60 protein-coding genes (2 of these 60 cut by a window edge) are annotated in these 54,986 nt (G+C 72.9%); 21 read left to right on the forward strand and 39 right to left on the reverse strand.

The features are described from left to right. The 4 genes from K304_RS29035 to K304_RS0114265 all read right to left on the reverse strand — a co-directional run. Window positions 1-543, reverse strand: the 5' portion of a protein-coding gene (locus tag K304_RS29035; protein WP_051308454.1) for an AI-2E family transporter. The gene continues 1,056 nt to the left of window position 1, outside the view; only the first 543 of its 1,599 coding nucleotides appear in the window; the start codon lies at window positions 541-543; its stop codon lies beyond the left edge, outside the window. 264 nt (window positions 544-807) lie between these two features. Beyond that, entirely contained in the window at window positions 808-1,497 is a 690-nt protein-coding gene (locus K304_RS0114255; RefSeq protein WP_027764290.1) for an aggregation-promoting factor C-terminal-like domain-containing protein, read from the reverse strand. A gap of 389 nt (window positions 1,498-1,886) precedes the next feature. After that, window positions 1,887-3,224 (reverse strand): RNA 5'-3' helicase PhoH2, encoded by a 1,338-nt coding sequence (gene phoH2, locus K304_RS0114260; protein WP_027764291.1) that lies wholly within the window; start codon window positions 3,222-3,224, stop codon window positions 1,887-1,889. Between the two features lie 304 nt (window positions 3,225-3,528). Beyond that, window positions 3,529-4,290, reverse strand: coding sequence for an isoprenyl transferase (locus K304_RS0114265; RefSeq protein WP_027764292.1), 762 nt, complete (start codon window positions 4,288-4,290; stop codon window positions 3,529-3,531). 222 nt (window positions 4,291-4,512) lie between these two features. Between K304_RS0114265 and mgrA the strand changes: the two genes are divergently transcribed. After that, complete coding sequence (gene mgrA / locus K304_RS0114270; RefSeq protein WP_027764293.1) at window positions 4,513-5,556, forward strand: L-glyceraldehyde 3-phosphate reductase; 1,044 nt, start codon at window positions 4,513-4,515, stop codon at window positions 5,554-5,556. 262 nt (window positions 5,557-5,818) lie between these two features. Here mgrA and K304_RS0114275 read toward each other — a convergent pair whose 3' ends face one another. Both K304_RS0114275 and K304_RS0114280 read right to left on the reverse strand, forming a co-directional pair. After that, complete coding sequence (locus tag K304_RS0114275; RefSeq protein ID WP_027764294.1) at window positions 5,819-6,550, reverse strand: prepilin peptidase; 732 nt, start codon at window positions 6,548-6,550, stop codon at window positions 5,819-5,821. A 66-nt stretch (window positions 6,551-6,616) separates the two neighbouring features. Then, a complete protein-coding gene (locus K304_RS0114280; RefSeq protein ID WP_078529097.1) occupies window positions 6,617-7,261 on the reverse strand; it encodes a TIGR03086 family metal-binding protein in 645 nt (214 codons plus the stop codon). Between the two features lie 146 nt (window positions 7,262-7,407). On the opposite strand from K304_RS0114280, the gene K304_RS29040 reads away from it, so the two are divergent. Both K304_RS29040 and K304_RS0114290 read left to right on the forward strand, forming a co-directional pair. Next, entirely contained in the window at window positions 7,408-8,442 is a 1,035-nt protein-coding gene (locus K304_RS29040; RefSeq protein ID WP_051308456.1) for a WYL domain-containing protein, read from the forward strand. A gap of 77 nt (window positions 8,443-8,519) precedes the next feature. Next, window positions 8,520-9,419 (forward strand): aminoglycoside phosphotransferase family protein, encoded by a 900-nt coding sequence (locus K304_RS0114290; RefSeq protein ID WP_027764296.1) that lies wholly within the window; start codon window positions 8,520-8,522, stop codon window positions 9,417-9,419. A gap of 55 nt (window positions 9,420-9,474) precedes the next feature. On the opposite strand, the gene K304_RS0114295 is transcribed toward K304_RS0114290, so the two are convergent. From K304_RS0114295 to K304_RS29050, 11 genes are all read right to left on the reverse strand, one after another. Further along, window positions 9,475-10,209, reverse strand: a complete 735-nt coding sequence (locus K304_RS0114295; RefSeq protein ID WP_027764297.1) for an OmpA family protein — start codon at window positions 10,207-10,209, stop codon at window positions 9,475-9,477. Window positions 10,210-10,217: 8 nt separating this feature from the next. Next, the gene (locus K304_RS0114300; RefSeq protein WP_027764298.1) at window positions 10,218-10,799 is read right to left on the reverse strand and encodes a hypothetical protein; all 582 of its coding nucleotides are present in this window, start codon (window positions 10,797-10,799) and stop codon (window positions 10,218-10,220) included. Window positions 10,800-10,833: 34 nt separating this feature from the next. Then, window positions 10,834-11,061, reverse strand: a complete 228-nt coding sequence (locus K304_RS34035; RefSeq protein WP_158687347.1) for a hypothetical protein — start codon at window positions 11,059-11,061, stop codon at window positions 10,834-10,836. A 356-nt stretch (window positions 11,062-11,417) separates the two neighbouring features. After that, complete coding sequence (locus tag K304_RS0114310) at window positions 11,418-11,612, reverse strand: hypothetical protein (RefSeq protein ID WP_037790439.1); 195 nt, start codon at window positions 11,610-11,612, stop codon at window positions 11,418-11,420. A gap of 249 nt (window positions 11,613-11,861) precedes the next feature. After that, entirely contained in the window at window positions 11,862-12,752 is an 891-nt protein-coding gene (locus tag K304_RS0114315) for a type II secretion system F family protein (RefSeq protein WP_027764301.1), read from the reverse strand. A gap of 19 nt (window positions 12,753-12,771) precedes the next feature. After that, the gene (locus tag K304_RS0114320; RefSeq protein WP_027764302.1) at window positions 12,772-13,716 is read right to left on the reverse strand and encodes a type II secretion system F family protein; all 945 of its coding nucleotides are present in this window, start codon (window positions 13,714-13,716) and stop codon (window positions 12,772-12,774) included. Window positions 13,717-13,729: 13 nt separating this feature from the next. Continuing rightward, entirely contained in the window at window positions 13,730-15,154 is a 1,425-nt protein-coding gene (locus K304_RS0114325; RefSeq protein WP_027764303.1) for a TadA family conjugal transfer-associated ATPase, read from the reverse strand. Next, window positions 15,151-15,474 (reverse strand): TadE/TadG family type IV pilus assembly protein, encoded by a 324-nt coding sequence (locus K304_RS34040; protein WP_486591663.1) that lies wholly within the window; start codon window positions 15,472-15,474, stop codon window positions 15,151-15,153. Before K304_RS34040 ends, K304_RS0114325 begins: the two co-directional genes overlap by 4 nt. A gap of 227 nt (window positions 15,475-15,701) precedes the next feature. Continuing rightward, window positions 15,702-17,402, reverse strand: a complete 1,701-nt coding sequence (locus tag K304_RS0114335; protein WP_027764304.1) for an AAA family ATPase — start codon at window positions 17,400-17,402, stop codon at window positions 15,702-15,704. Between the two features lie 7 nt (window positions 17,403-17,409). Then, window positions 17,410-18,123, reverse strand: a complete 714-nt coding sequence (gene cpaB, locus K304_RS0114340) for a Flp pilus assembly protein CpaB (RefSeq protein ID WP_027764305.1) — start codon at window positions 18,121-18,123, stop codon at window positions 17,410-17,412. Continuing rightward, window positions 18,120-19,184, reverse strand: coding sequence for a hypothetical protein (locus K304_RS29050; RefSeq protein WP_486591664.1), 1,065 nt, complete (start codon window positions 19,182-19,184; stop codon window positions 18,120-18,122). The genes cpaB and K304_RS29050 overlap by 4 nt, the downstream gene beginning before the upstream one ends. 342 nt (window positions 19,185-19,526) lie before the next feature. On the opposite strand from K304_RS29050, the gene K304_RS0114350 reads away from it, so the two are divergent. The 3 genes from K304_RS0114350 (at window position 19,527) to K304_RS0114360 (ending at window position 22,562) form a co-directional block, all read left to right on the forward strand. Next, window positions 19,527-21,293, forward strand: coding sequence for a carbohydrate binding domain-containing protein (locus K304_RS0114350; protein WP_027764306.1), 1,767 nt, complete (start codon window positions 19,527-19,529; stop codon window positions 21,291-21,293). Window positions 21,294-21,418: 125 nt separating this feature from the next. Then, complete coding sequence (locus tag K304_RS0114355; RefSeq protein ID WP_027764307.1) at window positions 21,419-21,856, forward strand: hypothetical protein; 438 nt, start codon at window positions 21,419-21,421, stop codon at window positions 21,854-21,856. A 154-nt stretch (window positions 21,857-22,010) separates the two neighbouring features. Then, window positions 22,011-22,562, forward strand: a complete 552-nt coding sequence (locus tag K304_RS0114360) for a hypothetical protein (protein WP_027764308.1) — start codon at window positions 22,011-22,013, stop codon at window positions 22,560-22,562. 25 nt (window positions 22,563-22,587) lie between these two features. On the opposite strand, the gene K304_RS29055 is transcribed toward K304_RS0114360, so the two are convergent. The 5 genes from K304_RS29055 to K304_RS0114385 all read right to left on the reverse strand — a co-directional run bounded on the left by K304_RS29055 (window position 22,588) and on the right by K304_RS0114385 (window position 27,332). Then, complete coding sequence (locus K304_RS29055) at window positions 22,588-23,901, reverse strand: Nramp family divalent metal transporter (protein ID WP_051308458.1); 1,314 nt, start codon at window positions 23,899-23,901, stop codon at window positions 22,588-22,590. A gap of 127 nt (window positions 23,902-24,028) precedes the next feature. Then, window positions 24,029-24,928: a S1 family peptidase gene (locus K304_RS0114370; protein WP_027764309.1), complete on the reverse strand. Its 900-nt coding sequence runs from the start codon at window positions 24,926-24,928 to the stop codon at window positions 24,029-24,031. A gap of 171 nt (window positions 24,929-25,099) precedes the next feature. After that, window positions 25,100-25,522: a RidA family protein gene (locus tag K304_RS0114375; RefSeq protein ID WP_027764310.1), complete on the reverse strand. Its 423-nt coding sequence runs from the start codon at window positions 25,520-25,522 to the stop codon at window positions 25,100-25,102. Next, window positions 25,519-26,310, reverse strand: a complete 792-nt coding sequence (locus K304_RS29060) for an IclR family transcriptional regulator (RefSeq protein ID WP_037790442.1) — start codon at window positions 26,308-26,310, stop codon at window positions 25,519-25,521. Before K304_RS29060 ends, K304_RS0114375 begins: the two co-directional genes overlap by 4 nt. Continuing rightward, window positions 26,307-27,332 (reverse strand): sugar kinase, encoded by a 1,026-nt coding sequence (locus K304_RS0114385; protein WP_486591665.1) that lies wholly within the window; start codon window positions 27,330-27,332, stop codon window positions 26,307-26,309. The genes K304_RS29060 and K304_RS0114385 overlap by 4 nt, the downstream gene beginning before the upstream one ends. 208 nt (window positions 27,333-27,540) lie before the next feature. Between K304_RS0114385 and K304_RS0114390 the strand changes: the two genes are divergently transcribed. Next, window positions 27,541-28,845, forward strand: coding sequence for an alanine racemase (locus tag K304_RS0114390; RefSeq protein ID WP_027764312.1), 1,305 nt, complete (start codon window positions 27,541-27,543; stop codon window positions 28,843-28,845). Between the two features lie 61 nt (window positions 28,846-28,906). Beyond that, window positions 28,907-30,547, forward strand: a complete 1,641-nt coding sequence (locus tag K304_RS0114395) for a D-aminoacylase (RefSeq protein WP_027764313.1) — start codon at window positions 28,907-28,909, stop codon at window positions 30,545-30,547. 59 nt (window positions 30,548-30,606) lie between these two features. On the opposite strand, the gene K304_RS34045 is transcribed toward K304_RS0114395, so the two are convergent. Both K304_RS34045 and K304_RS0114405 read right to left on the reverse strand, forming a co-directional pair. Beyond that, window positions 30,607-30,735, reverse strand: a complete 129-nt coding sequence (locus tag K304_RS34045) for a DUF397 domain-containing protein (protein ID WP_037790445.1) — start codon at window positions 30,733-30,735, stop codon at window positions 30,607-30,609. Then, the gene (locus K304_RS0114405) at window positions 30,692-31,606 is read right to left on the reverse strand and encodes a Scr1 family TA system antitoxin-like transcriptional regulator (RefSeq protein ID WP_027764315.1); all 915 of its coding nucleotides are present in this window, start codon (window positions 31,604-31,606) and stop codon (window positions 30,692-30,694) included. The genes K304_RS34045 and K304_RS0114405 overlap by 44 nt, the downstream gene beginning before the upstream one ends. A gap of 101 nt (window positions 31,607-31,707) precedes the next feature. Here K304_RS0114405 and K304_RS0114410 point away from each other — a divergent pair, with 101 nt between their 5' ends. After that, complete coding sequence (locus K304_RS0114410) at window positions 31,708-32,232, forward strand: ATP-binding protein (RefSeq protein WP_199779614.1); 525 nt, start codon at window positions 31,708-31,710, stop codon at window positions 32,230-32,232. 81 nt (window positions 32,233-32,313) lie between these two features. On the opposite strand, the gene K304_RS0114415 is transcribed toward K304_RS0114410, so the two are convergent. Further along, window positions 32,314-32,721 carry a DUF5997 family protein gene (locus K304_RS0114415; RefSeq protein WP_027764317.1) on the reverse strand — a complete coding sequence of 136 codons (408 nt, stop codon included), beginning with the start codon at window positions 32,719-32,721 and terminating at the stop codon, window positions 32,314-32,316. Between the two features lie 59 nt (window positions 32,722-32,780). Here K304_RS0114415 and K304_RS0114420 point away from each other — a divergent pair, with 59 nt between their 5' ends. Further along, on the forward strand, window positions 32,781-33,530 hold the full coding sequence (locus K304_RS0114420) for a LysR family transcriptional regulator substrate-binding protein (RefSeq protein WP_027764318.1): 750 nt from the start codon (window positions 32,781-32,783) through the stop codon (window positions 33,528-33,530). A 41-nt stretch (window positions 33,531-33,571) separates the two neighbouring features. On the opposite strand, the gene K304_RS31720 is transcribed toward K304_RS0114420, so the two are convergent. Both K304_RS31720 and trhA read right to left on the reverse strand, forming a co-directional pair. Then, entirely contained in the window at window positions 33,572-34,132 is a 561-nt protein-coding gene (locus K304_RS31720; protein ID WP_027764319.1) for a Uma2 family endonuclease, read from the reverse strand. Window positions 34,133-34,191: 59 nt separating this feature from the next. Next, window positions 34,192-34,812, reverse strand: a complete 621-nt coding sequence (gene trhA / locus K304_RS0114430) for a PAQR family membrane homeostasis protein TrhA (RefSeq protein WP_051308460.1) — start codon at window positions 34,810-34,812, stop codon at window positions 34,192-34,194. 413 nt (window positions 34,813-35,225) lie between these two features. Here trhA and K304_RS0114435 point away from each other — a divergent pair, with 413 nt between their 5' ends. After that, on the forward strand, window positions 35,226-37,061 hold the full coding sequence (locus tag K304_RS0114435; protein WP_027764321.1) for a phosphoenolpyruvate carboxykinase (GTP): 1,836 nt from the start codon (window positions 35,226-35,228) through the stop codon (window positions 37,059-37,061). A 111-nt stretch (window positions 37,062-37,172) separates the two neighbouring features. Here K304_RS0114435 and K304_RS0114440 read toward each other — a convergent pair whose 3' ends face one another. The 4 genes from K304_RS0114440 to K304_RS0114455 form a co-directional block, all read right to left on the reverse strand. Then, window positions 37,173-37,580 carry a PIN domain-containing protein gene (locus tag K304_RS0114440; RefSeq protein WP_027764322.1) on the reverse strand — a complete coding sequence of 136 codons (408 nt, stop codon included), beginning with the start codon at window positions 37,578-37,580 and terminating at the stop codon, window positions 37,173-37,175. Further along, entirely contained in the window at window positions 37,573-37,851 is a 279-nt protein-coding gene (locus K304_RS0114445) for a type II toxin-antitoxin system Phd/YefM family antitoxin (protein WP_027764323.1), read from the reverse strand. The genes K304_RS0114440 and K304_RS0114445 overlap by 8 nt, the downstream gene beginning before the upstream one ends. A gap of 60 nt (window positions 37,852-37,911) precedes the next feature. After that, window positions 37,912-38,322 carry an SCO4983 family protein gene (locus tag K304_RS0114450; protein ID WP_027764324.1) on the reverse strand — a complete coding sequence of 137 codons (411 nt, stop codon included), beginning with the start codon at window positions 38,320-38,322 and terminating at the stop codon, window positions 37,912-37,914. A gap of 109 nt (window positions 38,323-38,431) precedes the next feature. After that, entirely contained in the window at window positions 38,432-39,643 is a 1,212-nt protein-coding gene (locus tag K304_RS0114455; RefSeq protein WP_027764325.1) for a pyridoxal phosphate-dependent aminotransferase, read from the reverse strand. Between the two features lie 70 nt (window positions 39,644-39,713). Here K304_RS0114455 and K304_RS0114460 point away from each other — a divergent pair, with 70 nt between their 5' ends. Both K304_RS0114460 and K304_RS0114465 read left to right on the forward strand, forming a co-directional pair. Beyond that, window positions 39,714-40,352 (forward strand): acyl-CoA-like ligand-binding transcription factor, encoded by a 639-nt coding sequence (locus K304_RS0114460; protein ID WP_027764326.1) that lies wholly within the window; start codon window positions 39,714-39,716, stop codon window positions 40,350-40,352. Between the two features lie 202 nt (window positions 40,353-40,554). Then, the gene (locus K304_RS0114465) at window positions 40,555-41,310 is read left to right on the forward strand and encodes a VOC family protein (protein WP_027764327.1); all 756 of its coding nucleotides are present in this window, start codon (window positions 40,555-40,557) and stop codon (window positions 41,308-41,310) included. A gap of 51 nt (window positions 41,311-41,361) precedes the next feature. Here K304_RS0114465 and K304_RS0114470 read toward each other — a convergent pair whose 3' ends face one another. Genes K304_RS0114470 through K304_RS0114480 form a run of 3 tightly spaced genes read right to left on the reverse strand, consistent with a single transcriptional unit; the run spans window position 41,362 to window position 45,027 of the window. Then, window positions 41,362-43,392: a thioredoxin domain-containing protein gene (locus K304_RS0114470; protein WP_027764328.1), complete on the reverse strand. Its 2,031-nt coding sequence runs from the start codon at window positions 43,390-43,392 to the stop codon at window positions 41,362-41,364. Between the two features lie 56 nt (window positions 43,393-43,448). Then, window positions 43,449-43,793 carry a DUF6193 family natural product biosynthesis protein gene (locus K304_RS34050; RefSeq protein ID WP_051308461.1) on the reverse strand — a complete coding sequence of 115 codons (345 nt, stop codon included), beginning with the start codon at window positions 43,791-43,793 and terminating at the stop codon, window positions 43,449-43,451. Window positions 43,794-43,842: 49 nt separating this feature from the next. Continuing rightward, window positions 43,843-45,027, reverse strand: a complete 1,185-nt coding sequence (locus K304_RS0114480; protein ID WP_027764329.1) for a hypothetical protein — start codon at window positions 45,025-45,027, stop codon at window positions 43,843-43,845. Window positions 45,028-45,115: 88 nt separating this feature from the next. On the opposite strand from K304_RS0114480, the gene K304_RS0114485 reads away from it, so the two are divergent. Continuing rightward, complete coding sequence (locus K304_RS0114485) at window positions 45,116-46,267, forward strand: cystathionine gamma-synthase (protein ID WP_027764330.1); 1,152 nt, start codon at window positions 45,116-45,118, stop codon at window positions 46,265-46,267. 98 nt (window positions 46,268-46,365) lie between these two features. On the opposite strand, the gene K304_RS33645 is transcribed toward K304_RS0114485, so the two are convergent. The 3 genes from K304_RS33645 to K304_RS0114500 form a co-directional block, all read right to left on the reverse strand. Further along, a complete protein-coding gene (locus K304_RS33645) occupies window positions 46,366-46,614 on the reverse strand; it encodes a hypothetical protein (protein ID WP_027764331.1) in 249 nt (82 codons plus the stop codon). Further along, window positions 46,611-47,126, reverse strand: coding sequence for a sigma factor-like helix-turn-helix DNA-binding protein (locus K304_RS32180; RefSeq protein ID WP_027764332.1), 516 nt, complete (start codon window positions 47,124-47,126; stop codon window positions 46,611-46,613). The genes K304_RS33645 and K304_RS32180 overlap by 4 nt, the downstream gene beginning before the upstream one ends. Before the next feature lie 196 nt (window positions 47,127-47,322). Then, window positions 47,323-47,772, reverse strand: a complete 450-nt coding sequence (locus K304_RS0114500) for a MarR family winged helix-turn-helix transcriptional regulator (RefSeq protein WP_027764333.1) — start codon at window positions 47,770-47,772, stop codon at window positions 47,323-47,325. Between the two features lie 395 nt (window positions 47,773-48,167). Here K304_RS0114500 and ilvA point away from each other — a divergent pair, with 395 nt between their 5' ends. The 3 genes from ilvA (at window position 48,168) to K304_RS0114515 (ending at window position 51,733) form a co-directional block, all read left to right on the forward strand. Then, window positions 48,168-49,508 carry a threonine ammonia-lyase gene (ilvA, locus tag K304_RS29080; RefSeq protein ID WP_078529103.1) on the forward strand — a complete coding sequence of 447 codons (1,341 nt, stop codon included), beginning with the start codon at window positions 48,168-48,170 and terminating at the stop codon, window positions 49,506-49,508. Between the two features lie 330 nt (window positions 49,509-49,838). Beyond that, window positions 49,839-50,873 carry an ATP-binding cassette domain-containing protein gene (locus tag K304_RS29085; RefSeq protein ID WP_051308462.1) on the forward strand — a complete coding sequence of 345 codons (1,035 nt, stop codon included), beginning with the start codon at window positions 49,839-49,841 and terminating at the stop codon, window positions 50,871-50,873. Further along, window positions 50,870-51,733: an ABC transporter permease gene (locus tag K304_RS0114515; protein WP_037790450.1), complete on the forward strand. Its 864-nt coding sequence runs from the start codon at window positions 50,870-50,872 to the stop codon at window positions 51,731-51,733. The genes K304_RS29085 and K304_RS0114515 overlap by 4 nt, the downstream gene beginning before the upstream one ends. 78 nt (window positions 51,734-51,811) lie before the next feature. Here the strand turns inward: K304_RS0114515 and greA are convergent, their stop codons facing one another. Then, window positions 51,812-52,309 carry a transcription elongation factor GreA gene (gene greA / locus K304_RS0114520; protein WP_027764335.1) on the reverse strand — a complete coding sequence of 166 codons (498 nt, stop codon included), beginning with the start codon at window positions 52,307-52,309 and terminating at the stop codon, window positions 51,812-51,814. Between the two features lie 197 nt (window positions 52,310-52,506). Continuing rightward, window positions 52,507-52,929 (reverse strand): DUF4307 domain-containing protein, encoded by a 423-nt coding sequence (locus tag K304_RS0114525; RefSeq protein ID WP_027764336.1) that lies wholly within the window; start codon window positions 52,927-52,929, stop codon window positions 52,507-52,509. A 95-nt stretch (window positions 52,930-53,024) separates the two neighbouring features. On the opposite strand from K304_RS0114525, the gene mca reads away from it, so the two are divergent. The 4 genes from mca to K304_RS0114545 form a co-directional block, all read left to right on the forward strand. After that, window positions 53,025-53,897, forward strand: a complete 873-nt coding sequence (mca, locus tag K304_RS0114530; protein WP_027764337.1) for a mycothiol conjugate amidase Mca — start codon at window positions 53,025-53,027, stop codon at window positions 53,895-53,897. Between the two features lie 4 nt (window positions 53,898-53,901). After that, window positions 53,902-54,141 carry a hypothetical protein gene (locus K304_RS0114535; protein ID WP_027764338.1) on the forward strand — a complete coding sequence of 80 codons (240 nt, stop codon included), beginning with the start codon at window positions 53,902-53,904 and terminating at the stop codon, window positions 54,139-54,141. Between the two features lie 43 nt (window positions 54,142-54,184). Beyond that, entirely contained in the window at window positions 54,185-54,850 is a 666-nt protein-coding gene (msrA, locus tag K304_RS0114540) for a peptide-methionine (S)-S-oxide reductase MsrA (RefSeq protein ID WP_027764339.1), read from the forward strand. Between the two features lie 95 nt (window positions 54,851-54,945). Next, window positions 54,946-54,986, forward strand: the start of a protein-coding gene (locus tag K304_RS0114545) for a DinB family protein (RefSeq protein ID WP_486591666.1). Its footprint extends 538 nt past the window's final position; 41 of the gene's 579 nt are visible here — the first part of the coding sequence; it begins with the start codon at window positions 54,946-54,948; the stop codon falls past the right edge of the window.

The raw sequence follows: 54,986 nt of genomic DNA on the forward strand, positions 1-54,986 counted from the left end.
CCAGGCGACGAACCAGCCGATGAGGCCGATGAAGACGGTGCCCATGATGAACGTGAGCAGGGTCGCCAGACCCCGGGCGACGCCCAGCCGGCGCAGCCGGGCCACCGTGGGCTGGAGCAGCGCGGTGATCAGCAGGCCCGCGGAGAACGCGATGATCAGCAGGCTGACGGCGCTGACGACCTTGGTGAGCACCCAGATGACGCCGGCCAGGACGAGCAGCCGCCAGCCGGCCTCGGCCGCCACCCGCATGCCCCACGGGATCGCGGCGGCCGGCTCCGGCTTGGCCACGACGGCCGGTGCGTAGGAGGGCGGTGCCGGGTAGCGGCGCGGGTCCTGCTCGCCGTCGTCCCCGGAACCGGAGTAGCCCGAACCCGGCCCCGGACCCGGCCCCGAGCCCGAACCGCCGCCCGGCCCGGAACCGGACCCACGGGGCCCGGAGAGCGCCGGGTCGTCCATGGTGGCCCGCGCCCGGCGCTCGGCGGCGCGGGCGGCCCACTTCTGCACGCCGTCCAGGAACCTGTCGACCCTGCGTTCCCGTTCCATCCCGTCCTCCGCCCCCCGTGGGTCCCGTGTCCCGTGTGCCCGTGCGGTCGCCCGCGCTGCGCGCCTGCTCGTCGTGTGGGGGACGACGTTACCGGCGCGGAAGGTTGCCTTCCGTCCCCCACGCCACCGTGGTCACTCCCCGCACATGCAGCTGCCCCTGACCAGTATCCCGGTCAGGGGCAGTCATGCGTGCTGCGGCGGTGCGTACTGCGGCGACCCGGAACGCTCCTCCGCCGGAGCGGGTGACTCAGGGCCGCGGCCGGCTCAGTACCAGTTGTTGGCCTGCCAGAAGTCCCATGCGCCGCACGGGCTGCCGTAGCGGTCGTTCATGTAGTTCACGCCCCACTTGATCTGGGTCGCCGGGTTGGTCCGCCAGTCGGCGCCGGCGGAGGCCATCTTCGTCCCGGGCAGGGCCTGCATCAGGCCGTACGCGCCGGAGGACGGGTTGGTGGCCGTGTAGTCCCAGCCCGACTCGTGGTCGACGATGTTGGAGAAGCACTGGAACTGGCCTGCTCCGACGATCTGCCGTGCCATCGCCTGGACCTCGGCGGTGGTGTACGAGGACTGGACGGCGAAGTCCGTACGCTCGGCGTTGCGGCTGGCGGCCTCGGCCTCCTCGCGCTCCTTCGCCTCGCGTGCCGCTTCCTCGGCCGCCTCCTTCTTGGCGGCGGCGTCCTCGGCGGCCTGCTTGCGCGCGGCCTCCTGGGCGGACTTCTTGGCCTCGGAGTGCGCAGCGGTCGTCTGGGCGTCCGCCTGCTGCGTCAGGGAGACGGTCTGAACCTGGGCGTTGCCACCCGCAGGTATGTCGGCGAGGAGCGTCGCGTCGGCGGCAGTGGCCTCGATGTCGTTCGAGGGTGCCTGCTCGCTCCCCGAAGCCACACCGACGACGGCGCCGACAGTGGTGACCGCGGTGGCTGACGCCACGGCGAATCCCCGGACCGAAATCCGGCTCACACGGTTTCCTTCCCACATCGCCCACGGGAGGGACCCGCGGGCGCAATCGTGCCCCTGGCGCTGGACCCCCACACCGTTGCGGGAGTCGCGGGCCCGGGCGGTCTCCCGATGGCGGGAGCCCGCGTGGTTCCTCGGGCGGCATACGGCTGACGGCTGTTGACTTGTGTGGTGCTGCACCGCGGGGGTGCTGGAGTGCCGTATGCGGGGCCTGACAGAACCCACACCCTGCCGGACGCGGCGGGGTTGAGGCAATTCTGCACCGAGTGGGAAAGTTCACAGGGGGTTTGGCGGGTGTGTTCGCCGGAAACATGGGTGCGGCCGAGCCCCGGATGAGTAAGCTGCTTCGCCCACTCGTACGAGACTCGGCCGCCAACTGGCGGATCAGGGTATTAAATCCGACCTTCCTCCAGCATTTCGGTCACCAGCGCGGCGATCGGCGAACGCTCCGAACGCGTGAGCGTGATGTGCGAGAAGAGCGGGTGACCCTTGAGCCGTTCCACGACCGCCACCACTCCGTCGTACCGGCCGACGCGCAGATTGTCCCGCTGTGCCACGTCATGGGTGAGAACGACACGCGAGTCCTGCCCGATGCGCGAGAGCACCGTCAACAGCACGTTCCGTTCCAGGGACTGGGCCTCGTCCACGATGACGAACGCGTCGTGCAGCGAACGGCCCCGGATGTGCGTCAGCGGCAGCACCTCGAGCATGCCGCGGGCGACGACCTCCTCGATGACGTCCCGGCTGGTCACCGCCGACAACGTGTCGAAGACGGCCTGCGCCCACGGGTTCATCTTCTCGTCGTGGGTGCCCGGCAGGTAGCCGAGGTCCTGCCCGCCCACCGCGTACAGCGGGCGGAAGACCATCACCTTCCGGTGCTGGCGCCTTTCCAGCACGGCCTCCAGGCCGGCGCACAGCGCCAGCGCGCTCTTGCCCGTGCCCGCCCGGCCGCCCATGGAGAGGATGCCGATCTCCGGGTCGAGCAGCAGATCCAGCGCGATGCGCTGTTCGGCGCTGCGGCCCTTGATGCCGAACACCTCGCGGTCGCCGCGCACCAGCTTGATCCGGCCCTCCGCAGTCACCCTCCCGAGCGCCTTGCCCTTCTCCGACTGGAGCACCAGGCCGGTGTGCACGGGCAGGTCGGCGGCCTCCGGCAGGAGCACGGACTCCTGCGCGAAGAGCTCGTCGATGTCCTCCCCGGGCAGCGTCAGTTCCGCCATGCCGGTCCAGCCGGAGTCGGTGATGGCGAGTTCCGCGCGGTACTCCTCGGCGAGCAGGCCGACCGACGACGCCTTGATGCGCAGCGGCAGGTCCTTCGAGACGACCGTGACGTCGTAGCCCTCGGCCTGGAGGTTGCGGGCCACCGCAAGGATGCGGGTGTCGTTGTCCTCCATCCTCCCGTGCCCCTTGGAAAGGGCAGCGGGGAGCACGGCGACGTCCGTGTTGTTGAGCTCGACGCGCAGCGTCCCGCCGAGTTCGCCGACCGGCAACGGCACGTCCAGCCTGCCGTGCCGGATCCGGTACTCGTCGAGGAGGCGCAGGGCCTGCCGCGCGAAGTAGCCCAGCTCCGGGTGGTGGCGCTTGGCCTCCAGCTCCGTGACCACGACCACCGGAAGCACGACCTCGTGCTCGTCGAAGCGGGTCATGGCCGCCGGATCGGCGAGCAGGACGCTGGTGTCGATCACATAGGTGCGCCGGTCGGGTGTGAGGCGCTTCTTGCTGTTCGCCACGGGTGGACGTACCCCCTCGGATGAGGTCGGAAGCGACGGCGTCGCGGGGGAAGAGACCGGGTCGGGCCCCGTGGAACGGGCCGGACTCCGGCCCTCTCCCGACGGTCGCCGCGCTTGGGGCGCGGTCTTCCGTGGTCGCTCAACGGGCCTCCCGGCGGCCGCTCCGTGGACGGCGCGGCCACCTGAGATATTCCCGCCGGAGCGAAGGAGCATGCAACGGGGGGCGACACCACGCGAACGGGTACGTTTCGGTTCGGTGACGGGCGCCCCGGCACGACGCGGGTGAGGGAGGCGAGTGCGGGGGTCAGCCCCCGTAGCGGCGGTGGCGGGCGGCGTAGTCGCGCATGGCCCGCAGGAAGTCGACCTTGCGGAAGGCCGGCCAGAACACGTCGCAGAAGTAGTACTCGGAGTGGGCGCTCTGCCAGAGCATGAAGCCGGACAGCCGCTGCTCCCCGCTGGTGCGGATCACCAGGTCCGGGTCGGGCTGACCGCTGGTGTAGAGGTGTTCGGCGATGTCCTCGACGGTGAGGTTCTCGGCCAGCTCGTGGAGGCCGGTGCCGCGGCCGGCGTGGTCGGCGAGCAGCGAGCGCACGGCGTCGGCGATCTCCTGCCGGCCGCCGTACCCGACGGCGACGTTCACGACTATCCCGTCCACGCTGCCGGCCTTCGCCTCGGCCTCCTTCAGCACCCGCTGGGTGCGGCCGGGCAGCAGATCGAGCTGGCCCACGTGGTGCACCCGCCAGCGGCCGTCGGCGGCCAGGTCGCGCACCGTGTCCTCGATGATGCCCAGGAGCGGCAGCAGTTCGTTGTCCGGGCGGCTCAGGTTGTCCGTGGAGAGCAGCCACAGCGTGACCACCTGGACGTCCGTCTCGGAGCACCAGCCCAGCAGTTCCTGGATCTTCCCGGCGCCGGCCCGGTGGCCCTGCTCGGTGGTCCCCCCGGAAGCGCGAGCCCAGCGGCGGTTGCCGTCCAGGATCACCCCGATGTGCTCCGGCACCCGCGCGAGATCGAGGCGGTCCTCCACCCGCCGCGCGTAGAGCCTGTACACCAGGTCGCGAAGCTTCATGGGAATGGCCAGCCCTCCGTGCCGTGTCCGGGAATCACAGAACCCTACTGCCGGTCCCCCGTCCGGGCGAATCCGGGCAACCGGACTCCACCACCCGGGTAAGCACCCGTCACGCCCACGGATCACCACGATCACCGGGACCACGACCGTCACCCCGGTCACTGAGGTCACCCGCCCGGCGTGGCAGGAGGCGGGTTCGTCACCGCTTGATATGACGGTCTCATGAACGACGCACCCCACTACCGCGCCGCGGACAGCCGTTACGACACCATGACGTACCGGCGCTCCGGCCGCAGCGGGCTGAAACTCCCAGCGATCTCCCTCGGCCTGTGGCACAACTTCGGCGACGACCGCGCCCTCGGCGCCCAGCGCGCCATCCTGCGCCGCGCCTTCGACCTCGGTGTCACGCACTTCGACCTGGCCAACAACTACGGCCCGCCGCCCGGCTCCGCCGAGCTGAACTTCGGCACGCTCCTCGCCCAGGACTTCCGCCCGTACCGCGACGAGCTGGTGATCTCCACCAAGGCCGGCTACGACATGCACCCCGGCCCGTACGGCGAATGGGGCTCCCGCAAGTACCTGCTCTCCTCGCTGGACGCCTCGCTGCGGCGGATGGGGCTCGACTACGTCGACATCTTCTACTCGCACCGCTTCGACCCGGACACCCCGCTCGAGGAGACCATGGGGGCCCTGGCCTCCGCCGTGCACCAGGGGAAGGCGCTGTACGTGGGCGTCTCCTCGTACAACGCGGCGCGCACGCGCGAGGCGGCGCGGCTGCTGCGCGACATGGGCGTACGGCCGCTGATCCACCAGCCGTCCTACTCGATGATCAACCGGTGGACGGAGGACGACGGCCTGCTCGACACGCTGGAGGAGGAGGGCATGGGCTGCATCTCCTTCGCCCCGCTCCAGCAGGGCATGCTCACCGACAAGTACCTGGGCGGCATCCCGGAGGGGTCCCGGGCCACACAGGGCAAGTCGTTCGACCCCGGCTGGCTGACGGACGAGGTGCGCCGCCGACTGGGCGGCCTGAACGACATCGCGCAGCAGCGCGGCCAGTCCCTCGCGCAGCTCGCCCTGTCCTGGGTGCTGCGCGACCCGCGGATGACCTCGGCGCTCATCGGCGCAAGCAGCGTGGCGCAGCTGGAGGCGAACGTGGCGGCGCTGGACGGACCCGCGCTGACCGACGCGGAGCTGGCGGACATCGACGCACTGGCCACCTCGGAGCCCGGCGTGAACATCTGGTCCCGCAGCAGCGAGAGCTGAGCTGAGCGCCGGGGCCGGACGGGGCCGGGGCGAGCCGGTCCCGCCACCTTGCTACCGGGGCGGGCACCCCGCACACGAAAAGCGGGCCGGTCCGAGGGGGGAGTCGGACCGGCCCGAGGGGGGGTTTCCACCATAGCCCCTCCAGGGCCGTGCTCGGAGCACACTCGCCGGGTTTCCCTTCCGGAACCCTTTCGGAACCCGTACGGAACCCGTCCGGCGCACCCGGCACCCACCCCCTGGGACCGGCCTCGCCGGGGGTGCGTCAGGCCGCGAGCAGGAGACCCCCCAGCGTGCCCAGCACCATGAAGGGGCCGAAGGCGAGCGCGCTGCTCCGGGTGGCGCGTCCTCGCAGGACAAGGGCGGTTCCGTAGACCGCACCGGAGAGGAAACCGAGGAACGCGCCGGTCAGCAGAGCGCCCCAGCCGTACCAGCCCAGGGCGAGCCCCAGCGGCAGGGCGAGCTTCACGTCGCCGAAGCCCATCGCATGCGGTTGAATGAGAAACAACACACCATAGGCGGCGCTCAGCACCACCCCTCCGAGCAGGGCACGAGGCCAGCTCCCGGCCGCTCCGGGTAGCAGCGCGGCGACGCCCAGTAGCGCGGCCGTTCCGAACGCCAGTGGCAGGGTGAGGATGTCGGGCAGCCGGTTGACGGCCCGGTCCACCGCGGCGAGCAGCAGCGCCACCGGGACGGCGAGGAGCCACACCGCCAGCTCCGGTCGCGGCCCGACCACGAAGGCGAGCGCCGCACACACCAGGGCCGAGCCCGCGGCGAACGCCCGCGCCGACCGGCCGTACGCCCCGCAGTCCCCGCACCGGGCACGGCCCAGCCACCCGCCGACCCGACCGCGCAGCGGATGCCCGTCCGGGCACCTGCCCCGCCACGCCTCCCCCGGCTCCACCGACAAGCGGTACGCCGGCCGGGGCAGCAGCGCCCCGGCCCCCGCCCCGTAACCGGCCGCCACCAGCACCCTCAACCCCTCGGCCACGTCCACGCGGTGAGCGTACGCGCCACGGCACCGCACGGGTACGGTGCCGCGGGGCCGGTGCGCGGCCCGCCGTCAGCCCACGTCGCGGCCGAGCCAGGCGGCGAGCCGGGTGTAGGGGTCGGCGTCCGGAGCGGTCGGGCGTACGGGGCCGAACGGCACGGCACCGCCCCGGGGTTCGGCGGGGAGGATCTGCTCGGCGAAGGGCAGGGTCGCCTCCGCGAGCCGCGCGTCGAGACGGCCGACCGCGCCCAGGGCGCGGGCCAGGTCCCAGGCGTGCACCACGGTCTCCTGCACCTCGGCACCCACCACGCCGTGACCGGGCACCTCGCCCCACGGCACGGTGTAGGTGCCCGCCAGCCCGGCGTCGTCGGCCCACGCGGCGCGGAACCGGGCGCGCGCCTCGGCATAGGCCGCGGCCCAGCCGTCGTCCGGGACCCCGCGCGGCGTCTCCTTCTCCATGACCGCCCCCGGACCCGCCTCACCCAGCGCCGCCGTACGCTGCGTGCCGTCGACGACGTGCTCCAGCAGCGTGCGCACCTCCCACTCCCCGCAGGGAGTCGGAGCGCCGAGCCGGTCGGGGGTCACGGAGCCGATCAGCGCCTCCATCTGGTCGGCCGCCGCCTCGTACCCGATGCGCGGGTCGGCGGCCGCGCGGGTCGGCGCCGTGCCGGGGGGCGGGGTCGTGCTGGTGCCGGGGGGCGGGGTCGTGCTGGTCATGGTGGTTCCCTCTCGTCGGTGCCCGTCAACGCGTCCGCACCCCGGCAGCGCCGGCCGGGTCTCCCGGCCCCCGTCCACCAGGGCGAGAGCGAGCCTGCCCCGGATACCTGACAGCTTCCGTCAGGTTTTCGCGCGATGCTGGAGACATGAAGTCGGACCGGCTGCTCTCCATCCTGCTGCTGCTCCAGACGCGTGGCCGCGTGCCCGCCGCCGCACTCGCGGAGCGCCTGGAGGTGTCGGTGCGCACCATCTACCGCGACGTCGCCTCGCTCTCCACCGCCGGCGTCCCCGTGTACGCCGAGCGCGGGCGGCACGGCGGGATCGCGCTGCTGCCCGGCTTCCGCACCGACGTCACCGGGCTCACCTCGGACGAGGCCCGCGCCCTGTTCGTACTGGCCGCGCAGGGAGCGCACTCGGCGCTGGGACTGGAGGGGGCGCTGGGATCGGCGCTGCGGAAGATCATGGCCGCCCTGCCGCCGCCCCACCGTCCCGCCGCCGAACTCACCAGCCGCCGCATCCTGGTCGACCCCGAACGCTGGCAACTCGGCCACGCCGGGCGGGAGCGGCGCGACCGTCCCGCCGTGGACCTCGACGTCCTGCACACCGCCGTGTTCGCCGACCGGCGGCTACGGATGCGCTACCGGCACGGCGGGGACAGCGAGCCGCACACCTACACCGTCGACCCGTACGGCCTGGTGGCGAAGGCCGGCGTCTGGTACCTCGTCGCCGACCTGCGCGGCGGGCCCCGGCTGTTCCGCGCGGACCGGGTGACCTCGGCGAAAGTGCTGGACACCCCGGTGCAACGGCGTGCCGGCGTCGAACTGGCCGAGGCGTGGGAGGCGCTGCGCGACGCGGTCGAAGTGCGCCCGACCGTCGTCCGCGTCCACGCCCGCGTACGCCGCGAGCGGCTGGCCCTCTTCCTGCGCATCTGCGGCACCATGCTCGACCCCGGCTTCCCGCCCCCGGACGGCACCGGAAGGAGGGAGTGGGCGGAGGTCCGCATGGCCTACCCCGCCTTCGGCGCGGTCTGCCAGCTCCTTCAGTTCGGCGGCGACGTGGAAGTCCTCGACCCGCCCGCCGCCCGGGCCGAACTCCGGCGCGCCGCCCGCGAGATCACCGCCCTCTACCCGCCGCCCCCAGACCCGGCCCGGGAGCCGGAAACGGACCCGGACACGGCCTGAGCCCTGCCGGTCCGCAGGGCACCGGTCGTGGAAAACGCGGTTGACCTCCGGTGAGCCGGGCGGTCGGATGACAAGCCATGAACACAGCGCGGTTGTATCCCGGCCAACACCCGGTCGACGAAGACCTCGTACGGCGGCTCGTCGCCGACCGCTTCCCCCGGTGGGCCGAACTGCCCGTGCGGCGGCACCCGTCCGGCGGGACGGTCAACGCGATGTACCGGCTCGGCGCGGATATGGTCGTACGGCTGCCCCTGACGAAGAGCGGCGTGGAGGACGTGGCGCTGGAGCGGCAGTGGCTGCCCCGCCTCGCTCCCCTGCTGCCCGTCCCCGTCCCGGAAGTGCTCGCCGAGGGCGAGCCGACCGAGGGACATCCGTGGCCGTGGTCGGTCTACCGGTGGTTGCCGGGGGACATCCCGGCGGCGGAGGCGCTGCGCGAACCCGCACTGCTGGCCGAGGACCTGGCCGATTTCGTGGCGGCGATGCGCAGCCTCACGCTGCCGGGCGCACCGACCGCCCACCGCGGCGGACCGCTCTCCTCCCTGGACGCGGAGACCCGGGAGGCGATCGAGAAGCTGCGCAGGCTCCCCGAAGAAGGCGTGGACTGCGACGCCGTGTCCGCCGTGTGGGAGGACGCACTCCGCGCCCCCGCGTGGGACGGGCCCCCCGTGTGGCTGCACGCCGACCTGATGCCCGGGAACCTGCTGGTCGACGACGGCAGGCTCGCCGCCGTCATCGACTTCGGCTGCACGGGAACGGGCGATCCGGCGTGCGACCTGTTCCCCGCATGGAACCTGCTTCCGCCCGGGGCGGGCGAGGTGTTCCGCGAGGTTCTCGGCGTGGACGACGCGACATGGCGTCGGGGACGCGGACGCACCCTCTCGCAGGCCCTGATCGCCCTGCCGTACTACCGGGAGACGAACCCGGCGATGGCGCACACCGCCCGGCACGTGGTCCGGGCGGTGCTGGCGGAGAGCTGAGGCGCGTCCAGCCGGGGCGGGCCGCCCGCTTCAACGGCCACCCCGCAGCGCGGCGTCAGCCCTCGCGGGCGAAGGAGACCTCGACGCGGCGGTTCTTCTTCCGGCCCTCCTCCGAGGAGTTGTCCGCGATGGGGTAGTCCTCGCTGTAGCCGCGCACCTGGAAGGTGATGCCCGGGTCCAACGCCCCTGCCAGTTCCTTCTGGACGGCGTTGGCCCGCTGCTTGGAGAGAACTTCACCGTGGGCGTACGAACCGAGGTCGTCGGTGAAGCCGAAGACGTTCACCTCGGTCGCGCCCTGGCTCTCGATCTCCGTCGCGATGTCCTCGATGCGGGCGCGCGCCTCGTTGTTGAGCTTCGCGCTGTTCTTGGGGAACAGCACCTCCGCCTGGAGGGTGAAGGTGGTCTTGGTGTTGCTGTCGGCGCGGCGCTGCTCGCCCGTCATGGTCTCGGTGACGAACTTGATGTCCAGCACCTTCGGCGGGGCGAGGCGCGCCCCGTCGGCGAGCTTGAGGCCGACGGCCTGCGGATCCACCTCCACCGGCGGTCCGGCGTCGCCGATGTTGTCCGGCGGCTCGCTGTACGAGGGGGCGGGTCCGCCGTCCTCCCCCGGCAGTGCGGGGTCGTCGGTCGGGATCGTGGTCGGGTTGGCCGCGCCCGGCAGCGAGGGCGGGGCCGGCGGATCGGTGGGGTCCGCGTGTGCGCCGGTGGCACCGACGCCTGCCAGGACCAGCACCGACACGGAGGTACAGGCGGCAGACCGCAGGACACGTGCGCGGGAGCGGGGGGTCATGGCCGGGCTCACCCTTCCGAGAGGGAGACGGTGGCGGGCGGCATGTCGGCGATCTGGAAGTCCACCTCGTCGTTCCCCTCCGGCGGCGCGGGGAACTGCGCGTACCAGTCGGCGGTCTTTCCGGCCTCCACACCGAGGGTGAACTTCGTGCAGAGGCAGCGTCCTTCGGTGTCGCGGAGGATGTAGTACCGCTTGCGGCCTTCCTTGTCCACGAGCTTGGCACCGGCCATGGACGCCTGGTTGTCGGCGAGTTCGGCCTCGTCGCCCTGCCAGCCGGGGGCGACCCATACGTCGCTCCCCGAATTCGTGACGGTGCCTCGGAGTGTCACGAAGCCGCCTTCTTCCCTGGCGGCGGAGGTGACGCGCAGAGTGATGTCGCCACCTTTGACCTCCGCAACGACCTGGTTCTGGTCCTGTCCCCCAGAGGCCTCGCCGTCGTTCCCCCCGCCCTGCGGCCCGGCCTGGCTGCTGGACTGCTCGGGCTGAGGGCCCTCGCTGTCCCCACTGCATCCGGCGATCGCCAGTGCGGTGCCCAGGGTGAGGGCCACGACGGTCGAAGCCCTGCGGGCTCGGGCTGGCCGCATGCTCATGGCTCGATCTCGTCCTTCACTCGTTGCTCGGTGGTCAGTCGACGAGGACCACGTCGAACAGGTCGGCTGGGTCCAGGTCGATGTCGTCGTCATCGGGGTCGATCTCGATCTCTTCGCCGTCGCAGGTCAGTTCCACGTCGTCGCTGTCGGCGTCGAAGGCGCACTGCGGCCGGACGACCGCCGTCGCGTCGGCGGTGGCGGTCTTGTTGCCGGTTCCGGGCACGATGGTCTTGCCGGTGTCGAAGTTCGTCTCGACGGTCACGGCGTAACCGGGGTCGCCTCGGCGGAGGACCGGGTCGCAGGACGTCACGGAGGAGTCGTTACGCCCGGCGAAGTCCGACGCCGCACCGCAGCCTTCGGGGTCGAGTGACTCGGTGAGATCCAGCCAGTCCTGCCACTCGTCGTCGTCGCCGAGGGCATCGAGGAAACCGTCGAAGAAGCGGTCCCGGTCGTCCTGTGCAGCGGCGAGGGCCGCCGCGTCAGCCGCGGACTGGCCGCCGTTGCGTACGGCGCCCGCCTTGGCGACGGCGAAGAACGCCAGGGCGAGGAAGAGCAGCCCGGCGATGACCCCGGCGTACAGGATCAGGGTCTGACCGCCGTCACCGCGGAGAGCACGGCTCAGAGGATGCCGCTCACCGCACCACGGATTCCGGCTGCGATCTGGGTGCCCAGGTTCAGCTGGGTGATCAGCAGGATGATACCGGCGACCAGGATGACGATGCCCGCGTACTCGATGGACGTGACGCCCCGGTCCGCGGCGCGGCCCCTCAGGTGTGGGGTGGTCTTGCGGACCCACTCGCGGATGGCCCTCATGGCGGTCTCCTCCGGTGTCGGCCGGCCTCGTGCGGCCGGTCCCGCTCAGCGAGGTGAGGATGCCCCGTAAGGTCAACGTCCTCACCTCCGGCTGTGGTTCGTCGTTTCGGTGGTCTGTCGTATTGTCGCGCACCGTCGATGTGCCATCGCTGAGGGTGTCACGATCGGTGGTATCTGCACCAGAGTCGGCGGGTATCGGGATGGACTCGGCGTGACCGCCGTCGCCCGCACCGCCGCCCGCACGCCTCGTCATTCGCCCAGGAACGAACCGAAGTCCGTCCCGCTGCCCAGGACGAAGGTGGCGACGATGAGGATGAGCGTGCCGGGCAGCAGGAACGCGATGGTGGCGATGGTCGCTTTGGGAACCGTCTTGGCGGCCTTGCGGCGGGCGTTCTGCGCATCCGTACGGCGCATGTCGGTGGCGATCTGCATCAGCGTGTCGGCGATGGGGGCGCCCAGTTCCTCGCCCTGCTGCAGGGCGGTGACGAACTGGTCGACCTGTTCGGAGGAGTTGCGGCGGCGCAGCTGGCCGAAGGCCTCGCGGCGGCTCACCCCCATGTCCATCTGCCGCAGGGTGATGTGGAGTTCGTCCGCCCACGGCCCCTTGTAGCGCTCGGCGACCCGCTCCAGGGCCTGACGGAAGCTGAGCCCGGCCGAGACGACGACGGCGAGCACGTCGAGGAAGTCGGGCAGCGTCCGCTCGATCTCGCGCCTGCGGTGGCGGATGGCCTCGCGCAGGGCGAGGTCCGCGGCGAACCAGCCGAAGGCCAGGGCGATCAGGGCGAAGACGGGGCTGCCGGCGACGAGGCCTATGCACGCCATGGCGGCGCCGAAGAGCCCGTAGACGGCGCGGCGGGCGGCGTAGCGGTCGAGGGTGAGGCCGCCGGGGTTGCCGGCCTGGTCGATGCGTCGGCGTTTGGCGTCCCGCAGTTTGGGGCCCATCAGCCGCAGCACGAGCGGGGCGAGGCGGACGCCGAGGCTGTCGACGGCCTGCTGGCGGGGTTTGGCGCGGGTGGCGCCGACCTCCAGCGCGAGGGCGAGGTCGGACGGCAGCCTGGTCTCGCCGCGGTAGAGGCGTATGCCGGTGAGGACGCCGAGGACGGCCAGTCCTGCGGCGAGGGCGAGGAGCAGCGGGAGCAGGGAGGTCACGGTGCGCTCCTCAGACTTCGATCCGGCCGAGGCGGCGGATGACGGTGAATCCGACGGCGAACAGCCCGACGGCGACGATCATCGCCAGCTGTCCGGCGGGCGTGCCGGTGACCTGGTCGAGGGCGCCCGGGGACATGGAGTTCATCATCAGCATGGCGCCGACGCCCAGCACGGGGATGGTGTACGCGGTGGCGTTGACCTCGGCGAGCATGGTGCGGACCTCGCGCCGGGTCTCCTTGCGTTCCTCCAGCGTCTCGGTGAGGTTGCGCAGCGAGCTGACGATGGTGCCGCCGGCGCGGTGGGAGAGCACCAGGGTGGTGACGAGGACGACGAGTTCGCGTGACGGGAGGCGTTCGGCGAGTTCGCCGAGGGAGTCCTCGACGGAGCGTCCGACGGCGAGTTCGCCCGCGACGAGGGTGAGTTCGTCGCCTGCGGGGGCGTCCATCTCCTCGGCGGCCATGCCGAGGGCGGTGCGCAGCGCGAGGCCGGCGGAGGTGGCGTTGGCGAGGATCCGGGAGAGTTCGGGGAGTTGGCCGATGAAGGCTTCGATGCGCTTCTGCCGCTGCCAGTCGAGGAAGGCGTTGGCGGCGAGGACGCCGAGGATGCCGGCGAGGGGGCCGAAGAAGGGGGCGAGCAGCGTGGCGGCGACAATCCAGAGTCCGGCGACGCCGGTGACGGCGTAGACGGCGAATTCGCCGGGGGTGAGGTCGAGTCCGGTGGCGGACAGCCGCAGGTGGATGCGGCGGCCGAGGCGGGTGCGGCGCAGCCGGCGGTCGACGGCGGTGAACGGCCGTCCGCGTCCGTCCGGTGGGAGGGGGCCCTCGGCGGGTGCGGCGAGACGTTCGACGAGCGCGTGCCGTCGGGCGCGGCCCGATGCGAACGCCTGGACCCCGGCGACGGCGAGGACGCAGGCCAGGAGCGCGGCGGCGAGGGTGATCAGCGCGAGTGTGGTCATGGGGGTGGGGTCCTCAGCCTGTTGCGCCGCCGGCTTGGCGGGTGGTGAGCCGGCTGTCGGGGGCGGCGACGCCGAACGCGGGCGGGACGGATTCGCCGGTCATGGTGAGCCGGTCGGCCGCGCGGCGGGTCACGGGCAGGTGCTCGAAGGTGCCGAAGATCCGGCCGTCCGGGGTCATCGGGCGGGCGCGGAAGCGGCACACGGACGCGATCTGGAAGGTCTCCCGGCCGTGCGAGGCGAGCAGCGAGATCTCCACGATCTTCCGCGAGCCGTCGGGGAAGCGCGCGAGCTGCACCAGCACGTCCACGGCGGAGTTGATCTGGTCCTGGAGGGCGGGGAAGGGGATCTCGACCTCCGACATGGAGGCGAGGGTCTGGAGGCGCATCAGCGCGTCCTCCGCGCTGTTGGCGTGCACGGTGGCGAGCGAGCCGTCGTGGCCGGTGGACATGGCCTGGAGCATGTCGAGGGTCTCGCCGCCGCGCACCTCGCCGACGATGATGCGGTCCGGCCGCATGCGGAGGCTGTTGCGCACCAGGTCGCGCACGGTCACCCGGCCCTTGCCCTCGACGTTCGGCGGGCGGGTCTCCAGGCGGATGACGTGCTGCTGCTGGAGCTGGAGTTCGGCGGCGTCCTCGACGGTGATGATGCGTTCGGTCTCGGGGATGAGGCCGGACAGGGCGTTGAGCAGGGTGGTCTTCCCGGAGCCGGTGCCGCCGGAGACGATCACGTTGAAGCGGGCCCGGATGAAGGCGGAGAGGAGCAGGACCATCGCGTCGTCCAGGGTGCCGAGCCGGACGAGTTCGTCGAGCCGGTAGGCGCGGGGGAAGCGGCGGATGGTGAGGGTGGCGCCGGTCAGGGACAGCGGCGGGATGACGACGTTGACGCGTTCGCCGGTCGGGAGGCGGGCGTCGACCATGGGGTTGGACTCGTCCACGCGCCGGTTCACGGTGGAGACGATGCGCTCGATGGTCTGCATCAGCTGCTCGTGCGAGGCGAACCGCACGGGCACCTGCGCGACGCGGCCGGCGCGTTCCACGAACACCTGGTCCGGGCCGTTGACCATGATCTCGGTGACGGAGGCGTCCTCCAGGAGGGGTTCGAGGACGCCGAGGCCGAGCGCCTCGTCCACGACGCGGCGGATGAGCAGGTCGCGGTCGTCGGTCGCCAGTACGGGGCCCTCGCGGCTGATGAGGTGCCCGAGGACGCGTTCGAGGCGCGAGCGGCGTTCGGCGGGGGTGAGCGCCGACATCTCGGCGAGGTCGATCTCCTCGAGGAGCTTGGTGCGGTAGGCGGGGACGAGCCGGGCGGTGGCTTCCGCGCCTTCGGCGCCGCGCGCGCCGGTCGCGGAGGTCCCGGGGGTCGTGCCGGTCCCGTCGGGGGACGACGCCGTGCCGGGCGGGTGTCCGTCGGCGCCGGACAGGCGGGAACGCAGGCTCACTCGGTGCTCCCCTCGTCGCTGGGCATCGTGACGGAGCGGGCGGCGGAGCCGAAGTCGTCGACGCCGGGGATGACCGACGGGATGGTGACGGTCGTGGTGACGGTGACGGCGTCGCCGCCGTGGGCGCAGTCGAACGTGGAGCGGCGGGCGGTCCAGCCGCTCATGGCGGCCTTGCCGGTGCCCGCGCACCGGTCCGCGATGTCGGCCTGGGAGGCCGTACGGGCCCCCGCGCGGGCGCCGGTGCCGGCCTGCTGCACGGCGTAGCCGGCGATGCCGAGCTGGAGCGCCGCGAGGGCGACGAGGAGGAGCAGCGGCAGCATCCCGGCGAACTCGATGCTGGACGCTCCCCGTTGGGGATCGCGCCGAGGTGCCGTGTGCCGGGCGGTCGCCGGTCGCGAGGCGGGGCGTGCCCTGCTCCGCGGGGCTCCCCCGGCGGCGGGGACGCCCCCGTTTTCCGCGGGCCGGGCTGCGCCGCGGAGCCCCGCAGGGCACGGGAGGCGACGGGGTCGCCGAAGTGCCGCCGGCCGGGGTCCGGCACGGCCCGGCATCAGTCCGCCTCCGCGGCGGCGCCGGCGGAGCCGTCGACGGTGAAGGGCAGGTTGGCGGCGCCGGGGAACAGGGCGGGGGCCGGGAGGGTCACGTCGGCCGTCCAGAGGTCGCCGGAGCGGGAGCAGGACACCGTGGCACCGGAGTTCCACGCCGACGGCAGGTGCTCGCGGGCGGCCGCGGCGCAGGCCGCGGCCGGGTCGCCGTAGGCGGCGGCGGCCGTCGCCGCGCGGGCGCCCTCGTCGGCGGCGTTGCCCGCGAGGGTGAAGGTGTGGCCGATCAGGACCGCCTGCCACAGCAGGGCCAGCACCAGCAGCACGAGGGGCGCCATCCCGGCGAACTCCACGGTGAGCGCCCCCCGGTCGGAGCCGAAGTGGCCCGGGGCGGTGGGGGCGCCGGGCGGAAGGGCGGCGGGGGGCGGTGTGCCCCCGGAGACGGCGGGCGGTGCCGGGGTGCCGCGGGAGTGGCGGGGGCCGCGCCCGCCCTTGCCCTCGCCCCCTCTGCCACCGCCGCTGCCGCCCTGGGGCGGCGCGGCGGCGCCCACTTCGGCGGCCAGCGTCCACAGCGCCTGCTTGACCGAGCTGCGGTCGTCGACGTCCTGGATACGGCCTGCGTCCAGCGCGGTGTGCAGCTCCTTGAAGCCGGCGGGCACGGTGGCGCGGGCCACCGGCGTGCCGACGATGCGGGCGATGAGGGAGGGCTGGATCTCGGTGTGCTTGGAGGCGCGGTTGACGACGGTCAGGGTGTCCGCGGCCTTGCGGGCGCGGAGGCGGTCCCACAGCCGCATCATGCGCTTGGCGGCGCGGACGGCGATGACGTCGGGGGTGGTGACGAGCAGCGCGCGGTCGGCGAGTTCGACGGCGGCGGCGTTGGCGGCGTGCATCTGCGTGCCGCAGTCGACGACCACGACCTCGTAGCGGGCGCGCAGCGCCGCGACGACCTGGCGGGCGGCCTGGTCGTCGACCTCTTCGCCGCGCTCGCCCTCGGCGGGGGCGAGGAGCAGGGCGAGGCCGGTGTCGTGGGTGTAGACGGCGTCGGCGAGCACGCGCGGGGTCAGGTCTGCGATGCCGGCGAGGTCGACCACGGAACGGCGGAACTGCACGTCGAGGAAGGAGGCGACGTCGCCGGACTGGAGGTTCATGTCGACCAGCACGGTGTCCCGGCCGGAGGCGCGGGCGGCGAGGGCGAGGTGCACGGCGGTGAGCGTGCAGCCGACGCCGCCCTTGGCGCCGGTGACGGAGACGACCGTGCCGCCGACGCCGCGGGCCGGGACGGGGCCCGCGGCGTGGCCGAGGTGGCGGCGCACTCCACCGGCCCAGGTGGCGGCGGCTTCCACGCGGGCGGCGAGTTCGTCGTGGGCGAGGGGGAGACCGACGACGCCGCGGGCGCCGGCGTCCATGGCGGCGGAGTAGAGGCCGGGCGTGGTGTCGCGGGTGACGAGGACGACGCCGACGGAGGGGAAGCGGAGCGCGACCTCGCGGATGAGTTCCAGGGCGGGTCGCGGGCCGACGAGTTCGTGGACGAGGACCACTTCGGGCAGGTCGGCGGGGGACCCGGCGGCGACCTGGTCGAGGGTCTCCAGCAGGCGGGTGCCGTCGGCGGCGGGCGGAAGCGGCTCGGCGCCGGGGAGCTGCGCGGCGAGGGTGGTCAGCGCGCGGGCGGCGTCGGGGTCGCCGACGGCGGGGAGGACGCGGGTCGTCACGGGCGGCTCACCTGTCCCCGGCGAGGCTGTAGACGCGTTCGTCCTCGGGGACCGGTTCGCTGCCGGGGGCGACCAGCGCGAGGCGTACGTGCTCGGCGAACGACTCGGCGTACGCGATGCGCTGGGCGTCCCGGGTGCTCAGCGCGAAGGTGATGGGCACGCCCTCGCGCTCTTCGGCGCGGCTGCGGGAGTCGTCGTCCTCGAAGGGGGCGAGTTCGCCGACGTCGATGACCCGGGCCTGGGTGACGATCAGGCGGGACTGGTCGGGGGCGGCCTCCTCGCCGTCGCGGTCGCCGTCGAAGGTGGCGTAGACGTTGACCTCGTCACCGGGGTTGATCTTCCCGGCGACGCCGGTGGCCGCGTCGATCATGATGGCGATCTCCTGCTGGCCGGCTTCGAGCGCGGGCCGTTCGGCCAGCATGTCGCTCTGGAGCAGCGAGCCCTGCCTCAGCGGGTTGACGGCGATCCTTCCGCGCAGGTCCCCCAGGTCGGTGACGGCCGTCTCGGGCAGCCAGCGCTCCGGCATGGAGATGCGGCGCACGTCGTCCTCGCCGAGGGACTCGTAGGCGGCGACGTCGGCCTTGAGTTCGTACGCGGTGACCTCGGGGCCGACCTTGGACTGCACCTGCCGGATCACCGCCAGGACGCCCGCGAAGGCGCCGAGTGCGCACAGGGCGGATATGGCGATGAGGAGGACGCCGCGGCGCTGACGGGAGTTCATGAACGGGGGATCCCTTGGTGGACGGCTGGTCGGAGGTCGGCGGCGGTGGCCGCCTGCGGGCCGGGGGCGTACGGGTCCCCGGGGCCGGCCGGCGGGGGCCCGGCCGGCGCGGCGGCGCCCGGGCCCAGGGGGCCGGGGCCGTGGCCGGTCGCGGAGGCCGGTGCGGTGAGTTCGGTCTGTGCTCCAGGCGCCGCGACCCCTGGAGCGGGGGCATGGCCGGCCGGTCCGTCCGGTTCCGGGCGGGCGAGTCCGGCGGCGCAGAACGCGCAGCGGTCGCCGAGGAGTTCGAGGCCGCACCAGCGGCAGGTGTCCCGGCGCACGGAGCTGACGAGCTGGTGCAGCACCGGCAGGTCGGCGATCGCGGCGGCGAACTCGGTGACCTTGCCGGTGCCCCACCAGGCGGCGGAGTCGGCGGGCAGCCGTTCCTCCTGCACGTCGGTGACGCGCCAGTGGGGGGCGAGGGTGCTGCGCGGCCAGTCGGAGGCGAGGCTGCCGGGGGCGACGGTGAGGCGGGTGGCGTACTGCGGCCCGGCCAGGGGGCGTGCGTCCTTCGCGCCGAGCCGTACGAGCTGCGGCCCGGGAGCGGTGGTGACGGCGAACTGGGCGCCGGGCAGCCAGGACTTGGCGTGTGCCGTGAGCGACACCGGGACCTGGTCGAGCCGGGCGACGGAACCGAGCAGGGCGCCCGCGTGCACGTAGTGGGTGAGCAGCCGGGCGGCGCTGCCGAGCACGCCGGGGCTGAACCCGCACAGCGAGAGCTGCCGCAACTGCCGTACCAGGACGCCGATGCCGAGGGGCGGCAGTCTGCTGGGGAGCAGCGCGATGCGGTCGCTCTCCAGCAGGGCGCGCAGCGCGTGCAGCCGGTGCAGGTATGCGGTGGGCAGCGTGTGCGGGTGGACGACGACCAGATAGCCGTACTGGTCGACGAGCGACTGGGTCTGGGCCAGGGCGACTTCGAGCGGCTGGTCCTCGGGCGGCCGGAAGACGTGCGCGCCGGGCGTGTGCCGGTCGGGCGGGGAGAGCACGTGGTCGGGGCTGGTGACGGCCAGTGCGGTGGTCACATCCACTCCCCCCGTCCTCGGCGGTCGGCCACGGACTCGTCGTCGTTCGGTGCGACCGTCCGCACACCCTACTGACGACATAACACCTTATCGGCGCGGTCGGCCGCCAGTGAACCGTCCACGGAACCCCGTCGGACCGAGCGCGCCGAACCCGCCGAACCCGTACGGCCCCAAAGGAGACCTCCCCTGCCGGGCCGCTGCTCACGCATCGACCGCTGCGCGAAGCCTTGACAGGATCATTGGTCTGAACCATTCTGCGGCGCAGCGACGACGGTGGCCACCGTTTCCTTCGAGCGTTTCCTCCCCACCCTCTCCCCCGTCCCCCATGCCGTGGAGGCAGCCGTGGAACGCACCACCCGAACGAGCCGGAGCCGCAGACACGGCGGACGTCGTCCGTCGCGCGGACTGACCGCCGGGGCGGCGGCGTTGGCCGCCGCCGGCGCGCTCATCGCCACCGCACTGACCGGACCCGCCGCCGGCGCCGCGCCCGCCGAGGACGACGGCTCCCGGGCAGCGGCCCAGCTCCTGGACAACGCGGGGTTCGAGGCCGGCCTGGAGGGCTGGACCTGCTCCGGCGACAGCGGTGCGGCCGCCGCCTCCCCCGCGCGCAGCGGCGCCCGCGCGCTGACGGCGACCCCCGCCGGGCAGGACAACGCCCGGTGCAGCCAGGTCGTCGCCGTCGAGCCCGACGCGGACTACACGCTGAGCGGCTGGGTGCAGGGCTCGTACGTCTACCTGGGCGCGACCGGCACCGGCACCACCGACGTGGCCACCTGGACCGGCTCCACCCCGTCGTGGAAGCAGCTCTCCACGACCTTCCGCACCGGCCCGGACACCACCTCGGTGACGGTCTACCTGCACGGCTGGTACGGCCAGGGCGCCTACCACGCCGACGACCTGGCGCTCAGCGGACCGGGCGAGCCCGGTGACCCGGGCGACCCGGGCGACCCGGAGGCGCCGGCGGTGCCGAGCGGCCTGACCGTGGGCGCCGTGACCGCCGGCTCCGTCGACCTGTCCTGGACCGAGGTGCCGGACGCCACGGCCTACCACGTGTACCGGGACGGGACGAAGGTCGCGTCCGTCGAGGGCGCCTCCGCCACCGTCACCGGGCTCTCGCCGTCGACCTCGTACGCCTTCCGCGTCAGCGCCGTCAACGGCGCCGGGGAGTCCGCGAAGTCTGCCGCGGTGACGGCCCGTACGGCCGCCGACGGCGGGGACGGCGGCACCACCGTGCCCGAGCACGCCGTCACCGGCTACGTGCAGAACTTCGACAACGGCGCGCAGACGCAGCGGCTGACCGAGGTGCAGGACGCGTACGACATCATCGCCGTCGCCTTCGCCTCCTCCACCAGCACACCGGGCGAGCTGACCTTCGCGCTCGACCCCGCGCTGGCCCCGTCCGACGACGCGTTCAAGGCGGACATCGCCGCGAAGCAGGCCGAGGGCAAGGCGGTGATCCTGTCCGTGGGCGGCGAACTGGGCAACGTGACGGTCAACGACGACGCGTCCGCCCGCGCGTTCGCCGACAGCGCCTGGGCACTGATGCAGGAGTACGGCTTCGACGGCATCGACATCGACCTGGAACACGGGATCAACTCGACCTACCTGACGCAGGCCATCCGCGACCTGGCGGCGAACGCGGGGCCGGACTTCGTGCTCACCATGGCACCGCAGACGCTGGACATGCAGTCCACGTCCACCGAGTACTTCACGCTGGCGCTGAACGTGAAGGACATCCTCACCGTCGTCAACATGCAGTACTACAACAGCGGTTCGATGCTGGGCTGCGACGGCCAGGTGTACAGCCAGGGCTCGGTGGACTTCCTCACCGCGCTCGCCTGCATCCAGCTCCGCGGGGGGCTGGACGCCTCACAGGTCGGCCTCGGCACGCCCGCCTCGCCGCGCGGCGCCGGATCGGGCCACGTCGACCCGTCCGTGGTCAACGACGCGCTGGACTGTCTGACGCGGGGCACGCACTGCGGCTCCTTCCAGCCCTCGCAGACCTACCCGTCGCTGCGCGGCGCGATGACCTGGTCCACCAACTGGGACGCGCTGAACGGCGACCAGTGGTCGAACGCGGTCGGCCCGCACGTCCACGGACTGCCGTAGCCGGCGTACGCCCGCGTCACCACCCCGCCTCTCCCCGGGCCGACTCCGCCCGGGGAGAGGCATGTTCCCGGCGCGGACTGGACAGGTTCCTGCTCGACTTCCACCCGCGAGGAGAGGATCCCCTCATGCGCCGCTCTCTGCCCGTGGCGATCGCCGCCGCGATCCTGCCGCTGCTGGCCCCGACCGCCGCCTCCGCCGCCGCGGCACCGGGCACGGCCGAGGCGCCGAGCATCGCCGGGGCACGCGCGGACCGCACCCCGTGGTCCGTCGCGCACGACGGCGCCCAGGCGTCGGGAGAGCGCTGGCGGGAGCCGAACGGGATCTTCTCCGACCTGGTCGTCGAGGGAGAGCTCACGGGTGCGGGGGCCGGCTGCCACTCCGTGTGGACGCGGTTCGTCTACGACCTGGCGCCGGCCTTTCCCGCGAAGCAGGCCGAGGTGTGCGGTGCGGAGTCCGCCGCGGTGTCCCTCCGGGCGTTCATGATGCCGACCACCACGGCCTACATCACCGTCTGCCGCGGCACCGAGGACACCGCCGACTGCGCCTCCTGGAGCCGCCTGTGACCGCCTGACGCCGCCCGCCCCGGCTGCGCCCGCACGGCAGCCGGGGCGAGGCGAGGCCGGCGGACGGCCCGACGTGTCCGCAGCGCGTCACGGGACGGCTTCGGACAGGACACCGCCGCACTCGGCGAACCCGCACGGCCCTACTGTTCCGTGCATGTCATGGATCAAGCGCCGGCGCACCGCCGCCCTGGCCGCGGCGGCCCTCTTCGCCTGGATGCTCTGGAACCTCTTCTCGGGGCCGACCTACGCGTTCGGGGGGAGCGCGTCCCCCACGGGCAACCCGGCGTTCTCGGTCCGGTGCGAGCCCATGATCTGGCGTGCCTCCTGGGTGGAGGACTGGCACGCCTCCGGCATCGACGGCCACCACCACTCGTACACCGTGACGGAGGGGCTGGAGCCGCGCAGCCAGGAGTTCCGCACGGAATGGGAGCGCAGACACCGCGAACCCTTCGATCTCGCAGCGGCCCAGACCCTCCCGGACGACACGATCCGGGGCGAACTGAGCGCACTGTGCGCCGACGCCCGGACGGGTCAGGCGGGACTCATGGCACTGGTCGCCGTCCCCGCTGCGCTGCTGGCGGTGCTGGGCTTCGCACCGCGCCGGAGGTGGGTGCTGACGGACCTCCCGCCGGACGGCCCACCCACCGCCCGCCGCTCCGCGACGACTCCGGACGCCCCCGGCGGCGGGCCGGCGCAGAGAACGTGACCGCCGCGCCGCCGGGGATGCGTCGTCAGAGCAGGGACCGGACCTTCTCCACGAGCAGCACGAAGAACAGCAGCCCGCCGACCACCAGCATCACGTTGCTGAGCAGGCCGTTGCGCCAGGCGTGCGGCGTGCGGTCCGTGTTGAGCAGCCACAGCAGCGTTCCCGCGAGGAACGGCAGGAAGAACGCACCCAGCACGCCGTACGCGATGACCAGCCCGAAGGGCTGTTCCAGCCACAGCAGCGCCATCGGCGGGACGGTCAGCCACAGCATGTACGCGCGGAACGGCGTCGACTTCTCGCGCTCGCCGCGCGAGACCTGCTTCGCACTGTCCTCCGGCCGCTCGCCGTTCGGGGCGCGGGCCGCCCGGATGCGCTCGACGAAGTCGGCGAAGAGCAGGCTGACACCGTGCCAGACGCCGACCAGGGAGGAGAACGAGGCGGAGAAGAAGCCGACCAGGAACAGTACGGCGGTGGTCGAGCCGAAGCGCTCCTCCAGGACGTCGCCGAGGTCGACCAGGCCCTCGCTGCCGTCGGTGAGCGCGATGTTCGCGGCGTGCAGCAGCTCGGCGCCGACGATGAGCATCGCGACGACGAAGATGCCGGTGGTGACGTAGGCGACCCGGTTGTCCAGGCGCATCATCTTCATCCAGCCGGAGTCGGTCCAGCCCTTGGCGTTCACCCAGTAGCCGTAGGCGGCCATGGTGATGGTGCCGCCGACGCCGCCGATGAGGCCGAGGGTGTAGAAGACCGAGCCGTCCGGCAGGGTCGGCACCAGGCCGGAGAAGAGGGCGGGGACGTCCGGGGAGACGCGGATCGCGAGGTAGACGACGACCACGAACATCACGCCGACGAAGAGCATCATGATCTTCTCGACGACGGCGTACCGGTTGAACCAGACGACGACGAGTCCGGCCAGGCCGGAGAGGATCGCCCAGAACTTCAGCCCGGGTCCGTCCGGGAAGAGGGCGTGCAGCGGCAGACCGCTGGTCGTCATCGCGGTGGCGCCGTACACGAAGCCCCAGACGACGACGTAGACCGCGAAGTAGACGGTGGTCCAGGCGCCGAGGGAGCGCCAGCCGTCGAAGAGGGTGCGGCCGGTGGCGAGGTGCCAGCGGCCGACCGCCTCGGCCAGTGCGATCTTGACGATGCATCCGATGACCGCGGCCCACAGCAGCGTGTAGCCGAACTTGCTGCCGGCCAGCAGGGTGGACACGAGGTCGCCGGCGCCGACACCGGTCGCGGCGACGACCATGCCGGGCCCGATGTAGCGCCAGCTCGACTTGCGCACGGCGCCGCCTGCTCCGTCGCTCTTCGTGCCCGGACTGTTCTCGGTGGTCATCACGTGCCTCCGTGCTCGTCCCCAGGGGTGTGGGCGCATGAAACAGGCCATCGACGACCCAGCACAAGGGGTCCGCGCGGACTGTCCGTGAACAGTCCGCGCGGACCCCTTGCCCGCGGCTCCGGGCCTATGGCCTGGGAAGCTCGCAGCCCGGCAGACCGAGGTCGATCTTGTTGCCGGTGGTGACGCACTCGGTGATCTTGTACGTCTGCTGGCCGTAGTTGATCCCCTGGCGGACGGTGACCTCACCGTTCTCGTCCACCTCGCAGGGGTTGTTCAGCGTGCACTCGCCACCGTTGGTGTTGCCGGTGTTGTTGACGCCGACGACCTCGCCGGTGGCGTCGTTCACGATCGGGGAACCGGAGGTGCCGCCGATGGTCTCGCACTCCGGGGTGTAGCGGATGGAGTCCTTCATGACCCACCCGGCCTCGTGCAGCTCGTGCACGAACGCGTCGATGTCGCAGCTGTAGGTGCGCTTCCAGTAGCCGGAGACGACCGTGATGGCGCTACCGGCGGTCGGATGGCCGGCCGCGATGTCGAGCGGCTGTATGCCGTGCTGGGACTCGATCTCCTGGTAGGTGGAGTCCAGCTCGTACAGCGACACGTCGGTGTCGGTCATGGTCGCGTAGCTGAGCCGGGTGGCGTTCAGCGTGGCGACGTCGCTCGCGTTCGCGTCCAGCAGGGTGAAGCTGCGGCTGGACGGCTGGTCGACGACGACCTCGCCCGGGCTCGGCATGCCGGACTGGAGGCAGTGCCCGTTGGAGAGCACCAGCGCCGGGTCGGTGGGCTGCGACTGCGGGACCCGCACGAGAGAGCCCGAGCAGTTGCTCAGCGCCACGGTGCCGGCGAAGTCGGGTGCGGCCTGCGGGGCCTTCTCGGCCTGGGCGGGCGCGGCGGACGTGGGGGCCGCCTTGCCGAAGGGAGCGGCGTCCGGCGCGGACGCGGCGGCGGGGGTCGTGGCGAGACCCGTGAACGCGGTCGCCCCGAGCAGGGCGGCGGTCAGGGCGCCGACGAGAGGTCTTTTCATGTGGGGGATTCCTCTCCGTACCGAAGATGTGTTCGGCGGTGCCTGCCGCATTCTTCGGGTTGAGCATGTCCACCACAAGGGTGCGTGGCCGAAACCCACCAGTCGGCTGGAGTTCCGCGCGGCGCGCCTCAGCGCCTCGGGCCCCCGGTGCCCCCGGTGCCCCCGGTGCCCTCAGTCGAGCACGGCCAGCGCGTCGATCTCCACCAGCAGCCCCGGCGGCAGCCCGACGTAGACCGTCGTACGGGCCGCCGGCGGGCCGGTCAGCCCCTGCTCGGCGAAGTACGCGTCGTAGAGCGCGTTGAACTCGGGGAAGTGCGCGGTGTCGGTCAGGTAGACGCGGATCATCACGGCGTCGTCCCAGCTCGCCCCGCCCTCCCGGAGGATCGACGCGACGTTGGCGAAGGTCTGGAGGGTCTGTTCGCGCAGCGTCGGCCCCGCGGGGGTGGGCGGTTCGCCGGGAACGGACGGGAGGAAGCCGACCTGCCCGGCGACCTGGAGGACGTTCCCCTTCCGCACGCCGTGCGAGAACCGGGCGGGCGGGGTGGTGTGGGTCGGCGGCGTGAGCGCGGTCTTCTCGGTGGGCCGGGTGGTCATCGGGTGGTCTCCTCCGAAGGGGCGGTGCCGGGTCCCGGCTCGTCGGCGGGGCGCCCGGCGTATTCGGCACTGATCGCCCGGGCGGTGCGGCGTACCAGCGGAAGCAGGGTGAGCAGTTCGTCGGCGGAGACCACCACGTTCGGCGCCGACACCGACATCGCGGCGACCACCCGCCCGTCCGCGCCCCGGACCGGCGCGGCCACGCAGTTGATGGACTCCTCGTGCCCGCCCAGGTCGGTGGCCCAGCCCTGCTCGCGGACGAGCGCCAGCTCGGCCAGGAACGCCTCCGCGTCCGGGGTCGAACGGGCCGTGTAGGCGGGGTAGTCGAGCCGTTCGGCGACGGCGCGCCGCCGCGCCTCCGGCAGGTCGGCGAGCAGCAGCTTGGCGACGGCGGCGACCGTGAGGGCCACCGGCTTGCCGATGCGGGAGTACATCCGCACCGGGTAGCGGCTGTCCAGCTTGTCGACGTAGACCACCTCGTCCTCCTCGTACACGGCGAGGTGAACGGTGTGACCGGTGCGCTCGTTGAGAGCGGTGAGGTGGGGGTGGGCGACGCCGCGCACGTCCACGTTCTCGATCGCCTGCTGAGCGAGGGCGAACAGCCTGGCGCCGAGGCGGTAGCGCTGGTCCGGCGTGCGGTAGACGATGCCGTGCTCGTGCAGGGTGCGCAGCAGGCGCAGCGCCGTGGACTTGTGCACCCCGAGCCGCTGCGCGACCTGCTCCAGTCCGGCCGGCCCTTCGGCCAGCAGCGGGAGGATGCTCAGCGCTCTGTCGACGGTCTGGCTCATGGGGCGGCGGTCTCCTGTGCGGTCCAGCCCGGTGCGAGGCGCAGCCGCGCCCAGGCGTCGTCGGGCAGGGCGGCGAGCCGGTCCGCGTGCTCCCGCGCGGGCGGCTCCGCCAGGTCGCCGGGCACGGTGAGCGCGGCGGCCGCCAGCAGGTGGCCGTGCCGCAGCCGGTCGCGTACGGGCAGGCCGCGCAGCGTCGCCGACAGGTAGCCGGCGGCGAACGCGTCCCCGGCCCCGACGTGCGCGACCACGTCGACGTGGGGGGCCGGGACGTGCACGGCCCCGCCGTGTCCGAACGCCGTCGCGCCGAGGGCGCCCTGCTTGACCACGAGGGCGGCCGGTTCGGGCAGCGCCGCACGGACGGCGGCCGGGCCGCCGGTGACGCCCCAGGCGGCCTCCACCTCGTCCTCACCCGCGAACACCAGGTCGCAGCCCCGGGCGAGGTCCAGCAGCACCCGGGCGTCGGCGGCCGAACGCCACAGGCTGACGCGGTAGTTGACGTCGAAGGCGACCGTCGGGCGGCCCGGCCGCGGCGCGGTGAGCGTACGCAGCAGGTCGAGGCAGCCGCCGGACAGCGCGGCCGTGATGCCGGTGAGGTGCAGGACGCGGCCCGCGTCGGTGGCGGCCAGGCCCACCGTCTGCGGGGACATCGCCGAGGCCGCGGAACCGGCGCGGTAGTAGGCGACCTCTCCGGCCGCGCGCTCCCCGGACACGGTCGCCCGTTCGCCGCGCGTGCGGAAGTAGACGCCGGTCGGCCGGTCCGGGTCGCGGACGACGTGCCCCGTGTCGACCCCGGCGGCGGCGACCGCAGCCACCAAGTGGTCGCCGAACCCGTCCGCGCCGACCCGGCTGACCCAGCGGGTGGGGTGCCCCGCACGGGCGAGCGTGCAGGCCACGTTGGACTCGGCGCCGCCGATGGACCGTTCGAAGGCCGGCACCTCGGCGAGCGGGCCCGGCGTCGTGGGCAGGAACGTGACCATCGACTCGCCCAGGCAGACGGCGTCCGCGCGCACGGTTCTGGCCACGATGGTGAGCGCTCCTTCTCCCCGCCCGGCCGCGTCGTCCGGCGGTGTGGTCCGACGGTGTTGCCCGGCGGTGTCGTCCGGCGGTGGCGCGGGAATGCGTTGACCGGTTCTTGCGCGGGATGCTAGACACCTGTAGCGAGGGACGCAATGACCGTTGCAGCGGATGCAACGCGTGCACACGAGCCGTCGACGGAGCCGGAGCCGCACCATGTCCACCGCAGCCGACCGTACGGCCGCCGCACGCCTCAACCGGCTCGCCGGCGAGGTCGTCGACCACCGCTTCAAGGGCCTGCCGCCGGACGCCGACGGACGCACCGTCGGGGAGCTCTCCGCCGAACGCCGCAACCTGTTCACCGACGGCTTCACCACGCCGGTCCTCGCCCTGTCCGCCGAGGACGTCGAGCACAACGTGCGGCAGCTCGAACTCTTCTCCGCCCGCCACGGACTCGCCTTCGCCCCGCACGGCAAGACCTCCATGGCGCCGCAGCTCTTCGACCGGCAGCTCGCCCACGGCGCGTGGGGCATCACCGTCGCCGTCCCGCACCAGGCACGGGTCTGCCGGGCGTACGGCGTGCAGCGCGTCTTCCTCGCCAACGAACTGGTCGACTCGGCCGCCCTGCGCTGGGTCGCCGCCGAGATGACCGCAGACCCCGGATTCCAGCTCGTCGCCTACGTCGACTCGGTGCGCGGGGCCGAACTGATGGACGCCGCCCTGCGCGACGCCGGCGCGACGCGCCCCCTGGACGTGGTCATCGAACTGGCCGCGGGCGACGGGGCCCGGACCGGCGTCCGCACCGAGGAAGGCTGCGCGGAGGTCGCCCGCGCCGTCGGCGGCGCGACCACGCTGCGGCTGACCGGCGTCGCCGGCTACGAGGGCGAGGTGCCCGACGCCGACGGCGACCGCGTACGGGACTGGCTGCGCCGCCTCGTCGCGCTCGCCACCGACCTGGACCAGGCGGGCGCCTTCGGCGCGGACGTCGAGGAGATCGTGGTCAGCGCGGGCGGCAGCGCCTGGTTCGACGCGGTGGCGGACGTCTTCACCGACGTCCCGAAGCTGTCCCGGCCGGTGCTGAAGCTGCTGCGCTCCGGTGCCTACGTCTCGCACGACGACCGGCACTACCGCGACCTGACGCCGTTCAACCGGGTGCCGGAGGAGGGCGAACTGCGGGCGGCCTTCACGCTCTGGGCGCAGATCGTCTCCCGGCCGAACGAACGGCAGGCGTTCCTCAACGCGGGCAAGCGCGACGCCGCCCACGACCTGCACCTGCCCGTCGCACGCGTCGTGCGCTCCGCACGCGACGGCTCGATGCGGCCGGCCGAGGGCATCGAGGTCACCAAGCTCTCCGACCAGCACGCCTGGCTGGAGACCACGGACGAAGCGGGCGACCTGGAGGTCGGCGACTGGGTGGGCCTCGGCATGTCGCACCCCTGCACCATCTTCGACAAGTGGCAGCTCATCCCCCTCGTCGCCGTCGACGGCGCCGTCACCTCGTACGTCCGCACGTTCTTCTAGCCGCTTCTGGCCGCTTCTGGCCGCCCTTCCAGCTGCCCGGCCCCTGCCCCGAAGGGCACCCATGGACACGGTCATCCGCGGAGCCACCGTCGTCGACGGCACCGGCGCCCCGCCGTACCGCGCCGACGTCGCCCTCGCCGCGGGCCGCATCGCGGAGATCCGGCGCGACCCCAAGGCGCCCCGCCTCACCGGCCGCCGCGTCCTCGACGCCGACGGCCTCACCCTCACCCCCGGCTTCATCGACATGCACGCCCACAGCGACCTGGCCCTCCTCCGCGACCCGGACCACTCCGCGAAGGTCGCGCAGGGCGTCACCCTGGAGGTCATCGGGCAGGACGGCCTGTCCTACGCACCGGTCGACGACCGCACCCTCCCCCAGGTGCGCCGCGCCATCGCCGGCTGGAACGGCGACACCACCACCGACGGCGAACCGGCCGCCGGCGCCGTCGACTTCACCTGGCGCACGGTCGCCGACTACCTCGCCCGCCTCGACGCCGGCCCCACCGGCGACGGCCTCCCCGTCAACGCCGCCTACCTCGTCCCGCACGGGACCGTCCGCATGCTCGCCGTCGGCTGGGACGACCGCCCCGCCACCCCCGCCGAACGGGACCGCATGCGCGCACTCGTCGCCGACGGCCTGCGCGAGGGCGCCGTCGGCATGTCCTCCGGCCTCACCTACACCCCCGGCATGTACGCCCCGGACGCCGAACTCACCGAGCTGTGCCGGGTGGTGGCCGCGCACGGCGGCTACCACTGCCCGCACCACCGCTCCTACGGCGCGGGCGCCCTCGACGCCTACGCGGAGATGATCGCCGTCGCCCGTGCGTCCGGCTGCGCCCTCCATCTCGCCCACGCCACCCTGAACTTCGGCGTCAACGCCGGCCGCGCGGCGGACCTGCTGGCCCTCCTGGACACAGCCCTGGCCGACGGCGTCGACCTCACCCTCGACACCTACCCGTACACCCCCGGCTGCACGACCCTCGCCGCGCTGCTGCCGAGCGCGGCCCACGAGGGCGGGCCCGACGCCCTGCTCGCCCGCCTCCGCTCCGACACCGAAGCCGCCCGCATCCGGCACACCCTGGAGACGACGGGGTCCGACGGCTGCCACGGGGTGCCCGTCGACTGGGACACGATCGAGGTCTCCGGCGTCGCCCACCCCGACGACCCGGCCCTCGCCACCCACGTCGGCCGTACGGTCGCCGCAGTCGCCCGCGACCGCGGCGAGGAACCGTTCGCCGTCGCCCGTCGCCTCCTCCTCGCCGACCGCCTCGGCACCACGATCCTCCAGCACGTCGGCCACGAGGAGAACGTCCGCGCGATCATGCGGCACCGGGCGCACACGGGCGGCAGCGACGGCATCCTGCACGGCGCGAAGCCGCACCCCCGCGCCTACGGCACGTTCCCCCGCTACCTCGGCCCCTACGTCCGCGACACCGGCACGCTGACCCTGCCCGAGGCCGTCGCCCACCTCACCGGACGGCCCGCCGCCCGGCTACGCCTCCCCGACCGGGGCCTGGTCCGCGAGGGCCATCGCGCCGACCTCGTCCTCCTCGACGCCGACACCGTCGCCGACGGCGCCACCTTCGCCGCGCCCCGCACCCCGCCGACGGGCATCCACCACGTCCTCCTCGACGGCCGCTTCACCCTCCACCACGGCCACCGCACCGACGCCCTCCCCGGCCGCGTCCTCCGCCGCGCCTGAGCCCACCGGACGCACCGAAGGGGAGGCCGTCATCGTCGGCCTCCCCTTCCACATCACGCTCAGCGGCCGGACTTCAGCCCCTCCACGAAGACCGCCCACGAGACGGACGGCACGAGCACCGCAGGCCCGTGCGGGACCTTGCTGTCACGGACGGGGACCACGCCGGCGAACCCGTCGGCCACCTCCACGCAGTTGCCACCCTCCTGGTTGCTGTAGCTGCTGCTGCGCCAGGCGACGCCGGTCAGATCGAGTCGGGACGTTCGCTCCACGGTAAGTGCCCTCCATCGCGGCTCGGATCATGTCGAGTGACAGAACCGGGGGCAGGGCGGCTGCCCGCAGCCGATCGTAGATGAGGGCGTGATTCTTGACCTCTGCCGGTTCCTCGACGAGCTGGCCGTAGTTGGAGCCCTCCAGATAGGCGGTCTCCTCTCCGTCGGGCATGGTCAGAAGCGTCATGGAGCCGCCGAGCGAGTCGTGCTGACCCTGGCGGAAGGGAAGCACCTGGACCGTGGTGCGCCTGTCGCGAGCGGCCTCCCGCAGACGCCGGAGCTGGCGCCGCATCACGTCCGTGCCGCCGACGGGACGCCGCAGCACCGCCTCGTCCAGCACGACCCACAGCTCGGGACGGTCCCGCTCCGCCAGGCGTTCCTGCCGCTGCAACCGGGCCTCGACGCGTTCCGCCAGATGCCCTTCGCTCTGCAACGTGCGGCCGACGCTCAGCACGGCGTGCGCGTACTCCTCGGTCTGCAACAGACCGGGCACCACGTGAGCGGCGTACTCGCGGAGACTCACCGCCCGCGCCGAGTACTCCATGAACTTGCGCGACCAGTCGGGGAACGCCTCGCGGTAGACGTACGGCCACAGGTCGACCAGCAGCCCGTCCGCGCCCAGCACTTCGTCCAGCGCCCGCGCGAGCTCCTGTGTGGGCTTCGCACCCGAGGACCGTTCCACCTGCGTGATCCGGGTGCCGACGACATGCGTGCGTGCGCCCAGCTGTTCCTGCGTGAGCCCCGCGGCGGTGCGCAGTCTCCGGACCCGGCTGCCGAACAGCGCGGCCATCGATGACGTGGGGTCGATTTCCTTGGCCATGGGCTGACTTCGACTCCTTACAGCCGGAAGGTTAAGCGCTGACCTCCTTCCGAGGATACGACCCGGAGTCGATGCTTGAGCACGGAACGTCACCCTCCGCACACCTCGGAACGGACTCCCTCGTGCTCAACGCCCGCACCCTGCCCGACGACGACCCGCGCCGTGCGGCCGAACCGGTCCCACCGCAGCGGCATGTCCTCTCGCTGCGCTTCACCTCCTCCCCTCGCGGCGCTCAGCTCGCCCGGAAGGCCGCAGTCGGGGGGATGGAGAAGTGGGGCCATCCACCGACGTCGGACGCCTCGTGCAGCGTCGCCCTCGTCGTCGCGGAACTCGCCGCCAACGCCGTGTGCCACGGCCTCGTGCCCGGAAGGGAGTTCGCCCTGGACCTCGTCCACACCTCCAGCAGCGGCCTCGTCCGCATCGAGGTGTCGGACGCCCACCCGACCCGGCCGCCTGCCCACCCCGCCCCGGCCGGCCACGAAGCCGAGTCGGGCCGGGGCCTGCTCATCGTCGACCTCCTCGCCACCCGCTGGGGCACCACCCCGCGCACCCCCGTCGGCAAGACCGTCTGGGCCGAACTGGAGACCGCGCCCTGACGGGGGCGGCGACTCCGCCGCTGGCGCGGTGGGAGAGTCAGACCCGTCGCAAGGACCGACTGGGCCGCGTGGCCCCCGCGGTCAGCGGGCGTCTTCGTCCCGCTCTTCCTGGCGCTTCGCGCGGTTCTTCTCCTTGAGGCGGGCGGTCTCCTTGCGGACCTCGGCCTGGGTGGCCCGCTCCTGGCCCAGCCACTCGGGCTGTTCCTTCTTCAGCGCCTCGATCTGCTCGGTGGTGAGGGGTTCGGTGACGCCCCCACGGGCGAGCCCCGAGATGGAGACGCCCAGCTTCGCCGCGACGACCGGGCGGGGGTGCGGGCCGTTGCGGCGCAGTTCGGCCAGCCACTCGGGGGGATCGGCCTGCAGCGCGTTCAGCTCGCTGCGCGAGACGACGCCCTCCTGGAACTCGGGGGGCGTGGCCTGGAGGTACACACCCAGCTTCTTCGCCGCGGTCGCGGGCTTCATGGTCTGGGTGTTCTGGCGCGACGTCATGGTGTCCAGGGTATCCAGACCGTGTCGGGCCCCGGACCCCGACCGGTACCCTGGCGGCCGTGACCAGCTCTTCCCCGGCCTCCCCGTTCCGGGTCGCGTACGTGCCCGGCGTGACGCCGACCAAGTGGGTGCGGATCTGGAACGAGCGGCTGCCCGGCATTCCGCTGGCCCTCGTCCCGGTGAGCGCCGCCGAAGCACCGGATCTGCTGCGGGAAGGCGGCGCCGACGCGGGCTTCGTACGGCTGCCGGTCGACCGTACGTACTTCAGCGCGATCCCCCTCTACACGGAGACGACGGTCGTCGTGGCGCCGAAGGATCACGTCGTCGCGGTGGTCGACGAGGTCGGGACCGGGGAGCTCTCCGAGGACGTCGTGCTGCATCCTCTGGACGACACCCTCGACTGGGACGGCGGGAAGGGCCTGCCCGGCCGGCCGGCGATCGAGCGGCCCGCCACGACGGCGGACGCGGTCGAGCTGGTGGCGGCGGGGGTGGGCCTGCTCGTCGTCCCGCAGTCGCTCGCCCGCCTGCACCACCGCAGGGACCTCACGTACCGGCCGGTGACGGACGCCCCGCAGTCGCGTGTCGCGCTGGCGTGGCCGGAGGCGGCGACCACCGACAGGGTGGAGGACTTCATCGGGATCGTCCGGGGGCGGACCGTCAACAGCACGCGGGGGCGCGCAGCGCCCTCGGCACAGCCGAAGCGCGCCTCCGCGCGCGGGGCGCAGGACACGTCCGCGCGGGGAGCCCGGCGCCGCGGTACCGGGGGCACGCGGGGCGGCAAGCGCCGCGGGCCCCGCCGCCGGTCGTAGCCCGGAGCGCACAGCCTGCCGCTCCACCACCCTCCGCCGGGTCACCGCGCAGAGGAACTGCGCGGGTAGGGGTGCCAGCCTGCCGTGCGGACGGTGAAACCGAGCGGTTCGGGCAGGGGGATCTCCTGACCGAAGACACCCTTGCCCGTTTCGACGTACTGGCTGCCGTCGAGCTCGAGGAGGTGCCACGTCGCGTCGTTGGGGTCGATGACCAGGTAGACGGGAATGCCGGCTGTCGCATAGCGGCGCCGCTTGTCGTCCCAGTCGCGCTTGATCGCGGTCGGCGTGGTGGAGACCGTCTCGACGACGGCGAGGACGATCTGCGGTGGCCAGTCCGCCTCGGCGTCGTCGGCAGGCATGTCCTCGGAGCGGATGATCACCGCGTCCGCGCGCGGCCGGTAATCGTCGGCGAGGAGCAGTCCCCGCTCCGCCCACGCCTCGAAGGGCTCTGGTGTGTGGCGGACGAGGCTGCGACCGGGGAGATCGTCGACGTGTCCGGGATTGGCCTGCATGACGATCTCGCCGTCGAGCAGTTCGACGCGTAGACCGTCCGGGACGTCCATGTCGTGCCAGGCGCGCACGAGCGCGGTGATGCTGTTCACCGGAATCCTCCCGCCACGAAGCCGCGACATCAGGATAAGTCGGCCCGGCGCCGGGGGCGTCAGGCGTGCTGGTAGGCGACCAGCGAGATGCCGACGTAGTGGACGACGAAGGCGGCGAGGGTCAGGGTGTGGAAGACCTCGTGGAAGCCGAACCAGCGGGGTGAGGGGTTGGGGCGCTTGATGCCGTAGACGATGCCGCCCGCGCTGTAGAGCAGGCCGCCGACGACGACCAGGACCAGCACGGCGATGCCGCCCGCGCGCAGGAACTCGGGCAGGAAGAACACCGCGGCCCAGCCCATCGCGAGGTAGCAGGGCGTGTAGAGCCAGCGCGGGGCGCCGACCCAGAAGACGCGGAAGGCGATACCGAGGACGGCGGCGATCCAGATGCCCCACAGCAGGACGTCCTGGCGGCCGTCCTCCAGCAGCAGGATGGTCAGCGGCGTGTAGGTGCCCGCGATGATCAGGAAGATGTTCGCGTGGTCCAGCCGCCGCAGCACGGCGTTGGCCCGGTCGCCCCAGTTGCCCCGGTGGTAGAGGGCGCTGGTGCCGAAGAGCAGGCACGCGGTGAGCGTGTAGACGGCGCAGGCCAGGCGGCCCCGGTTGCTGTCGGCGAGCGCGGTCAGGAAGGTGCCGGCGATGAGCACGGCCGGGAACATCCCGGCGTGCAGCCAGCCGCGCATCAGCGGCTTCAGCGGGATGTGGGCCAGGTGGGGGCCCGTTTCGGGCTTCTCGGTCCCCTTTTCGGATGTTCTGGTGCCGGCAGCCGCGCTGCCGGGTTGGGACAGGGCGTCGGTCGGGGCAGCAGTCATAGCCGTCAGGCTACCTACGCACCCGTAGGGTCCGGACCCCCGCCGTGCCCGCCGACCTGGAGTGGGATTGCTCACGATTGCTCACCTGAGCGCCCCTCTGGACACATGACACAGGAGGAGACATGATCAGATGAGCGTAGACGGCACCGGATGAGCGTCAGCCACGAATGCATCCGGGCCGCCGCCCCCAAGGGGCACACATCTGCAGAGCAGCCCGGAGGCGGACACACGTGCGACGTCCACCGCCGGACGACCACCACACCCTCACACCGTCTGGAGCGATCGTGGCGCGCAGTACTGCGGCTCCCACCAGCCCCCCTACCGACCACACCGAGCTCGTCGCCTGGGTCGACGAGATCGCCGCCCTCACCGAGCCCGACCGTGTCGTGTGGTGCGACGGCTCGGAGGCCGAGTACGAGCGCCTCGCCGAGGAGCTCGTCGAGAAGGGGACCTTCAAGAAGCTCGACCCGATCAAGCGCCCGAACAGCTACTACGCGGCGTCGGACCCGAGCGACGTCGCCCGCGTGGAGGGCCGGACGTACATCTGCTCCGCGAAGGAGGAGGACGCCGGCCCGACGAACAACTGGAAGGCGCCCGCCGAGATGCGGGAGATCTTCCAGGGCGAGAAGGGCAAGGGCGGGCTGTTCCGCGGCGCGATGCGCGGCCGGACGATGTACGTCGTCCCGTTCTGCATGGGCCCCCTCGGCTCCCCGCTGTCCGCGCTGGGCGTCGAGATCACCGACTCCGCGTACGTCGCCGTCTCCATGCGCACCATGACCCGCATGGGACAGCCCGTCCTGGACGAGCTGGGCTCCGACGGTTTCTTCGTCAAGGCCGTGCACACCCTGGGCGCCCCCCTCGCGGCGGGCGAGAAGGACGTGCCGTGGCCGTGCAACGACACCAAGTACATCTCGCACTTCCCCGAGGACCGCGAGATCTGGTCCTTCGGCTCCGGCTACGGCGGCAACGCCCTGCTCGGCAAGAAGTGCTACGCGCTGCGCATCGCCTCCGTCATGGCGCGTGACGAGGGCTGGCTCGCGGAGCACATGCTGGTGCTGAAGCTGACCCCGCCGCGCGGCGAGTCCCACTACGTCGCGGCCGCGTTCCCCAGCGCCTGCGGCAAGACCAACCTCGCCATGCTGGAGCCCACCGTCCCGGGCTGGACGGTCGAGACCATCGGCGACGACATCGCCTGGATGCGGTTCGGCGAGGACGGCCGCCTGTACGCGATCAACCCCGAGGCCGGCTTCTTCGGTGTCGCCCCCGGCACCGGCGAGCACACCAACGCCAACGCCATGAAGACCCTGTGGGGCAACTCGGTCTTCACCAACGTCGCCCTGACCGACGACGGCGACGTCTGGTGGGAGGGCATGACCGAGGAGACGCCCGCCCGCCTCACGGACTGGAAGGGCAACGAGTGGACGCCGGAGTCCGGCACCCCGGCCGCCCACCCCAACGCCCGCTTCACCACCCCGGCCGGGCAGTGCCCGATCATCGCCCCGGAGTGGGAGGACCCCCGCGGCGTGCCGATCTCCGCGATCCTCTTCGGCGGCCGCCGCGCCACGGCCGTGCCGCTGGTGACGGAGTCCTTCAGCTGGCAGCACGGCGTCTTCCTGGGCGCCAACGTGGCCAGCGAGAAGACCGCCGCCGCCGAGGGCAAGGCCGGTGAGCTGCGCCGCGACCCGTTCGCGATGCTGCCCTTCTGCGGCTACAACATGGGCGACTACATGGCCCACTGGGTCAAGATCGGCGCCGAGGCCCCGGACCCCGCGAAGCTGCCGAAGATCTACTACGTCAACTGGTTCAAGAAGAACGACGAGGGTGCGTTCGTCTGGCCGGGCTTCGGCGAGAACAGCCGCGTCCTGAAGTGGATCGTCGGCCGCCTGCGCGGCGACGCGGAGGGCGTCGAGACGCCCATCGGGATCCTGCCGACGAAGGAGGCCCTGGACCGGGACGGGCTGGACCTGTCCGAGAAGGACCTGGACTTCCTGCTCGCGGTGGACAAGGACGTCTGGCGCGACGAGGCGGCGCTCGTGCCCGAGCACCTCAACACCTTCGGCGACCACACGCCGACGGAGCTGTGGGACGAGTACCGCGCCCTCGTGCAGCGCCTGGGCTGAGCGAACCGCCGGGGGCGCCCTGCACCCGCAGGGCTCCTCCCGGCTTCGTCAGCGATGCCCACCGAACGGGGCCGCCTGGACGCGTACGGCGGGCGCCGCGCCGGGACGCACTCAGACGGCGACGATCGTCACCAGGTCGTCCAGCCCCTTGAAGTCGTCCGCGTTCCGGGTGAAGAGCGGCAGGCCCCTTACAGAGGCGACGGCGGCGATCATCAAGTCCAGACGCCGGGGGCGGCGGGGGTTCCGGTCCGCGGCAAGCGTGAGGGAGACCAGCGAGCCGTAGCGCGAGGCGGCGTCACGGTCGAACGGCAGCGGGTCGAAGTCGGCCACGGCCGCCCCGAGCTTCTCCATCCTGGCGGCCCGGGCCGCCGGAGTACGGGCCAGTGCCACGCCCTGGTGCAGCTCGGCCAGCGTGACGGCGGTGAGCTCCGGGACCTGCGGGAGCACGGCTGGATCGAGTACGTCCAGGTCGATGTACGTGCACGTGTCGAGTACGCCGGCCGGATGCCGGTCAGCCACGGCCGCGCTCCCAGGGGTCGTCCTCGCCGACCTCGTCCGCGTCCCCGAAGAAGCCCTCAGCGTCCCGCCTCATGGCGGCGTGGTCGACGCGGGGCAGCGCGCGGTGGCGCGCGACCAGCTCCTCGGCCGTGAGCCGGCGCCGGTGCCGTAGCGGACGCAGCTCGGCGACCTCGGTGCCGTTACGGGTGATGTGGTACGTCTCGCCCGCCTCGACGGCATCCATGACGGCAGCGGAGCTGTTGCGGAACTCACGCTGAGTGATGGTCTTCATGCAGCCAAGTGTTGCCCGGCGTGTCTCACCGGGCTACACCTGCCGTTCCGGCTCACACCGTCAGGCGGTCTCCGCGAGGCCGAGGGCCTCGGCGTGCTGCTCCAGGCACGCGGCGGCGAGTTCCGCGGCGGCCAGGTCGTCCCGCGAGGTGGCGATGACCAGCGCCATGCCGGCGAGATTGTGTGCCCGCTGCCGCAGGGCGGTGAGGTGAGCCTCGCCCTCGTCACGTGCCGTCGGCGCCGCCCGGAGCGGCACCCGGCCGCCCCGCAGCCGGGCCGCGGTCTCCGCGAGACGCTCGGCCGCGTCGTCGAGGGCCGGCCCCGGCGCGAGCGCCCGCAGCTCGTCGGTCACGGTGAGCAGCGCGGTGAGATGACCGGCCAGCCGGATGTCCAGCTCCTCCGTACGGGACCGGTGCGGCCCGTCCGGCTCGGCCATGGAGTGGACCGACTTGTTGCGGATCGGTTCGTACATGGAGGGCTCCCTGGCGACGTACTGAGGCAGCCATCCTACCTTGGACAAAGTCCAAAGTTGACCCTCTTCGCGGAATGTGCACACGGGAAGGCCCGCCGGACCCCACCGGTCATGGCTGTCCGTAACCGTCCAGGAACGTACCGATACGGGTCACCGCGTCCGCCAGCTCCTGCGCCGGGGGCAACGTCACGATGCGGAAGTGGTCCGGCTCCGGCCAGTTGAAGCCCGTGCCGTGCACCACCATGATCTGCTCGGCCCGCAGCAGGTCCAGCACCATCTGCCGGTCGTCCTTGACCTTGAAGACCTTCGGGTCGAGCCGCGGGAACAGGTACAGCGCACCCTTCGGCTTCACGCACGTCACGCCCGGAATCTGCGTCAGCAGGTCGTACGCCACATCGCGCTGCTCCAGGATCCGGCCGCCCGGCAGCACCAGCTCCTCGATGGACTGCCGCCCGCCCAGCGCCGTCGCCACCGCGTGCTGCGCCGGCATGTTGGCGCACAGCCGCATGTTGGCCAGGATCGTCAGGCCCTCGATGTAGGACTGCGCGTGGTGCTTCGGCCCGCACACCGCCAGCCAGCCGGAACGGAAGCCCGCCACCCGGTAGTTCTTGGACAGCCCGTTGAAGGTGAGCGTCAGCAGGTCGGGCGCCACCACGGCCGTCGGCGTGTGCGTCGCGCCGTCGTACAGGATGCGGTCGTAGATCTCGTCGCTGCACACGATCAGCCCGTGCCGGCGGGCGATCTCGGTCAGCCCGCGCAGCATCTCCTCGTCGTACACCGCGCCCGTGGGGTTGTTCGGGTTGATGATCACCAGCGCCTTGGTGCGGTCGGTGATCTTCCGCTCCACGTCCGCCAGATCGGGCATCCAGTCGGCCTGCTCGTCGCAGCGGTAGTGCACGGCCGTGCCGCCGGACAGCGACACCGCCGCCGTCCACAGCGGGTAGTCCGGAGCCGGGACCAGCACCTCGTCGCCGTCGTCCAGCAGCGCCTGCATCGACATCTGGATCAGCTCGGAGACGCCGTTGCCCAGGTACACGTCCTCTACCGACAGCTCGATGCCCTTGGTCTGGTAGTGCTGCATCACCGCGCGGCGGGCCGTGAGCAGCCCCTTCGCGTCGCCGTAGCCGTGCGCGTCGCCCACGTTGCGCACCATGTCCTCGAGGATCTCCGGCGGGCACTCGAAACCGAACGCCGCCGGGTTCCCGGTGTTGAGCTTGAGGATGCGATGACCCGCCGCCTCGAGCCGCATGGCCTCCTCGAGCACCGGGCCACGGATCTCGTAGCAGACGTTGGCGAGCTTGGTCGACTGGATCACCTGCATACCGAAACCATACGGGCGACCCCCTGGAGGCGCCTGGTGTTTTCGGTCACGGCGGACCGACCGGGTGACAATGGAGGCCATGACCTCCGCACTTCCCGACGACGCCCCCGTCCCACCCGCCGGACGACGGCCCGGCCTGCGGGAGCGCAAGAAGATCCGCACCCGCAAGACGATCCGCGCCGCCGCCTACCGGCTCTTCGCCGAACACGGCTACGACGCCACCCCCGTCGACCGCATCGCCGAGGCCGCGGAGGTCTCCCCCAGCACCGTCTTCCGCTACTTCCCCACCAAGGAGGACATCGTCCTCACCGACGAGTACGACCCGCTCGTCGAAGAGGCGCTCCGCCGGCGCCCGGCCGCCGAGCCGCCCGTCCGGGCCCTGCGCGAGGCGCTGTCCGAGGTGCTCGCGCAGTCCTACGAGGAAGACCTGGCCGAGGCCCACCAGCGACTCCGGCTCATCCGCGACGTGCCCACCATCCGGGCCCGGATGTTCGAGCACAACGCGGAGACCAGCCGCCTGCTCACCCGCGTGCTCTCCGAACGCACCGGCCGCCCCGAGGACGACCTCGAACTCCGCGTCGTCACCGGCGCGATGCTCGGCGCGCTCACGGAGGCGATGGTGCTGTGGGCCGAGCGCGGCATGCACGGCGACCTCTGGGAACCGGTCGGCCGCGCCCTCGACGTCCTCGAACGCGGCCTCACCCTCTGAGACTCCGCCCGCAGCGCCCTCCGAGACTCCGCCCCCAGCCACACAGCAGGACGCCCGCACCAGGACTCCGCCCGGCCCCGAAATCCCGTTGCGGCCCGGACACCGTCTGCCTACCGTGTGCCTCCTCCGGGGCCGGGGAGGCCGCGCCCTGCCACCACCCGGTACGCGGCCGCAGGCCGGCGGACCGGAGAAGCGGAACGCCATGTCCTCGCAGCTGTTCGCGCTCGGCATCGACGCCCACGACCCCCGCGTCCTGGCACACTTCTGGGCCGGCGTCCTGGGCTGGAAACCGGCGGCCGACGCCCCCGACGACCCCCGCGACGGCATCACCCTCCTGCCGGGCGACGGCGACGACACCGGCTTCCGGATCCGCCTCCTCCCCTCGCAGGAGCCGAAGACGGGCCCGAACCGGATGCACTTCGACCTGACGAGCACCTCCCCGGAGCAGCAGCAGGAGACGGTCGCCAGAGCCCTCGAACTCGGCGGCCGGCACATCGACGTCGGACAGCGCCCCGAAGAGGGCCACGTGGTGCTCGCCGACCCCGAGGGCAACGAGTTCTGCGTCCTGGAGCCGGGCAACCGCTTCCTCGCCGAATGCGGCTTCGTCGGAGCGCTCGCCTGCGACGGTTCCCAGCAGGTCGGCTACTTCTGGAGCGAGGCGCTCGGCTGGCCCCTGGTCTGGGACCAGAACGAGGAGACCGCGATCCGCTCGCCGCACGGCGGCCCGAAGATCACCTGGGGCGGCCCACCCGTGGCGCCCCAGTCCGGCAGGAACCGGCTGCACTTCGACCTCGCCCCGCCCGCCGGCGGCGACCAGCAGGCGGAGGTCGACCGCCTCCTCGCCCTCGGCGCCACCCGGCTCGACGTCGCAGAGAACGACCCGGAGCGGGGCGCCCCCGAACGCGTCCTCCTCGCCGACCCCGACGGCACCGAGTTCTGCGTCCTGACACCCCGGTAGCGCACTCCTCGCGCGGCGCCTCGCGCGCGGCGCGGGGCGTCGGGGCGCCCTTCACCCGGTGCGCAGCGCCTCGGCGAGCGTGTCGCGGTCCGTCGTGGGCGCCGCACAGACGAAACCGCGGCACACGTACGCCGCCGCACGGCCCCCGACCAGCGGCCGGTCCGCCAGCAGCGGCTGCGCCGCGCCCGGCTCGCCCACCGCGACCACCGCGCCGGGCGCCGTCCCCAGCAGCGCCACCCGGTGCAGCCCGGACCGCACCGGGTCGTCCGCCTCACCGACGACCGCGACCTCCCGCGGCCCGTCCAGCAGCGCCTCCCCGGCCGCCAGCCCCCAGCCGATGAACCGCGCCGCGCGCGGCCCCAGCGCCCGTACGACCCCCAGCGCCCGTTCCGCCGCCGCCCGGTAGCGGCTCTCGCCGGTGTAGGCCGCGTACGACAGCAGCGCCGCCGCCGCGGCGGTCCAGCCGGACGGCGTCGCGCCGTCCGTCGGGTCCTGCGGGCGCCGGATCAGCCGCTCCGCGTCGTCCGCGGTGTCGAACAGCGTGCCGTCCTCGGCGGTGAAGTGCCGCAGCACCGCCTCCAGCAGCGTGCCGGACACCTCCAGCCACGGCGTCTCGCCCGTCACCGCGTACAGCGCCATCAAGCCCTCGGCGACGTCCGCGTAGTCCTCCAGCACACCCGCGCTCGGCCCGGCCACGCCGTCCCGCGACGTGCGCACCAGCCGGCCCCGGTCGTCGGTGTGCACCGCGAGCAGCAGGTCCGCCGCCGCGCTCGCCGCCTCCACCAGGTCGGGGCGGTCGAAGTACGCGCCGGTCTCGGCGAGCGCCGCGACCGCCAGACCGTTCCACGCCGCGACGACCTTGTCGTCCCGCCCGGGACGCGGCCGCCCCTCCCGCGCGGCGAACAACCGCTCCCGCACGGACGCCAGCCGCTCCGCCTCCCCCGCGTCCTCGGCCTCCGCGGGCAGTTGCAGCACCGACGCGCCCTCCTCGAAGGTGCCGCCCTCCGTCACCGCGTAACGGGCCGCCGCGAACGCCGCGTCGTCCCCGCCCAGCACCTCGGCGAGCTGCGCGGGCGTCCACACGAAGAACGCGCCCTCCTTGTGGGCACCGGACCCGTCGTCGCTGTCGGCGTCCAGCGCGGACGCGAACCCGCCCTCCTCGGTGCGGAGTTCCCGCACCATGAAGTCCGCCGTCTCCAGCGCGACCCGCCGCGCCAGTTCGCTGCCGGTCGCCCGCCACAGGTGCGCGTACACCCGGCACAGCAGCGCGTTGTCGTACAGCATCTTCTCGAAGTGCGGCACGACCCACTCCGCGTCCACGGAGTAGCGGGCGAAGCCGCCGCCGAGCTGGTCGTAGATCCCGCCGCGCGCCATCGCCTCGCAGGTGGCCTCCACCATCTGCAGCGCACCGTCCGAACCGGTGCGCGCGTGGTGGCGCAGCAGGAACTCCAACGCCATGGACGGCGGGAACTTCGGCGCCCCGCCGAACCCGCCGCGCTTCTCGTCGAACTCGCGGGTGAGCCCCAGCAGCGCGGCGCCCATCTCCTCCTCGCCGGGCGGCTGCGGGCCGTCGTACTTCAGCGTCCGCCCGGCCAGTTCGCCGGTGATCCGCTTCGCCACGTCGGCGACCTCGCCGCGCCGCTCAGCCCACGCGGTGGCCACGCCGTCCAGCACCTGCCGGAACGACGGCATGCCGTGCCGGGGCTGCGGGGGGAAGTACGTGCCGAAGTAGAACGGCTCCGCCTCCGGCGTGAGGAAGACCGTCATCGGCCAGCCGCCCTGCCCGGTGGCGGCCTGCACGGCCTCCATGTACACGGCGTCCACGTCGGGCCGCTCCTCGCGGTCCACCTTCACGGACACGAAGTGCTCGTTCAGGTACGCGGCCGTCTCGTCGTCCTCGAAGGACTCGTGCGCCATCACATGACACCAGTGGCACGAGCTGTATCCGACCGACAGCAGAACCGGCACGTCGCGCCGCGCCGCCTCCTCGAACGCCTCGTCGGACCAGGGCCACCAGTCGACGGGGTTGTCCGCGTGCTGGAGGAGATAGGGGGACGTCTCAGCGGCGAGTCGATTGGCCATACCGCCATCGTGCCGCACTCACCACGACGCCCGCACAACCCCGGGGCCCGGTGACCTCAGCCCGGCCGGCGGACCTCATCCGCCTGCCGCTCCCGCATCCTGGCTTCGTGAGGCGTGAGGTCCTGGGGCGTGCCCGGGAAGGCGGGGCCGCAGCCTTCGGGAAGGCGCCCGAGCACCATGGCGATCGCTTCGCGTGCTGTGACGGCCGGGCCGACGGTCTCGGTCCGGAGGGGTCCGCAGACCCAGTAGGTGCCCCCGGCCGCGGGCCGGATGCAGGGGATGTCCCAGGTCCACCGGGGCTCGGTGCAGCGGCTGAAGTGCAGCTCCCCCATTCCGGTCCACGGGGAGAGCCGGCGCAGGAGAGGGTCCGCGTACGCCTCTTCCCACCGCTCTGCCCGCACGCGGCCGTCAACCCGGCGCGGTTCTCGGGGCGGGCGACGGCGGCCGGCGTCAGAGGCGGGGGGCGCGGGGGTCCGCGGAGGAGTGGTGGCCGGCGACGGCGAGGGCGCGGTAGGCGACGTAGGCGGCGACGGGGTCGGGGGCGGCGGCCCAGGGGAGGGCGCCGACGTAGCCGTCGACGACCCGCAGCGCCTCCAACGCTTCCTCGTAGCGCTCGGCGCGGACCAGGAGGCAGACCAGCAGGTGCAGGACGTGCGGGCGGACCGGGTGGTCGTCCTCGACCTGGTCGACGGCGAACTCCGCGGCCTCGATGGCCCGTTCGACATCGGCGCTCTGGTAGAGGCCGCGGACGACGTTGACCTCGGGAAGGTGCTCGTAGAGGGCGAAGAGCGGGAGGGCCGGGAGCAGGGTGCCCTCGGGGGCGTGCGCGGCGGCGGTCTGTGCGAAGGCGTCGGCCTGCTGCTTGGAGCCGCGGCCGCTCTCGGCCCAGTACTGGAGGGCGGCGAGGTGGGCGCCCATGTGGTGGGGGGCGCGGCGGGTGACCTCGGACCACAGCGCCTCGAAGTCGGCGGTGCGGTCGCCGAGGGCGCGGGCGACGACCAGTTCGGTGAGGTACGGGGTCGGGTCGGCGTCGGCGAGGGCGGCGGCCTCGCGGCAGACGGTGCGGGCCTCCTCCAGGATGATGCGGTGGGAGTCGGTGCCGGGCGGCTCGGCGAGGCCCTGCCAGACCAGGAACTGGGCGTAGACCTGGGCGGCGGAGGGGTCCTGGGGCCGTTCGGCGCGCCACTGACGCAGCCAGCTCGCGTCCGGGACGGCGGCGGCCGGCGCCGGGTCCTTGCGGAAGGAGACGGCGTCGGCCGTGGGCGCGGCGTCCGGTTCCGGCGCCGGCGAGGCGGTGCGGGCCTCGGCGAGTTCCTTGGCGGCGGCGCCGGCGGCGGACTGCACGCGCTGCCAGCGCAGCTCCCACTCGTCGCCGGTGAGGGCGAAGAGCCGGGCGATCTGTTCCCAGTCCTGCCGGGTGCGGGCCTCGTCGAGGGCGTCCACGAGCTGCGGGTCGGGGCCGGGCAGCCGTACGTCCAGCTCCGTGGGGGCCGCGAAGCCGTACGCGGCCTCGGGCGAGATCGCGGTGAGGTGCCCGCCGGCGGCCTCGCGGGCGAGCCGGCGACGCCGCATCGCGGGCACCACGAGCACGCCGAACAGGGCGGCGAGGACGATCAGCAGGAACAGCGCTTCCATGACGGCGTTCTCCGGCGGGTGGAGGGATTCGACCGGGGTTCGGTCGAGCGTGTCTGCCTCCACGGTACGGCCCGCTACCGTGGGCCCCATGAACGACCGGAACCCTCAGAGCTTCGAGACCCTGGCCATCCATGCCGGGCAGGCGGCGGACCCCGCGACCGGTGCGGTCGTGCCGCCCATCTACCAGGTGTCCACGTACAAACAGGACGGCGTGGGCGGCCTGCGCGGCGGCTACGAGTACAGCCGCTCGGCGAACCCGACGCGTACCGCGCTGGAGGAGAACCTGGCCGCGTTGGAGGGCGGCCGGCGCGGCCTGGCGTTCGCGTCGGGCCTGGCGGCGGAGGACTGCCTGCTGCGCGCCCTGCTCCGCCCCGGCGACCACGTGGTGATCCCGAACGACGCGTACGGCGGCACGTTCCGGCTGTTCGCGAAGGTCGTGGAGGCCTGGGGCGTGAAGTGGTCGGTGGCGGACACCTCCGACGCGGCGGCGGTGCGTGCGGCGGTCACCGAACACACCAAGGTGATCTGGGTGGAGACCCCGTCGAACCCGCTGCTGGGCATCAGCGACATCGCGGCGCTGGCCGACGTGGCCCGTACCGCCGGCGCGAAGCTGGTGGTGGACAACACCTTCGCCAGCCCGTACCTGCAGCAGCCGCTGGCGCTCGGTGCGGACGTGGTGGTGCATTCGACCACCAAGTACATGGGCGGCCACTCGGACGTGGTCGGCGGTGCGCTGGTGGTGAACGACGACGCGCTGGGCGAGGAGCTGGCCTTCCACCAGAACGCGATGGGCGCGGTGGCCGGCCCGTTCGACGCCTGGCTGGTGATGCGCGGCATCAAGACGCTCGCGGTGCGGATGGACCGGCACGGCGCGAACGCGGCGCGGATCGTGGACCTGCTGACCGGGCACGCCGCGGTGACGGAGGTGTACTACCCGGGTCTGCCGTCGCACGCGGGTCACGAGGTGGCGGCGAAGCAGATGCGCGGCTTCGGCGGCATGGTGTCGTTCCGGGTGCGGGGCGGCGAGGAGGCCGCGGTGCGCGTGTGCGACCGGGCGAAGCTGTTCACGCTGGGCGAGTCGCTGGGCGGTGTGGAGTCGCTGATCGAGCACCCGGGCCGGATGACGCACGCCTCGGTGGCGGGATCGGCGCTGGAGGTGCCGGCGGACCTGGTGCGGCTGTCGGTGGGCATCGAGTCGGCGGACGACCTGGTGGCGGACCTGTCGCAGGCGCTGTCCTGACCCGTACGCCGCCTGACCGGTACGCCGCCTGACCGTCGCGTCACCGGACACGCCGACGCCGGGCGTCCCCTATGCAGGGGGCGCCCGGCGTCGGCGTGTCACCAGGTGAAGACGGGTGGCGGCTGGGTGTGCGGCACGGCCCAGGGCTGGGTGGTCGCCGCCCAGGCGGCGAAGAGCACGGCCGCGACGGCGGCCAGCGTCCACAGCGTCACGTGCAGGCCGTGGCGGCGGCGCAGGAGGCGGGCGCCGCGGGCGCTCGCCCGGGCGGCCAGGTCGGCGGGGACGGGGGTGTGGGCGGCGTCCAGCATGCGCCGGACCTCGCTCTCCTTGCGGTCGAACGGGCTCACGGTGCCACCTTCTCCCGTGCCGGGCCGGACTGGGCGGCCGGCGGGTTCCCGCGCGAAGTGCCCCCGTGTACGTCCGGGGGGCGGGACCGCAGGGTCGTGGTCGCGCGCGTGCAGAGCGTGCGGACCCGTTCGACGGGCAGCGCGAGCGCGGCGGCCACCTGTTCCTCGGCGACCCCTTCGTACAGCCGCAGCACCAGGATGAGCCGCTCCTGGGGGGCGAGGCTGCCGAGGAGGCCGCCTCGGGGCCTGCGGTAGCGCCAGGCGTTGTGGGCGAAGCGGCGGGCGAGCTCCAGCCGCGCGTGGTCGTACGGGTCGTCGCCGCGCAGCCGTTCCCAGCCGGCGTAGGTGCGGGCGAGGGCGCCGACCAGGAGGTCCTCGGCGAGCGGGGACTCCTCCGCCGGCTCGGCCGTGAGCAGCGTGGCGGCATGCAGTAGCCGCCCGCCGGCTCCCGCGACGAACGCTTCGAATTCCTGGGCGCGGCGACGTTCCTGCGACACCTGACGCGTCTCCACCGATGTTCGCCTCCCGTTCTCTTCATGGGAATGCAGGAACGGTGATCGAATCAAGAGGACGGTCGGGCCGGGATCACACGGATTCGCGTGAGGCGGCCGGGTGCGGGGGCGGGGCCGCCGCGGCGGGAGCCGTCCCGTTTCCCCCGGGGCGCGCGAGCGCCCTCGGGGGTGCGGGAGGTGTCTCGGGTGCCGCCGGCTACCGGGGCAGGAGCCCGGCGGTCGAGAGGGCGGTGTTGAAGCGGGTGAGGAGCGAGCAGAAGGTGGCGCGTTCGCTCTCGCTCCAGCCGTCGGTCAGCCGTTCCATGAGGGCGCGACGGGAGGACCGGACCTGTTCCAGCCGGGTGGAGCCGCGCGGCGAGAGCTGGAGGACGACGGCGCGGCCGTCCTCGGGGTGGGAGGTGCGTTTGACCAGGCCGGAGTCGACGAGCGGGGCGACCTGCCGGGTCACGGTGGAGGAGTCGATGCCCATGCCGGCGGCGAGGGCCTTGACTCCCATCGGGCCCTCCCGGTCCAGGCGGTGGAGCAGCAGGTAGGCGGCACGGTCCATGGAGTTGCGGGCCTGCCCCACACCCCCGAGCCGGGTCTGCTCTGCGCGGCGCGCGAAAACGGCCACCTGGTGCTGCATGGCGTCGAAGACGCATGCCATGGCGTCGTCCGCGCTGTCGCCGCCGTATGCCGCGGCGTCGCCGTCCGCCGCGGAGCCGTCGGGCGGCAGGAGGCCGTCGGCGGCGGGTTCGGCGGCGGGCGCGGATGCGCGGCCGGACGCCTCGGGGGTGTCGGGGTTCTCGGTCGTCAGTTCCGGGTGCGTGGGCATGGCCGGGATGCTCGCTTCTTCGGTGGATGCAGGGGGTGGACGGCGGGGAGAGTGTGTGGACCACAGTACGCGCAACGGCCCCGGTGGCGTACCGCTGCGACGGCGGCGGTTGGCCTTCTGGGAGCGGGGGTTCGGGCCCTGTGCGCGTGGCGGACCGGGGGGACGGGGAGACGAAACGGTTCAGCGCCGGAGGGGCCGGACTGCGCGGCTGGTGCCAGACTGACCGCATGGCCGCCCGCCCCGACGAGCCCCGCACCGGGACCCCCGGTGCGGGCGCCGCGTACTCCGCCAGCCCGGAAGAAACCGCCGCCCCCACGACCCCCTCCGCTCCCTCCACTCCGCTCGACGAGGCCGTCCCGTCCGCCTTCGCCGTCACCGTCGACGACGTCCGGGCCGCGCAGAAGACCCTCGAGGGCGTGGCCCGTACGACCGCCCTGGAGGGGAGCCGTTACCTGACCGGACTGGTCGGCTCGCCGGTGCACCTCAAGTGCGAGAACCTCCAGCGCACCGGGTCGTTCAAGCTGCGGGGGGCGTACGTGCGGATAGCGGGCCTGTCCCCGGAGGACCGGGCCCGCGGGGTGGTGGCGGCGAGTGCCGGGAACCACGCGCAGGGCGTGGCGCTGGCGGCGGCGCTGCTCGGCGTCCGCTCGACGGTGTTCATGCCGGTCGGGGCGCCGCTGCCGAAGGTGGCGGCGACGCGGGACTACGGGGCGCAGGTGGTCCTGCAGGGGCAGGTGGTGGACGAGTCCCTGCGGGCCGCCGAGGAGTACGCCGCGGAGACCGGCGGCGTGCTGATCCATCCGTTCGACCACCCGGACGTGGTGGCCGGGCAGGGGACGCTGGGGCTGGAGATCCTGGAGCAGTGCCCGGAGGTGCGCACCATCGTGGTGGGCGTCGGCGGCGGCGGGCTGGCGGCCGGGATCGCAGTGGCGGTGAAGCGCTTCCGTCCGGACGTGCGGATCGTCGGGGTGCAGGCGGAGGGGGCGGCGGCCTATCCGCCGTCGCTGGCGGCGGGCCGGCCGCTGGCGCTGGACGCGATGTCGACCATGGCGGACGGCATCAAGGTGGGGCGGCCGGGAGACGTGCCATTCGAAATCGTTGGCGCTCTCGTGGACGAGGTCCGTACGGTTTCCGAGGACGCGTTGTCCAGCGCACTGCTGCTCTGCCTGGAGCGGGCGAAGCTGGTCGTGGAGCCTGCGGGGGCGAGTTCCGTGGCGGCGGTGATGTCCGACCCGGGCGCCTTCGAGGGCCCGCTCGTCGCGGTGCTCTCCGGGGGGAACGTGGATCCGCTGGTGCTGCAGCGGACGCTGCGGCACGGCATGGCGGCCGCCGGGCGCTACCTGTCGCTGCGGCTTCGGCTGTCGGACCGGCCGGGCGCGCTGGCGGCGCTCCTGGGGGAGTTGTCAGTGGCCGACGCTAACGTCCTCGACGTGAGTCATGTCCGGACCGAACCGCGGCTCGGGCTCGACGAGGTGGAGGTGGAGCTGCATCTGGAGACCAAGGGACCCGAGCACTGCATCGAGCTGTCGGCGACCCTGCGCGCGGCGGGCTACACGGTCGTGAGCTGACGTCCGCGGACGCCGCCTGTCCACCGCCCGTCCGCCGCGACGCGGAAGCGGCGGCCCCGCCCGACGACGGCGCCTCCGTCGGCACCTCGCGCCCACCGCCCCCGTCGGACCCACCGGCGTACGGCACTCGCGACTGTCTCGTATTCCGGTTGACGCGATATATCGCATGGGGGGAGAGTGGTCGTCCGCCGCCGCACCGCCCGGCACCCCTGCCCACCCGCACCCCGCGCCGACTCCCGGACCGGCCTCCGGCCGGAACCGCGCACCCACGCCGCGCCCCCGCGGCCCGCACCTTTCCGAAGTCCTCCGACCCTTCACCAGGAGTGCCACATGCCAGGCGCCATTCACGCCGAAGGTCTCGTCAAGACCTTCGGTGACGTAAAGGCTCTGGACGGCGTCGACCTCGACGTGCCCGAGGGGACCGTGCTCGGTCTGCTCGGCCCGAACGGCGCCGGCAAGACCACCGCCGTCCGCGTCCTGACCACCCTGCTGCGACCGGACAGCGGCAGAGCCGTCGTCGCAGGGATCGACGTGCTCAGCCGTCCCACCGAAGTCCGCCGCAACATCGGCCTGTCCGGCCAGTTCGCCGCCGTCGACGAGTACCTGACCGGCCGGGAGAACCTCCAGATGGTCGGGCAGCTCTACCAGATGTCCGCCCGCGACGCGAAGCGGCGGGCGGGCGAGCTGCTGGAGCGGTTCAACCTCGCCGACGCCGCCGACCGCACCGCCAAGACCTACTCCGGCGGCATGCGCCGCCGGCTCGACCTCGCCGCGGCGCTCGTCGTCAGCCCGCCCGTGATGTTCATGGACGAGCCGACCACCGGCCTCGACCCGCGGAACCGCCAGCAGCTCTGGGAGGTCATCGAGGAGCTGGTCGCCGGCGGCACCACGCTCCTCCTCACCACCCAGTACCTGGAGGAGGCCGACCGCCTGGCGCACGACATCGCCGTGGTCGACCACGGCAAGGTCATCGCCCGCGGCACGTCCGACCAGCTCAAGGCCAGGACCGGAGGCGAACGCGTCGAGGTCGTCGTGCACGACCGCGACGACCTGCCCACCGCCGACACCGTGCTGCGCGGCCTCGGCAAGGGGGACACGGTCATCGAGGAGCACACCCGCAAGCTCACCGTGCCGGTGACCGGCGGTGCGAAGCTGCTCGCCGAGGTCATCCGCGAACTCGACACCCGCGGCGTGGAGATCGACGACATCGGCCTGCGCCGCCCGACCCTCGACGACGTCTTCATCTCCCTCACCGGCCACGCCGCCGAGGAGCGCGAGAACGGCCGGCCGGGCTCCGACGCCGCGGCCACCGACGACACGACCACCACCGGCCAGGCCGGGACCACGAAGGAGGCATCCCGGTGAGCGTCACCGAGAGCAAGGTCGCGGCGCAGCCGGCGCCGGTGGCCAAGGGCGGCCTGAGCCAGTCGGTGACCGACTCGCTGATCGTCGCCAAGCGCAACCTGATCCGCATGAAGCGCATCCCGGAGATGGTCATCTTCGGACTGATCCAGCCCGTGATGTTCGTGGTGCTCTTCTCCTACGTCTTCGGCGGGTCGATCAACGTGCCCGGGGCCGGTCTGGACCCCGGCGCCTACCGCGAGTTCCTGATGGCGGGCATCTTCGCCCAGACCGTCACGTTCGCCACGGCGGGCGCCGGCGCGGGCATCGCCGAGGACATGCACAAGGGCCTGATCGACCGCTTCCGGTCGCTTCCGATGGCCCGCGGCGCCGTCCTCACCGGGCGCACGCTCGCCGACCTGGTGCAGACCGCCCTCACCCTGGTGGTGCTGGCACTGGTCGCCCTCATCGTCGGCTGGCGCACGCACGAGAACGCCCTGAAGGTGCTCGCCGGCTTCGGCCTGCTGCTCCTGCTGGGCTATGCGTTCACCTGGATCGGGGCCCTGATCGGCCTCAGCGTGCGCACTCCCGAGGCCGCCACCTCCGGCGGCCTGATCTGGCTGTTCCCGCTGACGTTCATCTCCATCGCGTTCGTGCCGTCGCAGAACATGCCGACCGTGCTCCAGCACATCGCCGAGTGGAATCCGTTCAGCGCCACCGTGCAGGCGGCCCGCGAGCTGTTCGGCAACGTCGCGCCCGGCTATCCGGTGCCGGACGCCTGGCCGATGCAGCACCCGGCGTGGGCCTCGCTCATCTGGTCGGTGCTGATCATCGCGGTGTTCCGGACGCTGGCGGTGCGGAAGTACAAGTCCGCCTCCGGCTGACCGGGCCGCGGTACGCATGAAGGGCCCGGACGCCGCGCGCGGCGTCCGGGCCCTTCACCGTGTCCGTGGTGGCGGCACTCAGCCCTGGTAGGGCTTGGCCTCCAGGATGCGCACCGATGCCATCTTGCCGTTCGGCAGCTCGTACTCGGCGTCCTCGCCGACCTTCTTGCCGTTGACGCCGTTCCCCAGCGGGGACTGCGGGGAGTACGTCTCCACGTCGGCGCTGGCGTACTCGCGGGAGGCGAGCAGGAACGTCAGCGTGTCGTCCTCGTCGCCGTCGAAAGCGATCGTCACCACCATGCCGGGGGCGACCACGCCGGTGTCCGCAGGAGCCTCGCCCACCTTGGCCGTCTCGAGCAGCTGCGTCAGCTGCCGCACGCGCAGCTCCTGCTTGCCCTGCTCCTCCTTGGCCGCGTGGTAGCCGCCGTTCTCGCGGAGGTCTCCCTCCTCACGCGCCGCCTCGATCTTCTTGGCGATCTCCGTGCGTGCAGGACCCGACAGGTACTCCAGCTCCGCCTTGAGCTGGCTGTACGCCTCCTGGGTCAGCCAGGTGACGTTGTCGCTGGTCTGGGTCACGGTCGCTCCTCGTCGGTACCGGGTACACAAAACAACGCCCTGCCCGTAAGGCTGCGCCGAGACGGGCGGGCGGAAACAACGAGCCTAACAATTCCGGCGGAAAAGGGAAGAAGTGTGGACGGACGGTGTCCCTCCGTTCGCGTGACGTCGGTCTCCCGGCACGCCGCGGGACCGCGTGACCGTCCGCCCGGGGCCGCTCAGCCGTCCGCCGCCGCGTGACAGCCGACGAGCTGCATACGGGCCGCCGGGCCCGTGGTCCGCACGGTCACCACCGGGTCGACACGTTCGGCGCCGCCCGAGACGCGCACGTCCTTCCTTCCGACCACACCGCCTTCGGTACCCAGCACACGAAGGGTGCACACCCCCGTCACACCGGCGTCCTTGTGGATCTCCAGCCGCGCCTCGACCGACTCGTCCGAGACCTTGCGGAAGGTGATGACCGAGCCGCTCACCTCCGAGCCGGCGACGTAGGACCAGCCGAACCAGCCGACCAGAGCGAGCAGCGCCACCCCCAGCACGGCGCCGACCGTGCGCAGGCCCCTTTCGGAGTCGCGGCCGCCGGCGGCCGCGCCGGAGCGGCCGTAGCGGCCCTCGGGCGGGCGGGCACGGGTGTCGGCCATGGCAGGTCCTACTCGGGTGGGGCGGGAATACGGCGGGGGTCTCGTTCGGTCACTATAGAAGCCGTCTGACGTGACGAGACAACGAGGATCGAGCCTTGACTGAGCAGCTCCGACTGATGGCCGTGCACGCGCACCCCGACGACGAGTCGAGCAAGGGCGCCGCGACCATGGCGAAGTACGTGTCCGAGGGGGTGGACGTGCTGGTCGCGACCTGCACGGGCGGTGAACGCGGCTCCATCCTCAACCCCAAGCTCCAGGGCGACGCCTACATCGAGGCGAACATCCACGAGGTGCGCCGCAAGGAGATGGACGAGGCCCGCGAGATCCTGGGCGTCGAGCAGGCGTGGCTCGGCTTCGTCGACTCCGGCCTCCCCGAGGGCGACCCGCTGCCGCCGCTGCCCGACGGCTGCTTCGCCCTCCAGGACGTCGAGACGGCGGCCGAGCCGCTGGTACGGCTGATCCGCTCCTTCCGTCCGCACGTGATGACCACGTACGACGAGAACGGCGGCTACCCGCACCCCGACCACATCATGACCCACAAGGTCTCCATGGCCGCCTTCGAGGCCGCCGGCGACGCCACGCGGTTTCCGGATGCCGGCCCGGCCTGGCAGCCGCAGAAGATCTACTACAACCAGGGCTTCAACCCGCAGCGCACCCGCGCGCTGCACGAGGCGCTGCTGGCGCGCGGCCTGGAGTCGCCGTACGGCGAGTGGCTGGAGCGGTTCAAGGAGTTCCAGCGCAAGGAGCGCGAACTGACCACGTTCGTGCCCTGCGGGGACTTCTTCGAGATCCGCGACAAGGCCCTCATCGCGCACGCCACCCAGATCGACCCCGACGGCGGCTGGTTCCGCGTCCCGCTGGAGATCCAGCGGGAGGTCTGGCCGACGGAGGAGTACGAGCTCGCGAAGTCGCTCGTGGACACCTCCCTCCCCGAGGACGACCTCTTCTCCGGCATCCGGGAGAATTGACCCCATGAGCGCGACACAGACCAGCCTCGCCCAGCTCCTGCCGCTCGCGAAGGAGCTGGACGAGAGCAAGGTGAGCCCCGGCGTCCTCGGCTTCCTCGTCTTCGCCGTCATCGGCCTGGCGGTGTGGATGCTGATGAAGTCCATGAACACGCACATGAAGCGCGTCGACTTCGAGGAGACCCCGGCCTCCGAGTCCGCGACCGACACCGCGAAGAAGGCGGGCGGCGGCACGCGGCACGCCTGACGTCCGTCACCGGCCCTTCGCCCCGCCCCCGTAGGGAGACACCATGCTCTTCGGCCGACACAAGAACACGCTGCCCACCGCCGAGGAGGCACTGCCCGGCCGCGACGAGCCCGCCTTCGGTGTGCCGGACCGGCACACCGTGCTGGGCAATCCTCTGGCCGGCCCCTACCCGGAGGGCCTGGAGGTCGCCGACTTCGGTCTCGGCTGCTTCTGGGGCGCGGAACGGAAGTTCTGGCAGACCGACGGCGTGTGGACCACCCTGGTCGGCTACCAGGGCGGCCACACCCCGAACCCCACCTACGACGAGGTGTGCTCCGGCATGACCGGCCACGCCGAGGTCGTCCGGGTCGTGTTCGACCCGGCGCAGCTCTCCTACGAGGAGCTGCTGCGGGTCTTCTGGGAGGCGCACGACCCGACCCAGGGCAACCGCCAGGGCAACGACGTCGGCACCCAGTACCGCTCCGCCGTCTACACCCACTCCCCCGCCCAGCAGGCGACGGCCGAGGCGTCCCGCGAGGCGTACCGGAAGGTCCTCGCCGACGCCGGGCACGGCGAGATCACCACCACCGTGCTCCCCGCCGCCGACCGGCCGTTCCACCCCGCCGAGGCCTACCACCAGCAGTACCTGGACAAGAACCCGGGCGGCTACTGCGGGATCGGCGGCACGGGCGTCTCCTGCCCGGTCGGCGTCGCCCGCACCGACGGCTGAACTCGCGGTCGCAGCCACGCCACCGCGCGCCGCAAGCACGGCCGCGGCGCGGAAATCGCGTGGCGCCGCGTGCCGCGATGACGGATGCTCCGGGGATGGCAGACACCACAGACCCGGAGCAGACGCCCACGCGCAC

The sequence above is a fragment of the Streptomyces sp. CNS606 genome (assembly GCF_000426325.1).

Excerpts from the sequence above, each read along its gene's own strand:
- K304_RS0114265 (WP_027764292.1), bottom strand. The coding sequence starts at position 4,290 with ATGAAGCTTCGCGACCTGGTGTACAGGCTCTACGCGCGGCGGGTGGAG.
- mgrA (WP_027764293.1), top strand. The coding sequence starts at position 4,513 with ATGAACGACGCACCCCACTACCGCGCCGCGGACAGCCGTTACGACACC.
- K304_RS0114280 (WP_078529097.1), bottom strand. The coding sequence starts at position 7,261 with ATGACCAGCACGACCCCGCCCCCCGGCACCAGCACGACCCCGCCCCCC.
- K304_RS29040 (WP_051308456.1), top strand. The coding sequence starts at position 7,408 with ATGAAGTCGGACCGGCTGCTCTCCATCCTGCTGCTGCTCCAGACGCGT.
- K304_RS0114290 (WP_027764296.1), top strand. The coding sequence starts at position 8,520 with ATGAACACAGCGCGGTTGTATCCCGGCCAACACCCGGTCGACGAAGAC.
- K304_RS0114295 (WP_027764297.1), bottom strand. The coding sequence starts at position 10,209 with ATGACCCCCCGCTCCCGCGCACGTGTCCTGCGGTCTGCCGCCTGTACC.
- K304_RS0114300 (WP_027764298.1), bottom strand. The coding sequence starts at position 10,799 with ATGAGCATGCGGCCAGCCCGAGCCCGCAGGGCTTCGACCGTCGTGGCC.
- K304_RS0114310 (WP_037790439.1), bottom strand. The coding sequence starts at position 11,612 with ATGAGGGCCATCCGCGAGTGGGTCCGCAAGACCACCCCACACCTGAGG.
- K304_RS0114320 (WP_027764302.1), bottom strand. The coding sequence starts at position 13,716 with ATGACCACACTCGCGCTGATCACCCTCGCCGCCGCGCTCCTGGCCTGC.
- K304_RS34040 (WP_486591663.1), bottom strand. The coding sequence starts at position 15,474 with ATGCTGCCGCTGCTCCTCCTCGTCGCCCTCGCGGCGCTCCAGCTCGGC.
- cpaB (WP_027764305.1), bottom strand. The coding sequence starts at position 18,123 with ATGAACTCCCGTCAGCGCCGCGGCGTCCTCCTCATCGCCATATCCGCC.
- K304_RS0114355 (WP_027764307.1), top strand. The coding sequence starts at position 21,419 with ATGCGCCGCTCTCTGCCCGTGGCGATCGCCGCCGCGATCCTGCCGCTG.
- K304_RS0114360 (WP_027764308.1), top strand. The coding sequence starts at position 22,011 with ATGTCATGGATCAAGCGCCGGCGCACCGCCGCCCTGGCCGCGGCGGCC.
- K304_RS29055 (WP_051308458.1), bottom strand. The coding sequence starts at position 23,901 with ATGACCACCGAGAACAGTCCGGGCACGAAGAGCGACGGAGCAGGCGGC.
- K304_RS0114370 (WP_027764309.1), bottom strand. The coding sequence starts at position 24,928 with ATGAAAAGACCTCTCGTCGGCGCCCTGACCGCCGCCCTGCTCGGGGCG.
- K304_RS0114375 (WP_027764310.1), bottom strand. The coding sequence starts at position 25,522 with ATGACCACCCGGCCCACCGAGAAGACCGCGCTCACGCCGCCGACCCAC.
- K304_RS29060 (WP_037790442.1), bottom strand. The coding sequence starts at position 26,310 with ATGAGCCAGACCGTCGACAGAGCGCTGAGCATCCTCCCGCTGCTGGCC.
- K304_RS0114390 (WP_027764312.1), top strand. The coding sequence starts at position 27,541 with ATGTCCACCGCAGCCGACCGTACGGCCGCCGCACGCCTCAACCGGCTC.
- K304_RS0114395 (WP_027764313.1), top strand. The coding sequence starts at position 28,907 with ATGGACACGGTCATCCGCGGAGCCACCGTCGTCGACGGCACCGGCGCC.
- K304_RS0114405 (WP_027764315.1), bottom strand. The coding sequence starts at position 31,606 with ATGGCCGCGCTGTTCGGCAGCCGGGTCCGGAGACTGCGCACCGCCGCG.
- K304_RS0114410 (WP_199779614.1), top strand. The coding sequence starts at position 31,708 with ATGCTTGAGCACGGAACGTCACCCTCCGCACACCTCGGAACGGACTCC.
- K304_RS0114415 (WP_027764317.1), bottom strand. The coding sequence starts at position 32,721 with ATGACGTCGCGCCAGAACACCCAGACCATGAAGCCCGCGACCGCGGCG.
- trhA (WP_051308460.1), bottom strand. The coding sequence starts at position 34,812 with ATGCGCGGCTGGCTGCACGCCGGGATGTTCCCGGCCGTGCTCATCGCC.
- K304_RS0114445 (WP_027764323.1), bottom strand. The coding sequence starts at position 37,851 with ATGAAGACCATCACTCAGCGTGAGTTCCGCAACAGCTCCGCTGCCGTC.
- K304_RS0114450 (WP_027764324.1), bottom strand. The coding sequence starts at position 38,322 with ATGTACGAACCGATCCGCAACAAGTCGGTCCACTCCATGGCCGAGCCG.
- K304_RS0114455 (WP_027764325.1), bottom strand. The coding sequence starts at position 39,643 with ATGCAGGTGATCCAGTCGACCAAGCTCGCCAACGTCTGCTACGAGATC.
- K304_RS0114460 (WP_027764326.1), top strand. The coding sequence starts at position 39,714 with ATGGAGGCCATGACCTCCGCACTTCCCGACGACGCCCCCGTCCCACCC.
- K304_RS0114465 (WP_027764327.1), top strand. The coding sequence starts at position 40,555 with ATGTCCTCGCAGCTGTTCGCGCTCGGCATCGACGCCCACGACCCCCGC.
- K304_RS0114470 (WP_027764328.1), bottom strand. The coding sequence starts at position 43,392 with ATGGCCAATCGACTCGCCGCTGAGACGTCCCCCTATCTCCTCCAGCAC.
- K304_RS0114480 (WP_027764329.1), bottom strand. The coding sequence starts at position 45,027 with ATGGAAGCGCTGTTCCTGCTGATCGTCCTCGCCGCCCTGTTCGGCGTG.
- K304_RS0114485 (WP_027764330.1), top strand. The coding sequence starts at position 45,116 with ATGAACGACCGGAACCCTCAGAGCTTCGAGACCCTGGCCATCCATGCC.
- K304_RS0114500 (WP_027764333.1), bottom strand. The coding sequence starts at position 47,772 with ATGGCATGCGTCTTCGACGCCATGCAGCACCAGGTGGCCGTTTTCGCG.
- ilvA (WP_078529103.1), top strand. The coding sequence starts at position 48,168 with ATGGCCGCCCGCCCCGACGAGCCCCGCACCGGGACCCCCGGTGCGGGC.
- K304_RS29085 (WP_051308462.1), top strand. The coding sequence starts at position 49,839 with ATGCCAGGCGCCATTCACGCCGAAGGTCTCGTCAAGACCTTCGGTGAC.
- K304_RS0114525 (WP_027764336.1), bottom strand. The coding sequence starts at position 52,929 with ATGGCCGACACCCGTGCCCGCCCGCCCGAGGGCCGCTACGGCCGCTCC.
- K304_RS0114535 (WP_027764338.1), top strand. The coding sequence starts at position 53,902 with ATGAGCGCGACACAGACCAGCCTCGCCCAGCTCCTGCCGCTCGCGAAG.
- msrA (WP_027764339.1), top strand. The coding sequence starts at position 54,185 with ATGCTCTTCGGCCGACACAAGAACACGCTGCCCACCGCCGAGGAGGCA.